This window comes from Sphingopyxis panaciterrulae (assembly GCF_014199295.1).
Classification (GTDB): Bacteria; Pseudomonadota; Alphaproteobacteria; order Sphingomonadales; family Sphingomonadaceae; genus Sphingopyxis; species Sphingopyxis panaciterrulae.
In genome coordinates this window covers 276,738-334,408 of sequence record NZ_JACIJH010000001.1, presented here as the reverse complement: position 1 = coordinate 334,408, position 57,671 = coordinate 276,738, and the positions used below count along the sequence as shown (strand labels likewise).

The following is a 57,671-nucleotide window of genomic DNA, read 5'->3' as shown; positions in this document are numbered from 1 at the left end:
TTTCAGCTTCACCCTCACCGACTGGGGCGACGGCATCCGCCCCTATGATTTCGACCTGCCCTATGGCTGGTCGGAGCGCGGCGACATCCTCCACACCATCTTCGACCGCGCGCTCGTCAAGGCGGGCGAGACGGTGAACATGAAACATGTCCTGCGCCGCCCCGTCGGCACCGGCTTCAAGACCCCCGAACCGATGGCGGGCAAGCTGCGCCTCGTCCATCGCGGTTCGGACACCGAGTTCGAAATGCCCTTCGCGATTCAAGCGGACGGCAGCGGCGAGACGCGCTGGGACGTCCCCAAATCGGCGCCGATGGGCGATTACAGCCTCGTCTTCGTCACCAAGGACAAAGAGGGCAAGGACAGGACGATCTGGACCGACCAGTCGATCCGCGTCGACGAATATCGCCTGCCGACGATGAAGGCGGAGATCACGGGGCCGAAGACGCCGCCGGTGCGCCCGACCAGCGTGCCGCTGTCGCTGTTCGTCGGTTATCTCTCGGGCGGCCCCGCGCCCGGCCTGCCGGTCGAACTGCGCACCGATTTCCGCCCGAGCTGGTCGCCGCCGCAGGATTATGAGGGCTGGGATTTCGACGGCCAGCCGGTCGAGGAAGGCATCGTCCAGCTCGATGACGACGGCGACGTGCCCAGCGCCGACATGCCGCTCGCGCGCTCGCTGCCGCTGACCCTCGGCGCCGACGGCACCGCGGCCACCAACGTCATCGTCGATCAGCCGATCAGCGAGCCGACGCTGATGGCGGTCGAGATGGACTATGCCGACGCCAATGGCGAAACGCTAACCTCCAGCCGCCGCATCACCCTCTATCCGTCCGCCGTGCGGCTCGGGCTCAAGACCGACGGCTGGCTGATGCGCGACGACGATCTGCGGCTGAAATTCGTCGCGCTCGACCTCGAAGGCCAGCCGATCCGCGGCCAGCGCATCGAGGTCGCGCTCTATAACCGCGAGATCATCACCGCCCGGCGGCGCCTGATCGGCGGCTTCTACGCCTATGACAACCAGATGCGCACCACCCGGCTCGACGCGCATTGCAGCGCCAGGACCGACCGGCTCGGCCGCGCCGATTGCGCGATGGCGCCCGGCGTCTCGGGCGAGGTCACGGTGGTCGCGACCACGACCGACGCCGACGGCAACGAGGCGCGCGCGGTACGCTCGGTCTGGCTTGCCGGCGACGACGACTGGTGGTTCGGCGGCGACAATGGCGACCGCATGGACGTGATCGCCGAACAGCCGCGCTACGACGCCGGCGACACGGCGAAATTCCAGGTCCGCATGCCCTTCCGCGAAGCGACCGCGCTCGTCACCGTCGAGCGCGAGGGCGTGCTGTCGAGCTTCGTCACGACGCTCGAGGGCACCGACCCGGTGGTGAAGGTCAAGCTCCCCGCCACCTATGCCCCCGACGTCTATGTCTCGGTCATGGCGGTGCGCGGGCGCGTGACCGGCGGCGAAAGCTGGTTCCGCCGCATGAAGCGCGCGGTCGGCTTCGAGGTCGAAAAGAGCGAGGCCGCGCCCCCGACCGCGCTCGTCGACCTCGCCAAGCCGAGTTACCGCCTCGGCATCGCGCGCATCAAGGTCGGCTGGGAAGGCCACCGGCTCGGCGTCAAGGTCAAGACCGACAAGAAGAGCTATGCGGTGCGCGACACCGCGAAGGCGAGCATCGAGGTCAAGACCCCCGACGACAAGCCCGCCGCGGGCGCCGACGTCGCCTTCGTCGCGGTCGACGAGGCGCTGCTCCAGCTCGCGCCCAACGAAAGCTGGAAGCTGCTCGACGCGATGATGGGCGAACGCACGCTCGACGTGCTCACCTCGACCGCGCAGATGCAGGTGGTCGGCAAACGCCACTATGGCCGCAAGGCGCTCGAACCCGGCGGCGGCGGTGGCGGCGACCTGTCCGGCCTGACGCGCGAGGATTTCCGCCCCGTGCTCTTGTGGCAGGGTCATGTCGCGCTCGACGCCAAGGGCCGCGCGACGGTCGACGTGCCGCTGTCCGACAATCTCTCCGCCTTCCGCCTCGTCGCGATCGCGACCGACGGCTCGCAATATTTCGGCACCGGCGAAACCAGCGTGCGCACCGTGCAGGATCTCGCGATCTTCGCCGGGCTCCCCGAACTCGTCCGCACCGGCGACAGCTATGACGCGCGCTTCACGCTGCGCAACGGCACCGACAAGGCCATGACCGTCACCGCGACCCCGTCGCTGCTCCCCGCGGTCGCCACCGGCCAGCCGCTGACCGTGACCATCCCGGCGGGCGGCGCGGTGCCGATAAGCTGGACGATGACCGCGCCCGAAACCCTCGGCAGGCTGCAATGGACGGTCGAGGCGGCGTCGAAGGACGGCCGGCAGCGCGACCGGCTGGTCTTCGACCAGATGATCGAGCCCGCGGTGCCGATCGAGACCTGGGCGGCGACTCTCTTCCGCGTCGGCGCCGACACCAGCCTGCCCATTGCGCCGCCCGCGGGCGCGCTGCCGGGCGGCTTCGTCGACATCGCGCTGTCCGATACGCTCGCGCCGCCGCTTGCCGGGGTGCGCGACTATATGGCGATCTACCCCTATGACTGTTTCGAGCAGCAGGCGTCGCGCGCCGTCGCGCTCGGCGACATCGGGCACTGGCAGGCACTCGCCGGGGCGATGCCGACCTATCTCGATGACGACGGGCTGCTCCGCTATTGGCCGAGCGAGCGGCTGCAGGGCTCGCCCGAGCTGACCGCCTATGTGCTCGCGATCACCGCCGCGAACGGCTTCGCCATCCCCGAGGCTTCGAAGGCAAGGATGATCGCCGCCCTGCAGGCGCTCGTCGAGGGACGGCTCGACCGCAAGGGCTATGGCCCCTACGACATCCGCCTCGTCCGCGTCGCCGCGCTCGCCGCGCTCGCGCGCAACAAGTCGTCGAATGCCCAGCTCGTGGCGACGGTCGACATGGCGCCGCAGGATATGGCGACCGGCACGCTCGCCGACTGGCTCGTCGCGCTCGAACGGACGCCGGGCGTCAGGAACGCCCCGCGCCTCCGCGCCGAGGCCGAGGCCGAGCTTCGCAAGCGCCTCGTTTACGAAGGCACGCGCCTCGACCTCGTCGACGACGCGAAGGCGCCGTGGTGGATGATGATGAGCGGCGACGAAATGGCGATCAAGACGCTCGAGGCCGTGCTCGGCCGCAAGGGGTGGGAGGATGACGCGGGCAAGCTGATGGTCGGCGTCGCCCAGCGCCAGCGCCGCGGCCATTGGGACACGACCCCGGCCAACGCCTGGGGTGCCACCGTCGTCCGCCGCTTCGCCGAACTCTATCCGGCGAGCGCGATCACCGGCACGACCCGCATCGCGCTCGCGGGCGGCAGCGCGGCGCAGGGCTGGCCGATGCCCGCCGGCACCGCGCCGCTCAGCGTCCCGCTCGCCGCGGGCACGATGAGCCTGCGGCACGACGGCGGCGGCGCGCCCTGGGCGACCGTCCGCGTCCGCGCCGCCGTGCCGCTTCAGGAGCCGCTCAACGCCGGCTACCGGATCAGGCGCACGATGAGCATCGTCAAGGCGGCCGACCCCAAACGGCTGGTGCGCGGCGACGTCGTCAAGATCCGGATCGAGGTGACCGCCGCGGCCGGCCGCACCTGGGTCATCGTCAACGATCCGATCCCGCCCGGCGCGACCATCGTCGGCAATCTCGGCGGCCAGTCGGACATGCTCGCCGACCAGGCCGACGGCTCGGGCTGGCAGCCGAGCTATGTCGAGCGCCGCAAGGATAGCTGGCGCGGCTATTTCGCCTGGATGCCCGCGGGCACCCACGCGGTCGAATATGTCGTGCGCCTGAACGGCTCGGGCCGCTTCACCCTGCCCCCGACGCGGGTCGAGGCGATGTATTCCCCCGCCATCCGCGGCCAATGGCCGAACGGCGCGATGACCGTGGCAGGGTCGGCCGAGTGATGATCCCGATGGCTCGGCAAAAAACCCAAGCCCCTCCCCTTCAGGGGAGGGCCGCGAGACTTGCGAACTTGTTCGCTAGTCGCAGCGGGTGGGGTCCATCGGCCTTGCGCAAGGCCGATGGACCCCACCCCCAACCCCTCCCCTGAAGGGGAGGGGCTTATTGTGACATCCGCAACGGAATTATCGCTCTATCAGATGGTCCAACAGCAGCGCCGATTCCGCCTCTTCGATGCCCTCGCGTGGATCGCGCTCGCGTCGCTGATCCTCGTCACCGCCGCGCATCTCGTCACCAAGCCCCCGGCGATGCCCGCCTACGCCGACGTCCGCGCCGCGTGGAAGCCCAGCGAGGCGTGGCTCTACGACCGCGACGGCCGGCTGCTCGACACGATCCGCGTCGACTTCCAGCGCCGCCGCCTCGGCTGGGTGCCGCTCAAGAATATCAGCCCCGCCGTCCGCGACGCGGTGGTGACGGCCGAGGACCGTCGCTTCTGGTCGCACGGCGGGATCGACTGGCTGGCCATCGCGGCCGCGATCCGCGCGCGCCTGACAATGGGGGGGACCGGCGGCGCGTCGCGCGGCGCCTCGACGCTGCCGATGCAGCTCGCCGCCTTCCTCGCGCCCGAACTCGCACGGCCCGGCCACCGGAACTGGCTCGCCAAGCTCAAGCAGATGCGCGCCGGGCAGGCCCTCGCCGCGAACTGGACCCACGAACAGATGCTCGAAGCCTATCTGAACCTCGTACCGCTCCGGGGCGAGGCGCAGGGGATCGGCGCCGGCGCGAACAGCCTGTTCGGCAAGCGCCCGGCCGAGATGACCCGCACCGACGCCGCGCTCCTTGCCGGCCTGCTCCCCAACCCGTCGGCGGGCGCGAAGACGCTCGGCGACCGCGCCTGCCGCATTGCGCACGCAAAGGATTGCGGCGCGATCCGGGCGGCCGCCGCGACGCTCGTCTCGGGCGAGCGCGCGGCGCGGCTCGACCCCGCGCTCGCGCCGCATCTCGCGATCCGCCTGCTCGAAAGGCCGGGCCAGCGCGTGACCACGACGATCGACCGCCACGCGCAACAGATCGCCATCGCCGCCATGCGCCGCCAGCTTTCGGGCCTCGGCGCCGAACGGGTGCGCGACGGCGCGGTCGTCGTCCTCGACAACGCCACCGGCGACGTGCTCGCCTATGTCGGCGGCGTCGGCCTGAACTCGACCGCCGCCGCGGTCGACGGCGCCAACGCCCGGCGGCAGGCGGGTTCGACGCTCAAGCCGCATCTTTATGCGCAGGTCATCGAACGGGGCTGGCTGACCGCCGCCTCGATCCTCGACGACAGCCCGGTTCAGCTCGATACCGCCTCGGGCCTCTATGTGCCGAAGAATTACGACCACAGCTTCAAGGGGCCGGTCAGCGTCCGCAAGGCGCTCGCCAGCTCGCTGAACGTTCCCGCCGTCCGCACCCTCGTCATCGACAGCGTGCAGGCGTTCCGCGACCGCCTCTGGGCGCTCGGCTATCACGGCGTCGTCGAGGACGGCGACTACTACGGCTACTCGCTGGCACTCGGATCGGCCGAAGTTTCGCTGGTCGAGCAGGCTAATGCATTCAGAACATTGGCTAATTATGGAAAGTGGTCACCGGTGACCTATGACGTTTCGCGGCACTTTCGCCAACATCCGCGCGCCATCGTCAGCCCCGCCGCCGCCTTCGTCGTCGGCGACATCCTCTCCGACGCCACCGCGCGCACCGACGCCTTCGGCGCCGACAGCGCGCTGCGCCTGCCCTTCTGGGCCGCGGCCAAGACCGGCACGTCAAAGGCGATGCGCGACAATTGGTGCATCGGCTGGTCCGACCGCTACACGGTCGCGGTCTGGGTCGGCAATCTCGAGGGCGACTCGATGCGCGCCGTGTCGGGCACCTCGGGCGCCGCGCCGGTGTGGCGCGACGTGATGATGGCGCTCCACGCCGGCCACCCCGGCAAGCCGCCCGCAGTGCCCGAGGGGGTCGAGGTGCGACGCATCGCGCTGCCGGGCACCCGCGAGCCGCCGCGGCGCGAATATTTCCTCCGCGGCACCGCGCAGAGCGTGATGGCGGCCGCGCCGCAGGCCGCGCGCCGCCCGCGCATCGTCAATCCGGTCAACGGCAGCGTCTATGCGATCGACCCCGACATTCCCGCGGACCGCCAGCGGCTCGCGGTGACCGTCAGCGGGGCGGTCGCCGGCCACCGGCTGATCCTCGACAAGCGGCCGGCGGGCGACGCCGACGCGGGTCTCCAGATCGTGCCGCGCCCCGGCAGCCACGTCCTCGCGCTCGTCGATCCCGGCGGACGGACGATCGATCGCGTCCGCTTTACGGTACGGTAAGCGCGGCTGGACCCCACCGAAAGCCGCGCTGGTCCCGTGAAATTAAGTTGCGCTGACGGAAGGAGCGGCTAGTCTGCGCCGCCAGGAGAGGGCGCCGTCGACGGCCGCCCGACAAGGGGATATTTCTATGATATTTGGCCGGGTCAAACCGTTGGACGCCATTTTGGCGACGGCGGAAAAGAAATCGCTGACGCGAACGCTAGGCGCCTTCCAGCTCACCATGCTGGGCATCGGCGCGGTGATCGGCACCGGAATCTTCGTGCTGACGGCCGAGGCTGCGCAAAAGGCGGGCCCCGGCATGATGGTCAGCTTCGTCATCGCCGGCTTCGTCTGCGCCTTCGCGGCGCTCTGCTATGCCGAAATGGCGTCGATGGTGCCCGTCTCGGGCTCCGCCTATACCTACAGCTATGCCGTGATGGGCGAAATGATCGCCTGGATGGTCGGCTGGGCGCTGATCCTCGAATATGCCGTTGCGGCCGGCGCGGTGTCGGTCGGATGGTCGGGCTATGTCGTCGGGCTGCTGCAAAATGGCCTCGGCATCCACTTGCCACCGACCCTCGTGCTCGGGCCGTTCGACGGCGGCATGATCAACCTGCCCGCGATGCTCATCGCCGGTCTGGTGACCTGGCTGCTGGTGATCGGCACGCGCGAGTCGGCGACGGTGAACGCGATCCTGGTCGTCATCAAGGTTCTCGCGCTGACCGTCTTCATCATCCTCGCCGTGCCGGTGATGAACATGCAGAATTTCGAGCCTTTCGCTCCGCTCGGCATCGGCGGCATCGGCGCCGCGGCCGCCTCTATCTTCTTCGCCTATGTCGGCTTCGACGCGGTGTCGACCGCGGCGGAGGAAACCAAGAATCCGCAGCGCAACATGCCGATCGGCCTGATCGGCAGCCTCGCGATCTGCACCATCTTCTATCTGCTCGTCGCGGCGGGCGTCATCGGCAGCGTCGGCGCGCAGCCGATGGGCATCGACGCCGCCACCGGCCATGCGCTCGAACCCGGCAGCCGCGAACTGGCGGCCGCATGCGGCGCGATCGCCGATCAGGCGGTGGTCTGCTCGAAGGAGGCGCTGGCCTGGTCGATGCGCGAGATCGGCTGGACGCAGGTCGGCAATCTGATCGGCCTCGCGGCTGGTCTCGCGCTGCCGTCGGTCATCCTGATGATGATGTTCGGCCAGACCCGCATCTTCTTCGTGATGAGCCGCGACGGTCTGCTGCCGCAGGCCTTTTCGAAGATCCATCCGAAATTCCACACGCCGCATGTCATCACGATCATCACCGGCGTCGCGGTGGCGCTGTTCGCCGCCTTCTTCCCCGTGGGGCAGCTCGCGAACATCTCCAACTCGGGTACGCTGTTCGCCTTTGCCGCGGTGTCGATCGCGGTGCTGGTGATCCGCCGGACCGATCCCGGACGCCATCGCCCCTTCCGCACGCCGGCGATCTTCATCACCGCGCCGGTCGCGATCGCGGGCTGCATCTATCTCTTCTTCAACCTCGATCACAAGAGCATCATCCTCTTCCTGATCTGGGCCGCGGTCGGCCTGCTCGTCTATTTCCTCTACAGCCGGTCGCGCAGCCATGTCGGCCGCGGGATCGTGGAGGTGCACGAGGATGATCCCGACGCACCGCCGCAGCCGGTGCCTCCGATCGCCGAATAGGGAAAGGGGGCTTCGGCCCCCTTTTCTCTGCCCGTCAGAAAGGGCTTTTGGGCGCGGTGCCCGGCCGGGTGAACAATCTGCCGCGCTCGGCCCACAGGACGAGCAGCAGCCCCGTCACGGCGCAGATCATGAAGGCATAGGCGAGCGGCAGCGTCGTTCCATCATATTGCTGCCCGATCAGCGCGCCGACGACCGCCGCGAGCAGCGTCTTGGCGAAACTCTGATAGGAGGAGGCGACACCCGCCATATGGCCGAAATCCTCCATCGCGATCGACCCGAAATTGCCGCCGATGAACCCGATCAGGCCGACGTTGACCATCATCAGCAGCGTGAACATGGTCAGCGTCTCGACACCGCTGAGCGCCGCGACGATCTGCGCGAGCGCCGTGACCATGAAGGCGAAGACCGCGGCCTGCGACACGCGCCGCGCGCCGAAACGCTCGACGATCCGCGCGTTCGAGAAATTGGCGATGGCGATGCCGATCGCGACGCACGCGAATATCAGCGGGAACAGCGCGCGCGCGTCGAACACCTCGGCGATGATCTGCTCGCTGCTATTGAGATAGCCGAACAGCGCCCCCTGCATCAGGCCGGACGCGATCATATAGCCCGCGGCACGGCGGTGGCGCGTGACCGTCAGCCAGCCCGCGATCATCGTCCGCCAGTCGAGCCGGCGCACGTCCTGCGGCTCGAGCGTTTCGGGCAGGCGGCGCAGCCACGCGATCATCAGCAGGCTCATCGCGGCGAAGACGAAGAAGATCGCGCGCCAGCCCGCCAGCGCCGCGACCCCGGCGCCGATCGACGGCGCGATGATCGGTACGATCATGAAGACCAGAAAGATCAGCGACATGCGCTTGGCCATCGCGTCGCCGACGAACAGGTCGCGGATCACCGCGATGACGACCACGCCCAGCGCCGCGCTGACGAAGCCGTGGCCGAAGCGCAGCGCCAGCAGCATCGGAAAGCTCATCGACAGCCCGCTGCCGATCGCGAAGACCGTATAGGCGATCAGCGCCGGCACCAGCACGCCCTTGCGCCCGAAACGGTCGGCTAGCGGCCCGTAGAGGAGCGAGCCGAAGCCGACGCCGAGCAGATAGATGGAGATCACATATTGCCGGTCGTTGGCGACAGTCACGCCCAGCGCCTCGCCGATCGCGGGCAAGGTGGGCAGCATCGAATCGATGGCGAGGGCGTTGAGCGCCATCACCATCGCCATCATCATCACCATTTCGCGGTCGCCGGGCAGGCGGGGGCGCGTCGGCGCGGCGGGGGCGGTCGGATTGTGCATTGCAGCAACATATGGACGGAGCCGCTCCGTTTGACCAGAGCCAACCCCGTCCGTCATCCGGGCATAGCTATTCCTGCGGCGGCGCCTGCTCCTCGATCGGCAGGCCCAGCTTGGCGAGTTGCGGCTTCACCGTCTTCGCATCGCCGACGACGACGATGACGAGGTGGCCCGGCTGCAGGTCCTTCGCCGCCGCCGCGTTCAGGCTTTCGGCCGTCAGCGCGCCATAGACCGCGGGCAGCGTCTCGTAATAATCGTCGGGCCGGCCGAAGCGGACGATCTGCTCGATCCCGTTCGCGATCTGTCCCCGCGTCTCGAACCGGTTCGGCAGGCCGCGAATATTGCCTTCCCTGATCCGGTTGACCTCCACCGCCGTCGCGCCGCGCGCCGCCGGATAATCGCGCATCTCGCGCAGCATCTCGGCGATCGCGTCGCCGGTGCGATCGCTCTGCACCGGCGCCTGGACATAGAAGGGCATCCGGCCCTCGGTCTCCTGGATCACCGAGCGAACGCCATAGGACCAGCCCTTGGTTTCGCGCAGATTCTGGTTGAGCCGCGACAGGAATCCATTGCCGAGAATTTCGTTCGAGGCCTTCAGCACCTCGTTCGCGTCCTTGCCGGTCTCGGGCAGCACCCGGCCCGCGGCGATGACCGACTGCGGCGCGCCGGGCCGGTCGATCAGCACGATATGCTGGGGCTGTTCGGGAATGGCGAGATCGAACGCCTTGGTCGCCGCCGGGGTCGCCGGCGCGGCCCAGTCTCCGAATGCGCGGTCGAGCGCCGCGACCGCCGCCGCCTTGTCGACATCGCCGACGACGACGATCCGCGCCGTATCGGGCCGGATCGACGCCGCATGCGCCGCGGCCAGATCGGCGGGGGTCAGCTTCGCGACGACGGCGCGGCTGCCGCTGCCCGTCATCGGCGCGCCATAGGGATGGTTCGCGCCATAGATCAGCGGCGGCAGCGCTCGCAGCGCGAGCAGGAAAGGGCTGTTCTCCTCCTGAGCGATCTCCGCGATCCGCTGGTCGCGGACGCGCTCGACCTCGGCGGGCGCAAAGGCGGGGTTGCGGACGATATCGGCCATCAGCGCCAGCGACGGCATCAGGTTGCTGCTCAGCGTGTCGAGCGACACAAAAGTCGAATCGAGCCCCGCCCCCACGTTGATGCTGGCGCCCAGCCGCTCCTGCTCCTCGGCGATCGCAATCGCGTCGCGGCTTTTGGTGCCCTCGTCGAGCATCGCCGCCATGAAGCTCTGCGTGCCGCGCGCGTCGGACGCATCGGCGGCATAGCCGGCGTCGAAACTCACCGTCACCGTCACCTTCGGTACCGCGCTACGCTTCGCGAAGGTGACGGGAATGCCGTTCTTCAGCGTCGCATGCTCGATCGCAGGAAAATCGAAGCTGCCGACCGGCTCGACCGACGGGAAGCTGCGCTTGGCGGTCGCCGCCGGCGTCGAGACGGGAGCGGCCTGGTCCGCATCGGCGGCCCGATAATATCCGATCCGCGGGCTGCCGGCCTTTTCCCAGCCGCCGCGATTCTCGCCGCCTTCGGTGCGCTGACCGGGATCGACGCGGATCGCCGCCACCGGGCGCGTCAGCCATTTCTGCATCGCGTCGCGCACGTCGGCGGGCGTCAGCGCGGCGAGCGCCGCCAGGTCCTTTTTGTACTTCTCGACATCGTTCGAGAAGACGAGCCCTTCGGCCAGCGTCGCGCCCTTGCCGCCGAAGCCGCCCACCTGCTCGAGCTGACCGACCTGCGCCGATACCAGGCTGGCGACCGCGCGGTCGAGTTCCGCCTGCGTCGGGCCGTTCTTGACGAAGTCGGCGAGGATCGCGTCATAGCGCGCCTCGGCCTGCGCGACGTCGACCCCGGGCTTCACGTCGATATAGCTCTGCACCATCGACGCGTGCTGAAAGGGCACCAGATAGGCGGTCACCGCCACCGCGAGCTGTTCCTTGCGCACCAGCAGATTGTCGAGCCGCGAGCTCGCAAGCCCGCCGAGGATATACATCCCCGCGTTCAGCGCCGGATAGCTCGGGTCGTTGAGCCCCGGCACCGCCCAGTTGCGATAAAGGCGCGTCGTCGCGACCTGATCGGTGATCGTCTTCGCGAACGGCTTGTCGAGCGTCGGCACCGGCGCATCGACCGCAGCGATCGCTGGGCCGGCCGGAATGTCGCCGAACCAGCGCTCGACCTTTGCCTTCGCGGTCGCCGCGTCGATGTCGCCGGCGAGCACCAGCACCGCATTGTTCGGCCCGTAATTGTCGCGGAACCATTGCTTCACATCGTCGAGGCTCGCGGCGTTGAGGTCGGCCATCGAGCCGATCGTCGAATGGCGATAGGGGTGGCCGACCGGGAACAGCGCGTCCTGCGCCTCATAATCGACGATACCATAGGGCTGGTTGTCGCCCTGCCGCTTTTCGTTCTGGACGACGCCGCGCTGCTGGTCGAGCTTCTCCTGCGTCACCGCGCCGAGCAGATGCCCCATGCGGTCGCTTTCCATGAACAGCGCCAGGTCGAGCGCACCCGTCGGGACCGTCTCGACATAGTTGGTACGGTCGAGCCAGGTCGATCCGTTGGTCGGGGTCGACCCCGCCGCCTCGAGCGGCTCGTCGAAATTGGGCACATTCTCGCTGCCGCCGAACATCAGATGCTCGAACAGATGCGCGAAACCGGTCTTGCCCTTGGGCTCGTTCTTCGACCCGACGCGATAATAGGTCGTCACCCCAACGATCGGCGCCTTGCGGTCGGTGTGGACGAGCACGGTCAGCCCGTTGCCGAGCTGGAAGCGCTCATAGGGAATATCGACCGCGGCGACCGTCGCGGCGAGCGCCTTGGCCTCGGACGATGCGGCAGCGGGCTTCTCCGCCACAGCGGCGAGCGGCGCACTCGCCAGCACCAGCGCGAGCACGGCCAGCGAGGCCGACAGCTTGGATTTCTGCATGATTTCCCCCGTTTGCTGAACGCGATATATCTCCGCCGACTATCGAACCTCCGCCGACGGACGCCAAGGGGTTTTCGACGAGCGACGGGTCGACGGTAAAGGCAGGGATGCGCGGCTCGCAAAGCCTGCGATATGAATGACCGGTCTCGACCCGGAATTCGCCGTCTCATCCTTCGTCACCCCGGACTTGATCCGGGGTCCCGCTTGAGATCGAAACCTGCTCTGTCCATCAAAAAGCGGGATCCCGGATCAAGCCCGGGATGACGAAAGGGGGGGTATGGCAGCTCCACACCCCACGGTGGACCTCACACTTAGACAGGAGGGAAGCCCCCAAACGAAAAGAGGCCGTCCGTCGCCTCGGCAACGAACGGCCCCGGTCCCGAACCCGCCGGGTGATCAGCCCTGGCGCGTACCGGTCATCGCCATCGAGCCGAACGGCCCGGCCTTGATCGTGCCGGTCAGCGCGTCGCCGTCGATCGTCGCCTCGCATTCGAGGGTCATCGGCATCGGCACCTTCATGTTCATGGTCCAGGTCAGCTTGTTGCCGTCGACCTTGCCATTCTCGACGTCGAGCGAGCCCATGGCGCCCGCATTCTGCCCGGTGAAGCTGTCGCCGTCGCTCTGGACGGTGAAAACAGACTTCTGGTCGCCCATCGGCGACTTGGTCACGCACTCGTAGCTGCCATCGACTTGAGACATCTCGGACTCTCCTACTGAAACTGATGTTAATTAGCCGGTGTCGCTGTTTCCACAGTCAGTCCCAGTCCGTCAAGCTGCGGTTTCACCGTCGCGACATCGCCGACGACGACGTAAACGAGATCGTCGACGCTCAGCGCCTTGCGCGCCGCCGCATCGATCTCGGCCGCAGTCATCGCTTCATAGGTTGCGGGCAGCTTTTCGTAATAATCGTCCGCCCGGCCGAACTTGACGATCGAACGAATGCCGCCCAGCACGTCGTCCGAGGTTTCGAAGCTGCCCGGCAGCGCGCGTACATTGCTGTTGATCGTACGTTCCAGCTCGGCCGGCGTCGTCCCCTTGTCGTTCAGGAAAGCGGTCAGCTCGCTGCGGAACTCCTTGATCGAATCGCCGGTGCGGTCGGCCTGAACCGGCGCGACGGCGACCCAGGCCAGCCGCTCCTTGTCACCCGACACCTGCGAATAGACACCATAGGACCAGCCCTTGGTCTCGCGCAGGTTCATGTTGAAACGCGACAGGAAACTGCCCCCGAATACCTCGTTGGCGGCGCGCAATATCTCGAGATGGTCGCCGCCCTTCACGCCCAGCACCTTGCCCGCCATGATGATGGATTGCGGCGACTTGGGCCGGTCGACGAGCAGGATGCGCGGCTGCGGCTCGGGGATCGCCGCATCGAAATTCTTTTCGGATTTCGACGTCGCGGGTGACTTCCACTCGCCGAGCGTCGCGTCGAGCTCTTTCTTCACTTCGGCCAGCGTCGTATCGCCGACGACAAAGATGCGTGCATTGTCGGGGCGAATCCATGTGTCGTGGAACGTCGCGAGCTGGTCGCGCGTCGCCGCCTTCACCGCCGCGGCGTTGCCGAGGCCCGAGGGCGGAATCCCATAGGGATAGTCGGCGCCATAAAGCGCCGGCATCAGCACGCGCGAGGCGATCGCACGTGGGTTGTTCAACTCCGATTTCAGCCGGTTGAGCTGCTGCGCCCGCACCCGTTCCAACTCCTTCGCGTCGAAGGCGGGATTGCGGATATAGTCGGCGAGCAGCGTGAGCGAGGGCCGCAGATTGGGCTTCAATGCGAACAGGCTGAAAATCGTCTCGTCGGCGTTGGCGAATCCACTGATCGCCGCGCCGAGCCGCTCCTTCGCCTCGGCAAAGGCGATCGAATCGAGGTGTGTCGTGCCCTCGTCCATCAGGCTGAGCATCAGCGCCTGGGTGCCAAGCGCGTCGTGCGGGTCGGCGGCATAGCCGGCGTCGAAACTGACCGCGACCTGTACCGTCGGCACCGCGTCGCGATGCGCGAAGACGACTTCCATCCCATTCTTCAGCGTCGCGCGCTCGATTGCCGGAAAATCGAGTGCCGTCAGCGCCGCGACCGGCGGCAGTTGCGACCGGTCGGCGATCGCGGTCGCGGTCCCCACGCCTGTATCGGGACCGACATCGCCGAGCGCCGGGTTCCAATAGCGATCGGGCGCTACCGCCGCGGTCGCCTTGTCCGCCCGCACCGCGCCGCCGCGATTCTCGCCGCCCTCGGTGCGTTCGCCGGGAACATAGGTCAGCGAAAAGGCCGGGCGCGACAGCCATTTGTTCGCGACCGCCTTCACCTCTTCAGGGGTCGCCTTCGCCATGCGGGCAAGCTCGGTCCTGTAATAGGCAGGGTCGTTCGAATAGAGCGCGCCCTCGGCCAACGTCACCGCCTTGCCGCCAAAGCCGCCGACCGATTCGAGCCCTGCGATGGTGCCGCCGAGCGTGCTCGCCGCAGTGCGCTGCAATTCGTCGGCGGTCGGGCCGGTCGCCAGGAATTTCGCGATCTCCTCGTCGAGGCGCTTGCCGACCAGCTCCGGATCGACGCCCTCCTTGACGTCGGCCTGGACGATCAGGATGCCGGCATCCTCGAACGGCTGTGCATAGGCGGCGACGCTGACCGCGACCGGGTCCTTGCGCACCATCGCATTGTCGAGGCGCGAGCTCGACAGGCCGCCGAGCACGCCCATCGCCATCTGCAACGGCACCGCCTCGGGATCGTTCAGGCCGGGAATCGCCCACATGCGATAGATGCGCGTGGTCGGAATCAGGTCATGCACCTGCTTGGCGAAGGGCGCGGGCAGCGTCGGCACCGTCACCTTCGGCATCTGCACCTCGGGACCGCGCGGAATGTCGCCGAACCATTCGCCCACCTTCGCCTTGGCGGTCGCAAGGTCGATGTCGCCGGCGAGCACCAGCACCGCGTTGTTGGGACCGTAATGACCCGTGAACCACGCCTTCACATCATCCAGCGTCGCCGAATTGAGGTCGGCCATCGAACCGATGGTGCTGTGATGATAGGGATGGCCCGAGGGGAAGAGATTCTCGAAAATCTCGTAGCGCAGCAGGCCGAAAGGCTGGTTGTCACCCTGGCGCTTCTCATTCTGGACGACGCCGCGCTGGTTATCGAGCTTTTCCTGCGTCACCGCGCCGAGCAGATGCCCCATGCGATCGCTTTCCAGGAACAGCGCGCGGTCAAGGGCGCCGGTCGGCACCGTCTCGAAATAATTGGTGCGGTCCATGTTGGTCGTGCCGTTGCTGTCGGTCGCCCCGACCTGTTCGAGCGGCTCGAAGAAATCGCCGGGCGCATTCTCCGACCCGTTGAACATCAGATGCTCGAACAGATGCGCGAAACCGGTCTTGCCCTGGGGCTCGTTCTTCGACCCGACGCGGTACCACACCGACACCGCGACCACGGGCGCCTTATGGTCCTCATGGACGATCACGCGCAGCCCGTTGTCGAGCGTGAAGGCCTGATAGGGAATGTCGACCGCCTTCACGAGTTCCGCAATCGGCGCGGCCTGACCTGCCTTTGCCTTGGCGAGCGCGGGACCGGCGGCGACCAGCGCGGTCGACGCGGCAAGGGCAAAGGCAAGGCGGTGAAGACGGGGCATGGACGATCCTCTCGAAAGACGGGCGAACGGACGTTCGCTTGGACGCGCCGAACGGCGCTGTATCATCGGTCTAGGACGGCCAAACCCCGCTTTCAAGGCCGATAGAAGCGCGCGCCGCTCGCCTTCAGCGCCGCCGGATCGAACAGCACCGGCTTGAGTTGATGCTTCACGAACAGCGGCGCCTGGTCATTGTAATGCGGGCTGTCGGGGCGCGTCGTCGCGGCGCCGAAGGGCTGGATCGATTCCGAATGCACCCGCCCCGCCTTGTCCCAGGTCACGAACAGGATGAAACTGTCGCCGTGGCGCACCTTCAGCCGTCCGTCGGGCTCGACATCCCACAGGGTCGAGGCGCGCACCGTGTCGTTGCCGCCATCGAGGGGCAGGTCGACGCGGTTCGGCCCCTCGCCGTGGCGCAGGCGCAGCACCGTGCCCAGCTTGGGGTCGAGCCCGGCGAAATGCTCCTGCAGATGCGCCACCACCTCCTTCAGCACGGTGCGCGGGTCGGGGTCGGCGCGCCGTTGATAATGGCTGCCGCCCGCCGGACGCAGCACCATCAGCGCCAGCGCGTCGCCGCGCCCCTTGCCGTCGAGGTTCCAGTCCCATTTGCGGAGCAGCGCCTGCGCCTCGGCAAGCGCCGGGTCGTCCCGCGTGTCGAGCGCGAGCAGCTTGTCGATCCATGCCTTGGCATAGCCCGTCTTCGCATAGGCGGTGTCATATTTGATCGCCTTCAGCCGCGCCTCGTCGATCTGCCCCGACGCTTCGAACAACGCGATCAGCCGCGTCGCGCGATTGGTCATGTCATCCTCGATGCCGAGCAGCGGCGAAAAGGCGGCGGCGTCGAGCTCGTCGCCCGGCCCCGCCGCGACCCATGGCGTATTGTTCGCATTGATGACATAGCCCGACGCCGGATTGACGAGCGCCGGCGCGCGGTCGAAGGGCAGCGTCTTCGTCCATACATCGGCCGAAATATCTCCGGGCAATATCCCGCGCCAGTTGAACCCCTGCGGCCGGTCGGGGAACATCGCATTGTAGAAAAGGCCGATATTCCCCTTCGCGTCGGCATAGACGAAGTTCGTCGCCGGCACCCCCTGCAACGCCATTGCCGCTCGCCATTCGGCGAAATTCCGGGCCTTGTTCAGCCGGTAATATTGGGTGACCATGTTCGCCTGGTCCTGCCCGGCATAGCGGATCGCGAACGCGCCCTTTTCATTCTTGATGACCGGCCCCTGCACCGATCGCCAGACGGTGCGCGGCACCGGCAGCACGAAGGGTCCGAACCGCACCTTCAGCCAAATCCGCTTCTTCTCGAGCGGCCGCCACTGGCCGTCGAAGCGATAATTCTCGCCGCTCTCGTCGAGGGTCAGCTTATAGACGTCGATCAGGTCGGGCCGGTTCACCGTGTTGGTCCAGCCAAGATATTTGTTATGGCCGAGGAAGGGATAGGGCGATCCGGGGAAGTTCGCGCCGGCGAAATCCCACCCTTCGCCCGAGTGGACGACCAGTTCGTACCAGGCGACCCCGCCGGTCCACGGCTGGTGCGAGTTGGAGACGAGCCGCGTCGCGCCGTCGGTCGAGCGCCCCGGCGCGACCGCCATCGCGTTCGAGCCGTTCGATCCCGGATCGCGTCCCAGCGGCGTGTCGGCACGCGGCACGATCTTGCCGGTGACATCGAGCGCCGGGCCGCCCTCGCGCCCCAGCGGCCGGCCATCGGTCAACTCACCGAGCACCGAATCGAGTCCAAAGAAAAAGGGCGAGCGCAGCACGAAGCCCGCGACGACATCCTCGCCCGTCACCGGGAACAGCCCGCGCATCCGTACCTCGCCCGGATGCTTGTCGGCATAATGATTGAGCCCCGCAGCATAGGCGGTGAACAGCGCCCGCACGTCGTTCGGCAATCGCGGCCAGTCACGCGCCGTCGTCTCGCGCACCCCCAGCAGCGCCGCGACATAGTCGATCTTCGCCCCATCCGCGCCGAGCATCGCTCCGGCGCGCCCGCGCGTCATCGCCAGCACTTCCTGCAGCGTCGCGAAATCATCCTCGGCATGGGCATAGGCGACGCCATAGGCGACGTCGGCGTCGGTCTTGCCGAAGATATGCGGCACCCCGAATCCGTCGCGCGCGATTTGCACGTCGGTCGGCTTGAAGGCCGGCGCGGCAGGCGCCTTGGCGGCGAGCGGCTCCCATATCGCGAGCCCGATCGCCGTCATCGCGACGATCAGAAGCAGCCCCACCAGAAATTTGCGCATCCGCCGACCCACTTCCTGCATTATGACCTGCGAGGCGACCTCATGGCGGAAAATTTGCCGCGCGGAAAGCCATCCTCTTGTGTTGCATAATGGCAACACTATCTCTGACGGCGAGAAAGGGGCTTAGCATATGAACCTCGAAAAATTCACCGACCGCGCCAAGGGCTTTCTGCAGGCGGCGCAGACGATTGCGATCCGCATGAACCATCAGCAGATCGCCCCTGAGCATATCGCCAAGGCGCTGCTCGAAGACAATCAGGGCATGGCCGCGGGCCTGATCCAGCGCGCCGGCGGCGACCCCGCGCGCGCCGTGCAGAGCATCGACGCGCTGCTCGCCAAGCTTCCCGCCGTCTCGGGTTCGGGCGCGCAGGCGACACCGGGGCTCAACAACGACGCGGTGCGCCTGCTCGATCAGGCCGAGCAGGTCGCGACCAAGGCGGGCGACGGCTATGTCACCGTCGAGCGGCTATTGCTCGCGATGCTACTCGCGGGGAACACGCCGGTCGGCAAGGCCTTCGCCGACGCGGGGGTGAAGCCCGATGCGCTGAACGGCGCGATCAACGATCTGCGCGGCGGCCGTACCGCCGACACCGCCTCGGCCGAGGATCGCTATGAGGCGCTCAAGAAATTCGCCCGCGACCTCACCGAGGTCGCGCGCGAGGGCAAGCTCGACCCCGTGATCGGCCGCGACGAGGAAATCCGCCGCACGGTGCAGATCCTCGCGCGCCGGACCAAGAACAACCCGGTGCTGATCGGCGAACCCGGCGTCGGCAAGACCGCGATCGCCGAGGGGCTCGCGCTGCGCATCGCCAATGGCGACGTTCCCGACAGTTTGAAGGATCGCCGCCTGCTCGCGCTCGACATGGGCGCGCTGATCGCGGGCGCCAAATATCGGGGCGAGTTCGAGGAGCGGCTGAAGGGCGTGCTCGACGACGTCAAGGCGGCCGAGGGCGAGATCATCCTGTTCATCGACGAGATGCACACGCTGGTCGGCGCGGGCAAGGGCGAGGGCGCGATGGACGCCTCGAACCTTCTGAAGCCCGCGCTCGCACGCGGCGAACTCCACTGCATCGGCGCGACGACGCTCGACGAATATCGCAAATATGTCGAGAAGGACCCCGCGCTCCAGCGGCGCTTCCAGCCCGTCTTCGTCGGCGAGCCGACGGTCGAGGATTCGATCTCGATCCTCCGCGGGCTCAAGGAGAAATACGAACTGCATCACGGCGTGCGGATCACCGACGGCGCGATCGTCGCCGCAGCGACGCTGTCGAACCGCTATATCTCCGATCGTTTCCTCCCCGACAAGGCGATCGACCTGATGGACGAGGCGGCGAGCCGCATCCGCATGGAGGTCGAATCGAAGCCCGAGGAGATCGAGACGCTCGACCGCCGCATCATCCAGATGAAGATCGAGGAATCGGCGCTCGGCAAGGAAAGCGATGCCGCGTCGAAGGACCGGCTGGCCTCGCTCCAGGCCGAACTCGCCAACCTCGAACAGCAGTCGGCCGAGCTCACCCAGAAATGGCAGGCCGAGAAGGACAAGATCCACGCCGAGGCGAAGATCAAGGAACAGCTCGACGCCGCGCGCGGCGCGCTGGACCAGGCGCAGCGCGCCGGGGATCTCGCCAAGGCGGGCGAGCTCAGCTACGGCACCATCCCCGGCCTCGAAAAGCAGCTTGAGGAAGCGCAGGCGATCGCCGGCAACGCGATGCTCCGCGAAGAGGTGACGGCCGACGATATCGCGGCGGTGGTCAGCAAATGGACCGGCATCCCCGTCGACCGGATGATGGAGGGCGAGCGCGAAAAGCTGCTCGGCATGGAGGATACGCTCGGCCAGCGCGTGATCGGCCAGGACGAAGCCGTCCGCGCCGTCTCCACCGCCGTCCGCCGCGCGCGCGCCGGGCTACAGGACCCGAACCGCCCGCTCGGCAGCTTCCTCTTCCTCGGCCCGACGGGCGTCGGCAAGACCGAACTGACCAAGGCGCTCGCGCGCTTTCTGTTCGACGACGACCAGGCGATGGTCCGCATCGACATGTCCGAGTTCATGGAAAAGCACAGCGTCGCGCGGCTGATCGGCGCGCCGCCGGGCTATGTCGGCTATGAGGAAGGCGGCGTGCTCACCGAGGCGGTGCGGCGGCGCCCCTATCAGGTCGTCCTGTTCGACGAGGTCGAAAAGGCGCATGGCGACGTGTTCAACATCCTGCTCCAGGTGCTCGACGACGGCCGCCTCACCGACGGGCAGGGGCGCACGGTCGACTTCACCAACACGCTGATCATCCTGACCTCGAACCTCGGCAGCCAGGCGATCGCCGCGCTCCCCGACGACGCCCCGGTCGAGCAGGCCGAACCCGCGGTCATGGAGGTGGTGCGCGCGCATTTCCGGCCCGAGTTCCTGAACCGGCTCGACGAGATCGTCCTGTTCCACCGCCTGGGGCAGCAGCATATGGGCGGCATCGTCGATATCCAGGTCGCGCGCGTGCAAAAGCTGCTCGCCGACCGCAAGGTAACGCTCGATCTCACCGACGCCGCGCGGACCTGGCTCGGCCGCGTCGGCTACGATCCGGTCTACGGCGCCCGGCCCTTGAAGCGCGCGGTGCAGAAATATCTGCAGGACCCGCTCGCCGACCTGATTCTGAAGGGCGAGGTCAAGGACGGGTCGACGGTGGAGGTCGACGAAGGCGACGGGGCACTGGTGCTGACGCCGGACTGATAGCGAGATCGACGGCCGGCGACCAGGCTCTGCCTGGGCCGGTCGCCCGACCGCGGATCAGCGGTTGCCGTTCACCAGCGAGCGCGAACGTTCCATCGCACGGGTGCGGTCGATATCGGCCTTGCCCTGCTCTGCGATCGCTTTCCATTCCGCCTTGGTATGGCACACGCGCCGCGACATAATCGATCCGGTCGCGACTTCACGCTTGCAAATAATCTTCTCCTCATCGGGTTTGTCCGCCGACGAGTTGTCTGAGCCCATGGCGAAAGTTGCGACGGGGGCGGTGGCCAACAGCACCGCGAGGCTAATCTTGCGAATCACGCAGACCACTCCTTTACGCTATGTCATCCACGGTGTCCGACGCAGAGGACCAAAAAAATGGGCGGCTCCCGAAAGAGCCGCCCAAGCTTCTTACAAAGCCTTGTTTTAGAAGTCGACCTTCGCGCCGACGCGGAAGTAACGACCCATGATGTTCGGACCAGCCCAGGCCGGATTGAAGCCGAACAGGCCATAGGCCGAGTCGGGATCGAACGGCGGCTTGGTGTCGAGCAGGTTGAGCACGTTCGCATAGACGGTGAACTTGTCACCGATCTTCTGCGACACAGTCAGGTCAAGATTCCAGATATCCTTCGTCTTGCAGTTGACCGGAGTCTCATCGACATAAGTGTGCGTCGACGTGCCATTGGCAGCATTATATGCGCAATCGCCTCTCTTGCCCTCAAAGTCGATCGACGCCGTGTCATAGCCCTTGGTGTAATAGGCCGTCAGGCTGACCGCGGTATCGCCGAACTCCAGCGTGTTCTGCCACGACGCGCGCCACTTGGGCGAACCCGAGCAGGACGTGATGTTGCAGGGGCTGAGCGTGCCGTCATAACGGAGCACATCGCCATCGTCGGTCTTCAGCTCGTACTTCAGCATGTACGAAGCATCCAAGTCAGTGCGCCAGGTCAGCGAGTTGCCAATCGGCAGGCTGGCGCGCGCGCCGAAGTCGATGCCGCTGACCGTCTGCTGATCCTGGTTGGTGAACGACGACTGGATGAAGCCCAGCACCGGCAGTGCGTTCGGAAACGCCGGATCCGGCTGGCCTGCGATCGCAGTGATACCCGGAATATTCACATTGCCGTTATTGGCGTAGTAGGCCGCTTCGGCAGGACCAGTGCTGGTAACGCCGGTGATCAGGTTCTTGACCTTGATATGCCAGAAGTCGACCGTCAGGCTGACATTACGGATCGGTTCGAAAATGACGCCAGCGGTGAAGGCCGTCGACTTTTCGGGATCCAGGTCGGGGTTGCCAACCTGCGTCAGGCCCAGCGAATAGTTGCCCGTGGCATAGGCGTTCGCGTTGGCAATCGTGCCATCCGGCGAGTGTGCCTTACAGAAAGCCGCCTGCGGACCGGGTGCTGCATCCGTGCCGCAATTCACCGTGCGCGTCACATAACCCGTGGTCGGCAGACCGAAGCTTTCGTTGAAGCTCGGGATGCGGAAACCCTTCGAGAAGGTACCACGGATCGCAACCTGCGGGATCGGCGTGAACTTGACGCCAACCTTCGGCGAGAAGTTCGACTGGCCCGTCGAATAATCGTCGTAGCGGCCCGAGACGCTGAGCTCGAGCTGTTCGACGACCGGCGCGCTCAGCTCGAAGAAGGCCGACTTCACGTTACGGCTACCGGCAGTACCCACCGAGTTGATGCTGTAATAGCGATCATACTGGTTGCCCAGCGTGCCCGGATTGGCGCTCGGGGCGTCGATCGACTCATCGCGATACGACACGCCGACCGCTGCCTGCAGCGGACCGCCGGGAAGCTCGAACAGATCCTTGGCAAGCGTGCCCTGGACCTGCCACAGCTCCGACACCGACGTCGTGACCTGACGCGGTCCGATATAATCCCAGACGTCCTGCGGCGTGGCTTCCAGATCGTTGAAGTTGATCTGGCCGCGCGCGACGGCATCCATGATGCGCTGCGGAATGTAATAACCGTCCTGGGTGCGCTTCAGGCGCACTTCGGATGCCGTGAAGTTGGCCGAATAGCGCCAGTCGTCACCGAAGCTGCCCTCGATGCCGAGCACGCCGCGCAGCGCGCGCGAGCTTGTCGAGACGGTGCGGGGACGGGTCGAGCGGACGAACGCCTGCGCCGTGCGGTCGTCGGCAGCATATGGGTTGTAGGGATTGAGAACGCCATTGGTGTCGTCGCATCCCGTGCCCGTACCGGTCGCCGTGCCGACGCCGGTGTTGCAGACATAGACCGGAAGCATGACGTTATAGGCCAGCGCGCCGTTGTTCGGCGGCGTCGGCGTGCCGTTGAAGCCCAGCGGCGTGAACGACGCAAAGCTGTTCGTCTGATAATAGTTGGCCATCGCATAGACCTGCGCCCGGTCGCCGACATTGGCGGTAAACCGCGCGGTCAGGCCCTTACGCTCGATCTCCGGCTGCAACATGATATAGTCGCCGTGAAAATCAACTTCGCAAACTCCAGCCAACGGGGCCGTGGTCGATCCGCCGGTGTTCTGGTGCATATTATATCCACGGCAACCGGCGGCAGAGTTCAGGAACTCGAACCGTCCAGCGCCCGTCAGCGGGTTCGGAGCCGTATCCGGAGTCACGAGCGGATCATCGTCCACGGGACGGACGAGCGTGACGCCCGGAATGCTGATCAAACCGTTGAACGACCCGTTTTCTGGGGTGTAGCCGTTCCAGTTGAGATTGGTCAGGCAGCTACCGCTTGCCCCACAAACACCCGTCCAGTCCTGGGTATTGAATGGATAGCCGCGGTCGCGTGCCCAGAGCGCGTCCTGCTTCTGATATTCACCGCTGACGTAGAAGTTGAAACCCTGGTCGGCGAGGTCGCCATAGCCCCAGGTCACGTCGACGCGCTGTTCGCCGGCATCGCCGCGCTGCGAGATGCCGACCGAGCCGCCGAGATGGAGACCCTGGATTTCCTTCTTGGTGATGATGTTGATCACACCCGCGATCGCATCGGCGCCATAGGTCGACGACGCACCGTCGCGCAGCACCTCGATGCGGTCGATGACGGCGTTCGGGATGGTGTTGAGGTCGACGAAGTTGCGCTGGCCGTCATCCGCGAGCGGATAGGGCGCCATGCGCAGGCCATCCGAAATCGACAGCGTCGCTTGCACGGTCAGGCCGCGCAGCGCCGGCGCGTTCGCGCCCGAGGCGAAGTTGAAGCCGGTGTTCCAGCCCTGGGTGATCGTGCCCGCGCCGTTGGCCGACAGGCGCTGCACCGCATCGGCGACCGTGTTGATGCCGCGCTCCTGGAGCGTTTCCGAGCTGAGCACAGTGACCGGCGACGGCGCTTCGGTGTTGGTACGACGCAGAATCGAACCGGTAACAACGATCGTGTCGTCGGCCGAGGTCGCGCCCTCATCCGCCGGTGCGTCCTGCGCGAAAGCGGGAGCCGAAACCAGCGCGACGCCCAGGACGATGGGCGCGACGCTCAATTTCAGCTTCGAAAAATGGGTTTTCTTCACAGTGCAGTCCCTTGCTACTGGTGGCTGAATTACCTGAATGGATGGCGCGCGCAGGCTGAATCGCCCCCGCGCCAGACACCCCGATAGGCTGCGGGATGACCCCTCATTCATTTTGAGTAAAGGAAATTCCCCCCCATTTTTGCGGTTTCGCGGGGCATTGTGACGTATTTGCAACATTGCCGAGACGCGGCGAAATACAAGATCATAGCATCGCCCATTTCGCGACATTTTGTTTCAGGCGTTACCGGTTTTGCTGCGGCGCAGCAAAAGAATTAGCGCGGCATCGGTCCTGCAAGCGTCGCGGGATCGAGGCGCGCGTCGCGCCATTTCAGCCCCCAGTGGAGGTGCGGGCCGGTCGCCCGTCCGGTCCGGCCGACGGTGCCGAGCCGCTGGCCCTGCACCACCCGGTCGCCGACCTTCACCGCGAGGCTCTGGCAGTGCAGAAAGGCGCTGTTAAGCCCCATGCCATGGTCGACGATCAGCAAATGCCCTTCCAGTGTGAAGGGCGTCGCCGCGGCCAGCGTCACCACTCCGTCGGCCGGCGCATAGAAAGGCGTGCCGGCGGGCAGCGCAATGTCGGTGCCGCCATGATAGCTGCCTGGCTTGCCCTGATAGACGCGCTGCGACCCGAAGAAACCCGACAGCCGCCCGGTCGCCGGCCAGCGGAACGCCTGCCGCCAGCCGTCGACGTCATGGTCGACGCGCCGCGCTGCCGCGATCTGCGCCAGCTCGGCGGGGCGGCGGCGCGCAAATTCGGCGTCGCTCGACGCGCTGCCCCGATAAGGCGCGTTGACATGCTCGATCCGCCAGTCGCCCGCGGCGACGGTGAAGCCGCGCTCAACCGTCCGCCCGTCGGCGAGCGTCGCGACGAGACGCTGGCGCGCCGGCGCATCGCGGTCGAAGGCGATCAGGAAGCCGCCGTCGGCGGCGACGGGGATCGCCCGGCCGTCGAGCGCCAGCGCGCGCGTCGTCTCCGGCACCCGGCCGAGCAGCAGGCCGCCTTGTACCGGCGTGCCGCGCAGGATGGTGAAATCTGCGTCGACGGGCGCGGCGGGCGGAGCGGGCGTCGGAGCGGGCGGCGCCGTCGGAGCCGGCGCCGGCTCGACGGGCGCGGCCGCCGGCGGCACGCAACTGGCGAGCGCCAGCAGCAGCGGCCACGCCGCGGCGTGCCGACCCTTCATGCCTTGCGGGCGTCGTCTAGCGCGGCCTGCGTCGAAATCGCGGCGCTGGCATAGGGCTCCTGCCGCGCCACCGACCAGTAGCGCAACTCGTCGAGCCCGATCACCACGCCGGTCACCGCGCACAGCACATGGTCGCCCGGCGACAGGATACGAAAGCCGTTGGGGCCATATTGCAGGCGGGCGAGGCGGTTGCGGCTGGCGATCAACATGGTCGAAAATCCGTCGGGAGGGAAAGCAGGACACCGAACTATAGCAGCATCGCGCCGCGCGGCCACCCCCGCTGCCGTCAGAACAGCTCGCCCTGCCCTCGCTCGGGCGGCGAAGATGGCGCCTTGCGCGCTGGCTTGGGCGCGGGCGAAGGCGCCGGCGCATCGCCCTCGCTCACCGCCACCGGCACTTCGCCATCGGCGAACATCAGCCGTAAATGCCCCGCCCCGCGCGCCGCGCCGGCGCTGGCAATGATCGACCCGCCGGCATCGCGCACCATCGCATAGCCGCGGGCGAGCAACGCGCGCGGGTCGAGCGAGGCCAGCAGTCGCGCCAGCCCGTCGAGGCGCGCCTGATCGCGGTCCCAGCGCCGAGCAAGCAGCGCCGGGCGCAACGCGGCGGACCGGCTCGCCAGCCGCTCGGCGATCACCGCCAGCCGGTGCCGCTGGCTGCGATCGAGCCGGTCGCCGGCATCGTCGAGCCGCTGGTGCTGCGGCGCATAGAGCGCGTCGCGCCGCGGCAGATGGCGCGCCAGCGCCGCCAGTCGCTCGCCGCACAGCCCCTGGTGCCGGCTCGCCGCGCCGATCATCCGCCCGCCCCAGGTCGCAAGTTGCGCGGTCAGTTCCGCGCGCACCGGCACCGCCATCTCGGCGGCGGCGGTCGGCGTCGGCGCGCGCGTGTCGGCGGCATAGTCGGCGAGCGTCACGTCGGTTTCATGCCCCACGGCGCTGATCGTCGAGATTCGGCAATCGGCGATCGCGCGGACGACCACCTCCTCGTTGAATGCCCACAGATCCTCGATCGACCCGCCGCCGCGCGCGATGATGACGAGGTCGGGGCGCGGCACCGGCCCGCCGGGCGCAAGCGCGTCGAAACCGCGCACCGCCCTCGCGACCTGCGCCGCCGCGCCCTCGCCCTGCACCAGCACCGGCCAGACGATCACATGCGTCGGGCAGCGATCGGCGAGGCGGTGGAGGATGTCGCGGATCACCGCGCCGGTCGGCGAGGTGACGACGCCGATCGTGCGCGGCAGATAGGGCAGCGGCTGTTTGCGCTCGCGGTCGAACAGCCCCTCGCCGCCGAGCCGCGCTTTCAATTTCTCGAAGAGCAGCATCAGCGCGCCTTCGCCCGCGACCTCGAGGCTGTCGACGACGAGCTGATATTTCGACCGTCCCGGATAGGTGGTGACCCGGCCGGTCGCGATCACCTCGATCCCGTCCTCGGGCCGAAAGGCGAGGCGCGACGCCTGCCCCTTCCACATCACGATGTCGATCAGGGCATTGTCGTCCTTGAGGCCAGCATAGAAATGCCCCGACGCCGCCCGCTTGGCGCCCGACAGCTCGCCGCGCACCCTCACCCGCGCGAACCCGTCCTCGACCGTGCGCTTGATCGCCGCCGACAATTGGCTGACCGACAGCGCAGGGGCGCCGTCGCCCACGGGCGGAGAGCCCAAATGATTGTCGGGCGCTCCAGCCTCGGCTAACAGCCGCGCGGGCGTGTCGCCTTCGGACGCCGGATCGGGAAAAGGAACGGACATGAATATCCTGCTGGTGGGCTCGGGGGGCCGCGAACATGCACTGGCGTGGCAGCTCGCACAATCGGCAAGCTGCGACAAGCTCTATGCCGCGCCCGGCAATCCGGGGATAGAGATTCACGCCGAATGCGTGCCCGTCGCCGCCGACGATCTCGACGGGCTGATCGCCTTCGTTCGCGCCCACGCCATCGCCTTCGTCGTCGTCGGGCCCGAGGCGCCGCTGGTCGCGGGGCTCGCCGACCGGCTGCGCGCCATCGGCGTCGCGGTCTTCGGCCCCGGCGCGGCGGCGGCGCGGCTCGAAGGGTCGAAGGGCTTCACCAAGGATCTGTGCGCGCGCGCCGGCATCCCGACCGCCGCCTACGTCCGCGCCACCTCGGCCGAGGAAGCCCATGCCGTACTCGAAGGTTTCACGATTCCCGTCGTCATCAAGGCCGATGGCCTCGCCGCGGGCAAGGGCGTGATCATCGCCGAGACGCGCGAGGCGGCGGCGACAGCCATCGACGACATGTTCGCGGGCGCCTTCGGCGGCGCGGGGGCCGAGGTCGTCATCGAGGAGTTTCTAACCGGCGAGGAAGCGAGCTTCTTCGCGCTCACCGACGGCGGCCACGTTGTCGCCTTCGGCAGCGCGCAGGACCACAAGCGCGTCGGCGACGGCGACACCGGCCCCAACACCGGCGGCATGGGCGCCTACTGCCCCGCCCCGGTGCTGACCCACGAGATCGAGGCGCAGGTCATGGACCGTATCATCCGCCCGACCGTCGCCACTCTGGCCGCCGAGGGCACGCCCTATGTCGGGGTGCTCTTCGCCGGGCTGATGCTGACCGGGGAAGGACCGAAGCTGATCGAATATAATTGCCGCTTCGGCGATCCCGAATGCCAGGTGCTGATGATGCGGTTCGCCGGCGATTTCGCGGGCCTGCTCCACGCCGCCGCGACCGGCACCCTTGCCGACGCGCAGCCGCCCGTCTTCGCACAGGATTTCGCGCTCACCGTGGTGATGGCCGCGAACGGCTATCCGGGCGCGCCCGAAAAGGGCGGCGCGATCCGCCGCATCGCCGATGCCGAGGCAGGCGGCGTCCGCGTCTTCCACGCCGGCACCGCGAGGGCGGACGGGACGATCGTCGCCGCGGGCGGTCGCGTGCTGAACGTCACCGCAACGGGCAAGAGCGTCACCGAGGCGCAGGCGCGCGCCTATGCCGCGGTCGACCGGATCGATTTCCCGACCGGCTTCTGCCGCCGCGACATTGGCTGGCGCGAAGTCGCGCGCGAAGCTAAATAGCGTCCCCCCTTCGTCATTCCCGCGAAAGCGGGAATCCAGCGAGCCAGCCTCAGAGCGGGATTCCCGCCTTCACGAGAAGGACGAGGAATGAAGACTCAGACCACCCTTGAGATAGGCTTCAACCCCGCATAAGTTGACCCAAAGGGAGATCATCATGACTTGGCTTCAGGAAAACTGGATCGTCGCGCTCGTCGTGCTGATCGTCGTCATCGCGCTCCTCTGGTGGCTCTTGGCACGGCGGAAACCGCAAAAAATAGCGCCGCCGACGGTCGAGCCCGCGCCGCCCGCCAAGCCGCTCGAACCGGCAAAACCCGACATCATCGCCGCCGAACCGGCGTTTCGAAAGGCCGCAACGCCCCCGCCTGCTCCCGCACCGATGCCGACGCCGGTGGCCGAAACCCCACCCCCCGCCGCCGCTCCGCCGCCGGCCGAACCAGCCCCGCCGCGGCCCGCACCCGCCGCGGACAAGGCCGACAATCTGCAACTGCTCAAGGGCGTCGGCCCGAAGCTCGTCACCCTGCTCCAGGGCCTCGGCGTCACCCGCTTCGAACAGATCGCCGGCTGGACCGACGCCGATATCGCGGCGCTCGACCCGCAGCTCGGCAATTTCTCGGGCCGCATCGTCCGCGACAATTGGGTCGATCAGGCCGGCTATCTCGCCCGCGGCGACAAGGCGGGGTTCGAAGCGAAATATGGAGCGCTCGGCGGCGAACTCTGACCGGGGCCGGTAACGGCCATAAAGTCCTCTGGATGCGGGAGGTGCCATTTTCCGTCTCGTCATCCCGGACTTATCCGGAATCCCGTTGAACAACGCGGAAAGCAGGACTCCGGATCAAGTCCCGAGTGACGAAGAAAGCAAAATCACGCTCCCGCTTTCAAACGGAGTCACTACCAGCACCGGCCTTGAAGCGACAAAGGAGACCATTTCCCGCACACGGCCGTATCTTTTATCGCCTCAAGGCCGTCGCGACGGCAAGAGTCACTCGGCCTCGTCGTCCTTCGGCCGCCGCAATTCGCTGACCAGCAGCTTGTCGATCTTGCGCCCGTCCATGTCGACGATTTCGAAACGCCAGCCCTTGTCGACGAAGCTCTCGCCCTCTTGCGGCAGGTGCTTCAGGATCGCCAGCGCGTGACCAGCGGCGGTTGCGTAATCGCGGTCATCGTCGAGTTCGATGCCGAGCCGCTCGGCCATCTGATCGGCGGGCATCGACCCGGCAATCAGCAGGCTGCCGTCGTCGCGTTCGGTCACGAAGGGCTCGCTGCCGATATCCTGGTCGGAGGCGAATTCGCCGGCGATCGCCGACAGCAGGTCGGCAGGCGTCACCAGCCCCTCGAAATGCCCATATTCGTCGTGGACGAGCAGCATCGGCACCTCGGCGGCGCGCAGTCCTTCCAGCGCGTCCATCGCGTCGATCTGGTCGTGGATCACCGCCGCGCGGCGCGTCAGCATCTCAAGGTCGAGCGCCTCGCCGCGGAACAGCGCCCCGGCGATGTCGCGCGCCTGCACGACCCCGACGATATCGTCGACCGAGCCGCGCGCGACCGGCAGGCGGGTATGCGGGGTTTCGAGCAGCTTGGCGCGCACCGCGTCGGCGTCGGCGGCGATGTCGATCCAGTCGACCTCGATGCGCGGGGTCATCACCTCGCGCACCGGCCGGTCGGCGAGGCGCACGACGCCCGAGATGATTGCACGCTCGCTTTCCTCGATCACCCCCGATTTCGACGCCTCGGCGACGATCAGGTGCAGTTCCTCGGCGGTCACCCGATTCTCGGAATCGCGGCTCAGCCCCAGCAGGCGAAAGACGAGCCGCGAGCTCGCATCGAGCAGCCAGACGAGCGGTGCGGCGATACGCGACAGCCACAGCATCGGCAGCGCCATGATCGTCGCGATGCGTTCAGGCGCGCGCAGCGCGAACTGCTTCGGCACCAGTTCGCCCGCGATCAGCGAGAAATAGGTGGTGAGGCCGATGACGACCGCGAAGCCCGCGGTGCGCGCGGACTCGACGTCGAGCCCGAACCACGCCCACAGCCGCTCGGCGACCGGCTGGCCCAGGCTGGCACCCGAATAGGCGCCGGCGAGGATGCCGATCAGCGTGATGCCGACCTGTACAGTCGACAGGAAGCGCCCCGGATCGGCGGCAAGCTGCCGCGCGATCTTGGCGCCGCGGCTCCCCCGCTTTTCGGCCGCCTGCAGCCGCGGTCCACGCGCCGAGACGATCGCGAGCTCGGACAGGGCGAAAACACCGTTCAGAAGAATGAGGACGGCGATGATCGCGACGTCCGACCAGGGAAAGGGGGTCATGGGCGTGTCAGCGGCGCTCTCGCGCCCGGCCCCGGCAAGCTTGGGTCATCACGCCGCTATAGGGCAAAGCCGCCGCGCTGCACAATGGGATCGGTAGGGCATCGACAAGGCGGAGAGCGGACGGCCGATCATCCCCGGTTCAGCAAGATTTTGGAACCAGTCGCCGCACCATCTGTTATCCGGGTGGAGAGCGGCGGCGCAGAACCGCGCACCGCTTTGAAAAAGGGAGCGAAACGATGAACAGCAAGACGATCAAGCTCACCACCTTCGCCGGCATCGGCGCGCTGATGCTGAGCGGCTGTGTCACCGATCCGGTGACCGGCGAGAGAAAGATTTCCAAGGCCGCGATCGGCGGCGTCGGCGGTGCGCTCGGCGGCTATCTGCTCGGCGACCTGATCGGCGGCAAGAACAGCCGCACCGAAGAGATCGTCGGCGCGGGCATCGGCGCCGTCGCGGGCGCGGGCGCGGGCTATTACATGGACCAACAGGAAAAGAAGCTGCGCGAACGCACCGCCGGCACCGGCATCGACGTCGAGCGCCAGGGCGACCAGCTCGTCCTCAACATGCCCGGCGACGTCACCTTCGACCTCAACAGCGCGGTGGTGAAGAGCCAGTTCCGTAGCGCGCTCGACAGCGTCGCCTCGACCCTCAGCGAATATCCGAGCACCTATATCGACATCTACGGCCACACCGATTCGTCGGGCAGCGACAGCTATAACCAGGGTCTGTCCGAACGCCGCGCCGCGTCGGTCGCCGATTACCTCGGCACCCGCGGCGTCCAGCGCGCCCGGATGGCGACGATGGGCTATGGCGAATCGCAGCTCAAATGCGTGCCCGAGACGAGCGAGGCCGACCGCCAGTGCAACCGCCGCGTCGAAATCCGCATCGCGCCGGTCACGCAATCGGACGTCAACGCCGCGCAATAATTTCCTTCCCGTGGAAGAAAGGGCGTCGCCGCAAGGCGGCGCCCTTTTTCGTCAGCCCAGGCTCGGGAAGCTCGCCTTCAGCCCGTCGATCACGAACTGCGCCGCCAGCGCGGCGAGCAGCACGCCGAGCAGGCGGGTGATGATCGCCTCTCCCTTGCCCCCGATCAGCCGCATTAGCGGTCCCGCCGCGAGCAGCGCCCCCAGGCTGATCAGCAGCACGAGCAGCAGCGCGCCAAAGATCACCAGCGCACGGTCGAACCCGTTGTTCTGCGCGACGAGCAACATCACCGAGGCGATCGACCCTGGCCCCGCGAGCATCGGCATCGCCATCGGAAAGACCGAGACATCCTCGATCTCAGGCGTCGCGATCACCTTTTCGGCACGCTGCTCGCGGCGTTCGGTGCGCTTTTCGAACACCATCTCGAGCGCGATGACGAACAGCATGATGCCGCCGGCGATGCGGAAACTGTCGAGATCGATGTGCAGGAAGGCGAGCAGCGCCTCGCCGAACATCGCGAAGAAGATCAGGATCGCCCCGGCGATGATCGTCGCGCGCAGCGCCATCGACCGCCGCTGCGCCGCGCTCGCCCCGCTCGTCAGGCTGGCATAGATCGGCGCGCAGCCCGGCGGGTCGATGACCACGAACAGGGTGACGAAGGCCGAGATGAACAGGTCGATCATTGGCCGGGCGCCGGAACCCGGTCGTCGATCACCGCCGTCATGGCGCTGCCATCCCACATTCGCACCGTGACGCGGCGCGACCCGTCGGAGCGGGCGATCGAAGTCCAGCTCAGCGTCCGGTCGTCCGACAGGCCGACCGCCGCGCCCTCGTCCGCCGCTGTCGCAACCGCATCGGGCCGCGATCCGCAGACTGCCTGTTTCGATTCGATGAAGTCGGGCGCCTCCCGCGGCGTCGTCAGCTCGGCGCCATGGTCGAGCACCCAGCGCATCTCGCCCTTGCGCGGGTCGCGCCGCCAGATGGTGGTGAAATAGCCGAACGTCGGGCCCTTCTGCCAGGCGCCGGTCGTCGCGCCGCTGTTGCCGTCGCAACTGACATAGACGGCGTGCGGCTGCCACGACACTGCCTGCGCGGGGTCGGGCTTGGCCTTCAGCCAATCGCGGGCGAGCACGCGCTGCGGCATGAACATCACCGCATCATCGGCCGCTGTCTCGCGAAATGCCGTCCACTGCCCCTTGTCCCGCGCCAGCCGCGCGAAGGCGAGTTCGGCGGCGATGAAAGCGCTCGGATTCGCCGCCAGCGGCCGGTTGTAGAGATCGCCGCGCCCTGAAGGCGACGTGCAGCCGGCAACCAGGAACAGCGCGAGCGCGGGCAGGAGCAGGCGGCGCATCACAGACCCTCCGGATCGGCGAGCCCCGCGCGACGGTGCGCGGCGACGAGCGTATTGCGCAAGAGGCAGGCGATCGTCATCGGCCCCACCCCGCCGGGCACCGGGGTGATCGCGGCCGCGACCGCCGCCGCCTCGTCATAGGCGACGTCGCCGACCAGCCGGCCCTTCGCCGCGCCCTCGGCGGGCGGCAGGCGGTTGATGCCGACGTCGATGACCACCGCGCCGGGCTTGATCCACTCGCCCTTCACCATCTCGGGCCGCCCGACCGCGGCGACCACGATATCGGCGCGCCGGACCCGCTCGGGCAGGTCCGTCGTCCGGCTGTGCGCCATCGTCACCGTGCAATTGGCGCCGAGCAGCAAGGCCGCCATCGGCTTGCCGACGAGGATCGAGCGGCCGATCACCACCGCATCCTTCCCCGACAAATCGCCGAGCCTATCCTGGAGCAGCAGCAGGCAGCCATAGGGAGTGCAGGGCACCATCCCCGGGATACCGAGCGCGAGGCGCCCGGCGCTGACCGGGGTCAGCCCGTCGACATCCTTGTCGGGATCGATCGTCGCGACCGCCGCCTGTTCGTCGAGATGGCCGGGCAGCGGCAGTTGCAGCAAGATGCCGTCGACCGCCTCGTCGGCGTTGAGCTGCGCGAGCAGCGCCTCGACCTCCGCCTGCGTCGCATCGGCGGGCAGACGATGCTCGAAGCTCTCCATGCCGGCAGCACGCGTCGCCTTGCCCTTCGAGGCGACATAGACCGCGCTCGCCGGATCGTCGCCGACGAGCACGACCGCGAGGCCGGGCGCGCGGCCCGCCGCCTCCGCGAACGCCGGCACCGCATCGGCGATGCGCTGACGCAGCGCGGCGGCGAAGGCCTTGCCGTCGATGACGTGGGGCGGTGCAGGGGCCGGGGCCGCGTTGCCGGTCATCGCGCCCTCACGCCAGACCGGCCTGCACACCGAGCTGGGCGAGATAGCCCAGCACCGGCCCGCGGATGATGATGAGTAGGATCAACACGACCATCGGGGTCAGGTCGATGCCGCCGAAATCGGGCATGATACGCCGGAACGGGCGGTAGAGCGGCTCGGTGATCCGATCGAGCACATACCAGAGCTGGCCGACGAATTCATTGTGGGTGTTGATGACGTTGAAGGCGATCAGCCACGACATCACCGCCTGGACGATGATGATCCACCACAGGACGTTGAGCAGGATCGCCAGAATATTGAGCAACATGAAATACAAGGAAGGTCTCCGGCCGAAAGGTCGATGCCTTACTAGCGATGAATGAGCGTGCCCGCACCCCTTGCCGTGAAAATTTCGAGCAGCATCGCGTGCGGGACGCGCCCGTCGAGGATGACCGCGGCCTCGACCCCCGCGTCGACCGCGCCGAGGCAGGTATCGACCTTGGGAATCATGCCGCCGGTGATCGTCGCGTCGGCCTTCAGCGCGTCGATGCGCGCTCGGTCGAGGTCGGTGAGCAACGTCCCCGCCTTGTCGAGCACCCCCGCGACGTCGGTGAGCAGGAAGAAGCGCTTGGCGCCGAGCGCCCCGGCGATCGCCCCGGCCATCGTGTCGGCATTGATGTTATAGGTCGCCCCGTCGGCGCCGAGCGCGACCGGCGCCACGACCGGGATGAAATTGTCGCCCGCGAGGTTGGACAGGATCGTCGGGTCGACCGCGACCGGCTCGCCGACGAAGCCCAGGTCGACATGGCGCTCGATCCCCGAATTGGGGTCGGGTTCGCTGCGCCGCATCTTTTCGGCGAGCACCAGATTGGCGTCCTTGCCCGACAGGCCGACCGCGCGGCCGCCGAGCGCGGCGATCCAGCCGACGATATCCTTGTTGATCTTGCCCGCCAGCACCATCTCGGCGACCTCGGCGGTCGCGGCGTCGGTGACGCGCAGCCCGCCGACGAAGGTCGATTCGATCCCGAGCTGCTTCAGCATCGCGCCGATCTGCGGCCCGCCGCCATGGACGACGACCGGGTTGATGCCGACGGCCTTCAGCAGCACGACATCCTCGGCAAAGTCGCGCTGCGCCTCCGGATCGCCCATCGCGTGGCCGCCATATTTGATCACGAAAGTCTCGCCGGCGTAGCGCTGCAGATAGGGTAGCGCCTCGACCAGCGTTTCGGCCTTGGCGAGGAGGTCGGGCATCTGGGTCGGGTCGGTCGTCATGCCGCGGCTCCCGCCGCGCCGGCGACCGGCGCGCCATCGAGCCGGCGCCCGATCGCGACCACCGCCATGACGAGTAGCGGCACCATCACCGCCGACAGCACGACCTTGGCGATCATCTGGCCGAGCATCAGCTCGCCAATCGGCCGCACGCCATAGAAGCTGATAGTGATGAAGATCAGCGTGTCGACGATCTGGCTGAGCGCCGCGGCGATGAAGCCGCGCAGCGGCAGCAGCCGGCCGTTGTTCGCGGTCATGCGCGAGAAGATCCAGACGTTGAGGCTGACCGACACGCCATAGGCAATGATGCCCGCGGCCATCATGCGCCAGCCCTGCCCGACGATGATCGGGAACGCCTCCTTCGCGGGCTCGTACATGCCGGCGTCGGTCGGCAGTTGCAGGACGAACAGGGCGAGGAGAATCGCCAGGATGAGCGGGATGAAGCCGAGCCGGACAAGGCGGTCGGCGACGGCGCGACCGTGCAGTTCGGCGATGCCGCTCGAGATCGCGATCAGCGTCAGGAAGGGAAAGATTCCCGCCTCGACCGCCAGCGGGCCGAGCGCGACCTGCTTGGCGCCGAGAAAGCCGCCGAGCGGAACCATGCCGCCATAGAGGATGGCGAAGAGCAACAGCGAGGGCGCGACCGCGCGCGGGGACGAACTTTCCATCGGCGCCGCTTAATCACTTTTTGCGTGGCTGGAAAGGTGGCGTCAATCGGGCGGATTATAACGGCGCAAAAAGTCGTCGATCGCACCGAGCAGGGTCAGGCGATCGGCTTCGCGGGTGAAATAATGATCGGCGAGCGGGATCGACACGAACTCGACCGTCTTTCCGGCATCCTGCATCGCGGCATACATGCGCGCCGACTGGCCGTGATCGACCGTCACATCCTTGCGCCCATGAATCAGCAACAGAGGCGCCTTGATCCGGCCGATCGCGTTGATCGGGGACACCGCCGCGAAATCGGGCGTCATCTTCCGCCACTGGTCGCGATAGAGGCGCGCGCGCACCGCGCCGCCGAAATCATTGACTTCGCGGCGCAGGTTGGACACGCCGGCGATGGCGATCGCGCAGCGATACTGGTCAGGATCCCTGGCAACGCCCCACATCGCGGCATAGCCGCCATAGGACGCGCCGACGATGCACACGCGCTTCGCATCGGCGATGCCCTCGCCGACCGCCCAGCGCACGCCGTCGCTGACATCGTCCTGCATCGCGAAGCCGAGCTGTCCCTGTCCGGCGCGCAGGAAATCCTCGCCATAGCCGGTCGAGCCGCGGAAATTGGGCTGGAGCACAGCATAGCCACGCTCGGCCAGGAACTGTGCCCAATAATCATAGCCGAGTTCGTCGTGCGCCCAGGGGCCGCCGTGCGGCATGACGATGAAGGGAAGTCCTTTCGCCGCCCGACCGCGCGGCATCGTCAGCACCGCCTCGATTTCGAGCCCGTCGCGCGCCTTGTATTGCACCAGCCTGGCTCGCGACAGCCGCTTGCCGCCGATCGCCTCGTTGATCGCGGCAAGCCGGTCGAGGGCGCCAGTCGCCGCGTCATAATAATAGAGCAGACCGGGGTTGTCGGGGGTACTGATCCGTACCAGCATCTTGTCGAGATTGCGGCTGTAGCTTTCGATCCGCACCGTCGAGGCGGGCGATGCCGCGTCGAGCGTCTTCTGATGCTCCGCCATGACCGGGTCGATCCAGCGGATCGAGCGGTCGCGACCGGTCGTCGTCACCCCCAGCAACCGCGAGCCGTCGAACGACATTTCGATACCGTCGACGTCGCTGCCGTCGACCGCATAGACGGTACGGACCGGCTTTCCGGTCGCCAAATCGATCTCGGCGACGACCGAGCGCCCGTCGTCATCGTTGTCGATGACATAGCCATGATCGGTCCCGGGGAGGAAGAGGAACGGCACCGTTAGTTCCTCTTCGTTGCGCAGCGAGGCGCGCTCGATCAACCGGAAACTGCCTTCGCCGCCCGAGCGATAGAGCAAGGTCGCCCGCGTCGTCGCGTCGCTATAGCCGATCCCGTAGCGAATGCGGCCGAAGTGATCGACGCCCCAGTCCATCACGCCGGAACGGCCGCGGAGGACCACGCGCTTGCGTCCATTGGTGACGTCGACCCGATAGACGCTGGGCCAGAAATCCTCGCCCACATAGATGCTGTTCTGCGCCGCGACGAGGATATGATTGCTGCCGTCGGTCGGAACCCACAGCAGGTCGGCGCCGTTCTGGCCGCCGACATCCCACAGCAATTTTGTGACCTTGCCGGTAGTGCGGCTGATCGCGATCATTCGCGAGATGTACCAATTGTCGCCGGCGATGGGTTGCAGCGCGTACAGCCCGACGACGAGATTGTCGTCGTTGACCCAGCGCAGCCACGCGATCTCGGTCTGGTCGGGAACCCCGACCATGACGCTGCGGCTGCGATCGCCGAACACCGGCATCAGCAGGATGCGCTGCTCGCCGCGCACCGCGAACAGACCGGCGACATGGCTGCCGTCGGGCGACAGCGCCGGCTTTTCGACGAAGGGCAGCCGCGCGAAGGCCTCGGTCGCCAGCGGGCCAATCGTGGCGACGGACGGAGACGGTGCGGCCGCGGCCGACGTGTCGGCGGGCGCGCTCTGCGCCGCCAGCGGCCCGGCAAGCGCCGACAAAAGGATCAAGAATAGCAGCCGGACCATGCGCCCCTCCCCCTTGGTCCGTCTAGAAAGGAAAGCGCCGCGCGCCAAGCCCCACCGGATCGCTGCGGCGAACCGAGCGTGACGCCCTTGCCCCGTCGCCAAAGCCCGCTAGACAGACGTCATAAACTTGCGGGGGACGCAATTACCATATGGAACGCCTGATCGGTCTGCTCGGCATCGTCGCATTGCTCGCGATCGCCCTTCTCTTCTCGTCCAATCGTCGTTGGATTCGGCTGCGCGTCGTCGTCCCCGCCTTTCTGCTTCAGGCGGGCTTCGCGCTGCTGGTGATCGGGACGCCATGGGGCCGCGCGGTGATTCAGGCGATGTCGACCGGCGTCGCGAATCTGCTCGGCTATGCGAAGGCCGGCACCGATTTCATCTTCGGCCCGCTCGCCTCGCCCGAAATGGGCGCGAACAGCTTCGCGATCGCGGCGCTGCCCGTGATCATCTTTTTCGCCTCGCTGATCTCGATCCTCTATTATCTGGGCATCATGCAACTCGTCATCAAATGGGTCGGCGGCGCGATCCAGAAGGTGACGGGCATCACCAAGGTCGAAAGCCTGGGCGCCGCCGCCAACATCTTCGTCGGGCAGAGCGAAAGCCCGCTCGTCATCCGCCCCTATCTCGCCAGCCTGACCCCGTCGCAGCTCTTCACCGTGATGACCGTCGGCATGGCCGGGGTCGCGGGCACCATCCTCGGCGCCTATGCGAGCATGATCGGCGAGCATCTGCTGCCCTATCTGCTCGCCGCAAGCTTCATGTCGGCGCCGGGCGGTATCCTGATGGCGAAGATCATCATGCCCGACAACCCCAAGGATCTGGGCATCGAGCCGGTCATCATGCCCGAGGCGAGCCACGACGAGGAAAAGCCCGCCAACATCATCATGGCGGCGGCACAGGGCGCGCAGACCGGCGTCAAGCTGGCGGTTGCGGTGGGCGCGATGGTGCTCGCCTTCGTCGCGCTCGTCGCGCTCGCCAATGGGCTGCTCGCCGGGATCGGCGGCTGGTTCGGCTATCCCGACCTGTCGTTCCAGGCGGTGATCGGCGCGGTCTTCCGCCCGGTGATGTGGCTGATGGGCGTGCCGTGGGACGAAAGCGCCGCGGTCGGCGGACTGTTCGGGACCAAGGTGGTGCTCAACGAATTCGTCGCCTTCATCGACCTGGGCAAGGAGCAGGCCGGCTTTGCCCCGATCTCGGTCGCGATCGCCACCTTTGCGCTGTGCGGCTTCGCCAATTTCAGCTCGATCGCGATCCAGATGGCGGTGACCGGCGGACTCGCCCCCAACCAGCGCCCGATGATCGCGAAGCTGGGCCTCAAGGCGCTGCTCGCAGGCAGCCTGTCGAACCTGATGTCGGCGGCGCTCGCGGGGCTGATGCTGTCCTTCACCGCGCCGCTCGCGGCGCCGGCCTCTACCGCGCCGGCACCGACGGCGATCCCCGCCCCCTGACTCCGCCTCTCTTGGTTAACGGTGGCGCGCGCAGCGCTTCGATTGTCTTTGCGCATAGGCCGGGCTTGCCGTAAACTCTGCGCCACAAACCAGAACGATAGCGAATCCCAAGGTCGCTTTTGCAGACAGCAGGGGAAGGCGCATGAAGGGCGTAGTTCGTTTGTCGATCGTGGCCGCCGTGGCGGCGAGCCTGGGCGCCGGGGCGCTCGTCAGTTCGAGCGCCCAGCAACCGCAGCAGGACAGGATGTATCGGCCGGCCGAGGCGACCATCTATCGCGACGCCGCCTATCGCGGCCCCGCGGTCTTCATCGGCGAGGAGAAACCGAACCTCGGCCTCGCCTGGCCGGTCAATTCGGTGCGCGTCGCAAGTGGGGCGTGGGAACTGTGCGAGAAGACGCGCTTTCGCGGCACCTGCCGCACCGTCGATCGCGACACGCCGATGCTCGGCAATATCCTGCGCGGAATCACGGTCCGGTCGATGCGACCGGTCGGCGGCAGCGACGGCTATCCCGCTCCGCCCACGAATGACCAGAGCGTCCGCGGCAATTTCGCCGAATTCCACACCCAGCCGACGACGCGCGGGACGCGGGTCCTCGCCTGCACCGGCAGCGCGACCGCCAGTTGCGCGGCGCGCACGGCCGATAGCTGGTGCCGCTCGATCGGCTGGAACGGGTCGGCCCGCGAACATATGGAAACGATCCAGGGCCGCGTCTATCTGGCCGACGTGCTCTGCGTCCGGTCGGGCTATTGAAGGGGTGACAGAGATGTTCAAGACCTTGCCCGTCGCCGTTGTCGCTGCGACGACCCTCGCCGTCGCGGGCTGTGCGTCGGTGCCGCCGCGAAACACCGGCACGACCTATGAATGCAGCGCCGGCACACGGCTGAAGGTCGATTATGTCGGCGACGGCGCGATCGTCCGCGTCAACGGGCGCCAGACGGTCGTGCTCAAGTCGACACCGTCGAATCGCGGCCGGATCTATGAGAATAAGACCGGCGCCCGGCTCGCGCGCAACGGCAATCAGGTGACGTGGAACACCGCCGCGCGCACCGCGCCCGAAAGCTGTCGGGTGGTGATGACGCCGCTCTGATCAGAGCGTCATCAGCGCGAAAGCGGCGCGCAGTTCGGCGACGAACAATTCGGACTGTTCCCAGGCAGCGAAATGGCCGCCCTTGTCCAACTCGTTCCAGTGGACGATGTTGCGATAGCGCCGGTCGGCCCAGCGCCGCGACAGGCGCATGATCTCGTTCGGGAACAGGCTGCACGCGGTCGGCACATGGATTGCGCCGGCGACGAAGCTGCGGAAGCTGTGCCAGTAGAGCCGCGCCGACGAGGCGGCGCTGGCGGTGAACCAGTAAAGGCTGACCGTGTCGAGCATCGCGTCACGGGACAACGCATTTTCGGGATGGCCGCCGATCGACTGGCCGCCCGGCTGGTGCCCGCAATCGGTCCAGCCATGATATTTCTCGACGATCCAGGCCATCTGCCCGGCGGGTGAGTCGGTCAGCGCATAGCCGATGGTCTGCGGCCGCGTCGCCTGCTGCGTCGAATAGCCGCTGTCCTTCGCCTGATACCATTGGAAGCGCGCGAGATAGGCTTTTTCGGTGTCGGTGAGATCGGCCATCAACTCCGGCGGCGGCGCGCCGACCACCATGTTGACGTGGATGCCCGCGCAATGATCGCCATGCGCCACCCCGATCGCGCAGGTCACTGCGCTGCCCCAGTCGCCGCCCTGTGCGAAATAGCGGTCGTAGCCGAGCGCCAGCATCAGCGCGTCCCACGCCGCGGCGATATGCTCGACGCTCCATTTGGCGACATCGGGCTTGCCCGAAAAGCCGTAGCCGGGAAGCGACGGGATCACGAGATGGAAGTCCGCCGACAAGGGCTCGATCACGTCGAGGAATTCGAGCACCGACCCCGGCCAGCCGTGGGTCAGGATCAGCGGCCGCGCCGCGGGATTGGCCGAGGGGATATGGAGGAAATGGATGTCGAGCCCGTCGACCGTGGCGAGGAAATTGGGCAGCGCGTTCAGCCGCGCCTCGACCCGGCGCCAGTCGTGACGGTCCCGCCAATAGGCTGCCAGTTCCTGCGCATAGGCGAGCGGAACGCCTTGGTCCCAATCGTCGACGGTCTCCTTCTCCGGCCAGCGCGTCGCGGCGAGGCGGGCCCCGAGATCGTCGATCATCACCTGCGGCACGGCGATGCGGAACGGGCGGATGTTGGTGACTTTCATGTTTCCTTCCCCCTTCCTCGATGCGTTCCCCGGTTCAGGGGCGCGCCGGCGCCTTGCAGCCGCGTTCGAGTCCGACGCCCTTCAGGAAGCCGCGCCGCACCGTACCGGCATAGATCGCCGCCGCATAGCGCCGCCGTTCGGCATTGGCGCCGGTGACCTCGCCGATCAGCCCGCCGAAGGGGATGAGGGACCCGGCGACGGTGCCCGCGACGCGGCCCGCGGTCTCCTCGCGCTTTTTGGCGAGGCTCTTGTCGACCTGCTGATTGACGTCGGGGCCGAGCACGGCGTCGAGTTCCCGTACCTCGCGGATGATCGCGGCGCATTTGCGAAGGCCGGCGAGCGAATAGGGATCGTCCTGGATAGCCAGCAGCTTTTCGGGCACTTCCTTGCCGTCGAAAGGCTCGGTGACCGAATCGCCGGTCTTCTTGAGCGTCGGGTCCTCGGGCGCGCCCTGCTGCGCCTGCGCCGGAACCGCAAGGCCGAACAGCACTGAGCCCAATACCCATAAAGCCCTGTTGCTCATGCCCTTTTTCTCCGTTTCTTCGTCAGAAGATCAACGTCTAGCTCCCGAAAAGGCTCACCGCGTCGGCACGGGTTCCGGTCCCGTCCAGTCATAGAAGCCGCGGCCGGCCTTTTTGCCGACCCAGCCGGCCTCGACATATTGGACGAGCAGCGGCGCCGGGCGGAATTTGGGGTCGCCGGTGCCGTTGTGGAGGACGCGGATGATCTCGAGGCAGGTGTCGAGACCGATGAAGTCGGCGAGGGTGATCGGGCCCATCGGGTGGTTGAGGCCGAGGCGGCAGCCGGTGTCGATGTCCTGCATCGTCGCCACGCCCTCACCCAATGCGAACACCGCCTCGTTGATCAGCGGCATCAGCACGCGGTTGACGATGAAGCCCGGCGCGTCGTTGGCGTGGACGATTTCCTTGCCGAGGCCGCGCCCGAACGCCTCGACCGCGGCGAGGGTCGCGTCGCTCGTCGCGAGGCCGCGGATCAGTTCGATCAGCCCCATCACGGGCACCGGATTGAAGAAATGGACGCCGATGAAGCGCGCCGGGTCGGGCGACGCCTGCGCGAGGCGGGTGATCGGAATCGAACTGGTGTTGGTCGCGAGGATCGCGGTGTCGGAGAGGTGCGCGCCGACGCTGGCGAAGATCGCGCGCTTGATCTCCTCGCGCTCGGTCGCCGCCTCGATCACCAGCTCGGCTGGGGCGAAGGCGGCGTGGTCGGCAACGGGGGTGATGCGAGCGAGCAGCGCGTCGGCGTCGGCCTGACCCATCTTCTCCCTGGCGACGAGACGGCCAAGCGCCTTAGCGATGCCGGCCTTGCCCGCTTCGGCGCGCGCGAAGTCGATGTCGGACAGCAGGACATCATGTCCAGCGCCTGCCGAGACCTGGGCAATGCCCGCGCCCATTTGCCCTGCCCCGATGATGCCGACGATCATATGCTGCCCTTTCGCTGAACCATGTGCCTGCGCACCTACGGCTTCGAGCCCGCCCGTCAAGGGGCGGAGCGGAAGGCGGTGGCTTCGGCAAGAATCAGCGCGAAGGCCGGATCGGCGTCGTCCCAGGTCGCGAGCGGGGTCCAGCCGCCGGCGCGGAGCAGCAGGTTCGCGTCGCGCGGGCCATATTTGTGGCTGTTTTCGCTGTGGATCGTCTCGCCCTTCGCCATATGATAGGCGCGCCCGTCGACCTGGAAATCCATGGCGCAGGCGGCGACGAGATGCATCTCGATCCGCGCATAAATGTCGTTCCAGACGGCACGGTGGCTGAAATTCTCGACCGGGATGGTGCCGTCCAGTTCGCGGTTGATGCGTTCGAGCAGGTTGAGGTTGAACGCCGCGGTGACCCCGGCCGGGTCGTCATAGGCGGCGATCAGCGTTTCGACATCCTTGATCCGGTCGACGCCGATCAGCAACAGCGACCCGTCGCCGAGCGACCCCCGCCAGTTCCTGAGCAGGTCGACCGCCGTGCGCGCGACCATATTGCCGATCGTCGATCCGGGGAAGAAGCCGAGCTTCGGCAGAGCGGCGATCTCGCGCGGCAGATCGACCGCCTGCATGAAATCGGCCTCGACCGGATAGATGGGCAGACCCGGAAAACGCGCCGCGAGCGCCATGGCGCTGCCCCGCAGGAAATCGCCCGAAATGTCGACCGGAACATAGGCGGCGGGAGCGATCGCCTCGAGCAGCAGCGGCGTCTTGGTCGAGCTGCCCGAGCCGAGTTCGACGACCGCGCGGCCGGGGCCGATCGCTGCCGCGATCGCCGCGGCGTGGCGTTGCAGCAGATCGGTTTCGCTGCGGGTCGGATAATATTCGGGGAGCGCAGTGATGTCCTCGAACAGCGCCGAGCCGGTCGCGTCGTAGAACCAGCGCGCCGGAATCGCCTTTTGCGCCTGCGTCAGTCCGGCGCGGACGTCGGCGCGGAAGGCGAGATCGATGCCGTCGTTGTCGGCCGAAACTTGACGAAGTTGACGCACGACGCCCATGGTTCAGAGATCCTTGGCGAGACGCAGGCCGGTGAATTGCCAGCGCTGGTGGGGGTGGAAGAAATTGCGGTAGGAGGCCCGCATATGGCCGCGCGGCGTCGCGCAGCTTCCGCCGCGAAGCACGAACTGGCCGCTCATGAACTTGCCATTATATTCGCCCACCGCGCCGGGGGCGGGACGGAAGCCCGGATAGGGACGATAGGCGCTGCCGGTCCATTCCCACACGCTGCCGAACATCTGTTGCAGCAACGTGTCGGCTGCCGACGCGGCGGTGGGATGGGCCGGACCGGCGGCATCGAGCTGCTGTCCGCCGTGCGGATCGAGCGAGGCCGCCGCCGCCTCCCACTCGACCTCGGTCGGCAGGCGCGCGCCGGCCCAGCTCGCGAAGGCATCGGCTTCGTAGAAGCTGATGTGGGCGACCGGCGCAGAGGGATCGATCGCCTGCCACCCTGACAGGGTGAAGTGCCGGTCGCCGTCCCAATAGAGTGGCGCGTCGATCCCCTCCGCCTGCACCCAGGCCCAACCGTCGCTGAGCCAGAGCGAGGCGGTGCGATAGCCGCCGTCGGCGATGAACGCCCGCCACTCGCCGTTGGTCACCGGACGGCTGGCAAGGGCATGCGGCGTCAGAAGCACGGAAAAGCGCGGACCTTCACAGTCGAATGCGAAGCCGTCGCCCGCATGGCCGATATCCACGACGCCCTCGGCGCCGCGGACCCAGCGCATCGCCGCCGCCGGGTCGGGTGCGGACGGAAAGCCCGCGGAAAATCGTGCAACTTCACTCGCAAATGCGGTTTCGTCGACCGGCCAGACCGCCGGGCCGAGCGGGTTCTGCGCGAAGAGATGCTGGATGTCGGTGAGCAGCAATTCCTGATGCTGCTGTTCGTGATGGATGCCAAGCTCGACGAGCGATCGCGCGGCGGGCGACAGGCCGGGCAGCGCATCCCGCACCGCAGCGTCGACATGCGCCCGCCATGCGCGCACCGCGTCCAGCGAGGGGCGGGTCAGCAGGCCGCGCTGCGGGCGGGCGTGGCGCGGCCCCTCGGCCTCATAATAGCTGTTGAAGAGATAGGGGTAGCGATCGTCGAACAGGCGATAGCCGGGCGCATGGTCGCGCAGCACGAAGGTTTCGAAGAACCAGCTCGTGTGCGCGAGATGCCATTTGGCGGGCGATGCGTCGGGCATCGACTGCGCGCTCGCATCGGCGTCGGACAGCGACGCGGCGAGGTCCTGCGAGAGGGCGCGTGTCGCAGCGAAGCGCCGGGCCAGCTCCGCGACCTGATCGGCAGCGACGGCGGGCGAAGCATCGGTTCGGCTGGCCATATCGGAACAATCCCCCAGCGGCGATTCGGTTTCGCGAGCGAGGGATTATGGGCGGGCGTGGGGTGATTGTCCAGAACATATGAGGAACATTAGTGGCGCGGTTTGAAAGCAGGAGCGCGATTTTGCTTTCTTCGTCACCCCGGACTTGATCCGGGGTCCCGCTAAGCACGGTGGAAAAGCGGGACCCCGGATCAAGTCCGGGGTGACGAGACTGGGAATGGCCCCTTCCAAATCCAAACCGCGCACCACCGCAGGATCATTGCGTCAGCGCGTGGCGCCGGGTTTCCAGAGGATGTCGCCGCCCGCCGCCGCGTTGATGTGGCGCGTCATCACGAAGAGATGATCGGAGAGGCGGTTGAGATAGGCGAGCGCGAGCGGGTTGAGGTCGCGCGCCTCCCCCGCCGCGACCGCGGCGCGCTCGGCGCGGCGCGCGACCGCGCGCGCGAGGTGGAGGCGGGCGGCCGCCTCTGTCCCGCCCGGCAGGATGAAGCTGGTGAGCGGTGCGAGCGCGGCGTTCATCGCGTCGATCTCCGCCTCCAGCCGCGCGATCTGCGCCGGGACGATGCGCAGCGCCATGTCGTGCGGGCCGAAGCCGTGTTCGGCATCGGCGGGAGTGGCAAGGTCGGCGCCGAGGTCGAACAGCTCGTTCTGGATGCGCGCGAGCATCGCCGCCTCGCCGCTGTCCGCGGACAGCGCGGCGACCGCGAGGCCGACCGCGCTGTTCGCTTCGTCGACATCGCCGACCGCCGCCATCAGCGGCGCCGATTTGGCGATGCGCGAGCCGTCGACGAGTCCGGTCGTGCCGCCGTCGCCGGTGCGGGTGTAGATCTTGTTCAGTTTGACCATCGCGCGTGCCTGAAAACCGATGCGTTAGCGTTCAATAAAACTGGACGGAATAACCGCCGTCATTGCGAGCGCAGCGAAGCAATCCAGAGCGGTTCCAGCAAGCTCTGGATTGCTTCGCTGCGCTCGCAATGACGATTCTATCCCGCCCCGGCACCCACGCGCTCTAGCGGCCGGCCGCGAGCACGCCGATCAGCACGAGGAGGATGATCGTGATCGCCTGCCACTTGATGCGGGCCATCATCATCCGGTTCTGCATCACCTGATTGTCGTGGATCGCGCCCTCGGTCGTCGCGCGGTGCCCCTGCGAGAAATGATAGAGGCCGCGCGCGAGCGCGAAGAGGACGAGACCGGCGCAGACGACGACGCCGAGGATGAGCAGGATTTCCATCCCCCCTATTTAGGGCATCCGCAGCGAATATCCAGCGGGAAGGCGCCCGGCGAGAAGATCGGCGGCGAGCGCATGTCCGTCGATGCCGCCATCGCGCAGGGCGCCGAGCGCGGCGGCGGCGTCCCGCTTGGCGAGTCGCCTGCCGTCCGGACCGCAGACCAGCGCGTGGTGACGATAGACGGGCACGGGAAGGCCGAGCAGCGCCTGGAGCAGGCGGTGGACGTCGGTGGCAGCGATCAGGTCGGCGCCGCGGATCACATGGGTCACCCCCATCGCGGCATCGTCGAGCGTGCTCGCGAGATGATAGCTGGCGGGCGCATCCTTGCGCGCGAGGACGATATCGCCGTGGGTACGCGGGTCGGCGCGGCGCATCCCCTGCCCCGCCTCCTCCCACATCAGATCGCCGGCGCGCGCCACAGCGCGCGCCATGTCGATCCGCCAGCAATGCGCCTCGCCCGCCACGCGGCGCGCGTGCTCGGCAGCGTCGAGGGCACGGCAGGTGCCGGGATAGACCGCGCCGGCCGGCCCATGCGGCGCGGCGAGGCTGGCGGCGATATCGGCGCGGGTGCAGAAGCAGGGATAGACGAGGCCCCGCGCCTTCAACGCGCCAAGCGCCGCGTCATAGGCGCCGAGATGCTGCGACTGGCGGTGGAGCGGGCCGTCCCGATCGATCCCGAGCCAGGCGAGGTCGGCGAGCGCCGCCGCGACATAGGCCTCGCGCGAGCGGCTGCCGTCGATATCGTCGATACGGAGGCGGAAACGCCCTCCGGCGCGGCGCGCGGCATCGTGGGCGAGCAGCGCGCTATAGGCGTGGCCGAGGTGGAGCTCGCCGGTCGGACTCGGCGCGAAACGGGTCAGCATGAAACAGCCGAATCCAGATGCTGTGGGATGCGCCGATGAATCCGGCCATATGTTGCGTCACATGCCCCCTTGACGTCAGAATCATATGCGTGATGTAATGACGCTGTCACTTGGGAACGGCAGTGGCGCGCCATCCCGCGCAGCAGCATAGGGGGCAGCGTCGTCAAGCCATGTTCCATCCCGATCTTGCCCGCCATCCCGATAGCTGTCCCGCGCTCGTCCTCAACGCCGACTATACGCCGCTGAGCTATTACCCGCTGAGCCTGTGGCCGTGGCAGACCGCGGTCAAGGCGGTATTCCTCGACCGCGTGACGATCGTCGAGAATTACGAGCGCGAGATTCATTCGCCGACGCACACGATGCCGATCCCGAGCGTGATCGCGCTCAGGCAATATGTGAAGCCGTCGCAGCATCCGGCCTTCACCCGCTTCAACCTGTTTCTGCGCGACCGCTTCGCCTGCCAATATTGTGGATCGGGCAAGGAACTGACCTTCGATCATGTCGTGCCGCGGCGGCTGGGCGGGCGGACGAGCTGGGAAAATGTCGCCACCGCCTGCGCGCCGTGCAACCTGAAGAAGGGCGGCCGGACGCCGCAACAGGCGCATATGCCGCTCTATCGCCAGCCGTGGCGCCCGACGAGCTGGCAATTGCAGGACAATGGTCGCGCCTTTCCGCCGAACCATCTGCACGAAAGCTGGATCGACTGGCTGTACTGGGATGTCGAACTGGAAGGGTGACGCCGACCGGACAGCACAGGTTCACCTGTGCGACGCTAGCGCGCAGCCGTTCTGGAAGCATAAGGAAACGATCATGGTCCGTATCGCCCGCTCGCTCGCCCTGGGTCTCGCTACCCTGCCGCTCGCGGCCTGCGCGACGCTGATGCCCTCCGAACAACCGGTGAGCGTCACGGGAAGCGTCACCTATCGCGAGCGATTGGCGCTGCCGCCCACCGCGCAGGTCGAGATTCGCATCGACGACGTCAGCCTGGCCGACGCGCCGTCGCGCACCGTCGCCCGGCAGAGCTTCACCGCCGACGGGCGCCAGGTGCCGTTCGCGTTCCGGCTGACCGTCGATCGGCGCCAGCTCGACCCGCGCGGAAGCTTCGCGCTGTCGGCGCGGATCACCGATGCATCGGGGCGGCTGATGTTCATCACCGACACGCGCAATAGTATAAGCTTCGACGACCGGCCGGCGATCGATATGGGAACGATCACCCTGGTCAAGACGCACTGATCTTGCCCGGCGCATAGCTATGCGCCGGGCCCGCCCTTGACCTTGCGCCTTCGCAGGTGCAGCAAAAGCGCCCATGGGCCCACCGATCCAGATTTCGCAGAATCCCGACATCCGCTATCTCGGGCGGATCCTGGGCGACGTCATCCGCGCCTATGGCGGCGAGAAATTGTTCCGCCAGACCGAATATATCCGCTCGGCGAGCGTCGACCGGCACCGCGGCATCGCCGGGGCCGAGGCGATCGATCCGGGGCTCGAGGCGCTGAGCCTCGACGATACCATCGCCTTCGTGCGCGGTTTCATGCTGTTTTCGATGCTCGCCAACCTTGCCGAGGACCGGCAGGGCGTCGCCGCCGAGCCCGAGGCGACGGTCGCCGCGGCGCTCGCCAAGCTGGACGCCGACGGGGTCGACGCGGCGGCGGTCGCGAAGCTGCTCGACGCGGCGCTGATCGCGCCGGTGCTGACCGCGCACCCGACCGAAGTGCGCCGCAAGTCGATGCTCGACCACAAGAACCGTATCGCCGAGCTGATGCGGCTGCGCGACGCGGGGGCCGACGAGACACCCGAGGGCGATGCGATCGAAGAGGCGATCCGGCGGCAGGTCGTGCTGCTGTGGCAGACGCGTCCGCTGCGCACCGAAAAACTGTTCGTCGCCGACGAGATCGACAATGCGCTGACCTATTTGCAGGGCGTCTTCCTGCCGGTGGTGCCAAAGCTCTATGCACGCTGGGAGGCGGAACTGGGGCGGCGCCCCGCGAGCTTCCTGCGCGTCGGGAGTTGGATCGGCGGCGACCGCGACGGCAACCCCTTCGTCACCGCCGAGACGCTGCGCCTGGCGACCGGGCGCAACGCCGCCGCGGTGCTCGGCCATTATCTGAACGCCGTCCACGCGCTCGGCGCCGAACTGTCGGTATCCTCGGCGCTCGTCCCCGTCCCGGCGGCGGTCGAGGCGCTGGCCGAGGCGAGCGGCGATACCGCGCCGAGCCGGCGCGACGAGCCCTATCGCCGCGCGCTGTCGGGCATCTATGCGCGGCTGGCGGCGACCCATGCCGGGATCGTCGGCAAGCCGCCGCCACGCCCCTCGGCGCTGGCGGGCGAACCCTATGAGACGCCGGGCGATTTCCGCCGCGACCTCGTCACCCTCGCCGACGGCCTGTCGGCGAGCGGCGAGGGCCAACTCGGCGGCATCGGCGCGCTCGGGCGGCTGATCCGCGCGGTCGAGGTGTTCGGCTTCCACCTCGCGACGCTCGACATGCGGCAGAATAGTGCCCTGCACGAACGCGTGCTCGCCGAGCTGCTGGCGGCCGCCGGCGTGTGTGCCGATTACAGGGCCTTGAGCGAGGCCGAGCGCGTCGCGCTGCTGACCGCCGAGCTGGCGAGCGACCGGCCGCTCGGGGCGCCATGGCATGCGTGGAGCGAGGAGACGGCGGGCGAACTCGCGATCGTCCACGCCGCCGCCGACATCCGCCGGCGGCTGGGGCCGGACACGATCTGTCAATGGATCATCTCGATGGCGCAGGACCTGTCCGACCTGCTCGAAGTCCATGTGCTGGCGCGCGAGGCCGGACTGTGGCGGAGCGGCACCGAGGCGGGGGCGGCGAACCTGATGGTCGTGCCGCTGTTCGAGACGATCGACGACCTGAGCCGCGCGCCCGACATCATGACGCGCTATTTCGCGATGCCCGAGGTCGGCCCGCAGGTCGGGGTGCGCGGGTATCAGGAAGTGATGATCGGCTATTCGGATTCGAACAAGGACGGCGGCTATCTGACCTCGACCTGGGGGCTGCATCGGGCGTCGCAGGCGCTGACCCCGGTGTTCGAAAAAGCGGGCAGCGCGATGCAGTTGTTCCACGGCCGCGGCGGCGCGGTCGGGCGCGGCGGCGGCAGCGCCTTCGCGGCGATCCGCGCGCAGCCGGCGGCGACCGTGCAGGGGCGCATCCGCATCACCGAGCAGGGCGAGGTCATCGCCGCCAAATATGGCGCGGCCGACAGCGCCGCGACCAATCTGGAGGCGATGGTGTCGGCGAGCCTGCTCGCCAGCCTGGAGCCCGATGCGATCCGCGAGGAGGATCATCCGCGTTACGCCGCGGCGATGACCGCGCTGTCGGACACCGCCTTCGCCGCCTATCGCGGGCTCGTTTACGAAACGCCGGGTTTCAAGGATTTCTTTCGCGCGATGACGCCGATCGCCGAGATCGCGACGCTGAAGATCGGGTCGCGCCCGTCGAGCCGCACCAGGAGCAGCGCGATCGAGGATCTGCGCGCCATTCCCTGGGTGTTCAGTTGGGCGCAGTCGCGCGCGATGCTGCCCGGCTGGTACGGGACCGGCGAGGCGTTCGCGGCGTTCGAGGATCAGGCCCTGCTCGCCGACATGGCGCAGAGCTGGCCCTTTTTCGCGGCGCTGCTCGATAATATGGAGATGGTGCTCGCCAAGTCCGACATGGGGATCGCGGCGCGCTATGCCGGGCTGGCGAGCGCGGTCGACGGGCATGACGCGATCTTCGCCCGCATCCGCGACGGATGGCACCGCGCCCACGACGGGCTGCTGACGATCACCGGCCAGACGCGGCTGCTCGAGAAGAATCCGGCGCTCGAGGCGTCGATCCGGCTGCGGCTGCCCTATATCGAGCCGCTGAACCTGCTCCAGATCGAGCTGATGAAGCGCCACCGCGCCGGCGAGACCGATCCGCGCATCGCCGAGGGCATCCAGCTTACGATCAACGCGATCGCGACCGCGCTGCGGAACAGCGGCTGACCGTCGCCCCGGCGAACGCCGGGGCCGCCGATCTAGTTCGAGACGATCTTCACCTGCCCCTTGCTGGTGGCGCCATCGGGATTGAAGGCGATGGTGAAATCGTCGCCGTCCTTGTCGGTGCCGGAGAGCGTGTCGCCGTCGCGCGCGACCTTGATGCCCTTCTTCGCGAATTCGGCCGTCATCCAGTCGGCCGCCCTGGCGGGCGCGGCGGGAGTTGTGAAGCCGAGGTTCACCGTCGCCTTGTCGGCGCCGCCCGCGTCGTTCGCGTCGACGTCGACCTTGGTGATCGTGCTGCCGGGATAGAGCCTGACCCCGTCGATGTCGAAATCGCCCTGAATGTCGAGGTCGACGAAATCGGGGAGGTCGATGTTGATCGCGGCGCCATCCTTGCCCCCGATGCGGAGCTTGCCGCCGTCCTTGCCGGTATGGATCTGGACCCCGCCGCCGCCTTCGCCATCGGCGTTGATCGAGATGTCGGTTCCGGCCGACCTGTCATTCTCGTCCTTTTGCTCGCAGGCGGCGAGCAGCAGCATCGGGGGGATCAGGAAAGCGAGGCGCATGGGATGTCTCCTTGGTGCATTATACCGATAATACACCAAGGAGACCTGGCCATCAACCTTCATTCGTCATGCCGGACTTGATCCGGCATCCCGCTTTTATCGGTGGGCAAGGGTAGCGGGCCCCCGGATCAAGTCCGGGGTGACGAAGAAAATGGAGGACAGGTCAGGCGTCGATGCTGGTCTTGAGGTCGCCGTGGACGAGACCGCCATCGACCGCGATCGTGTCGCCGACGACATAGTCGCCCGCCTTCGACGCGAGGAAGATCGCGGCGCCGGCCATGTCCTCGGGCACGCCGATGCGCTTGACCGGGATGCTCTTCGCGACCGCGTCGCCGTGATCGCGCGCCGCCTTGTTCATGTCCGACTGGAAGGCGCCCGGCGCGATCGCGGTGACGATGACATGATCCTGCACCAGCCGCGCCGCGAGGCGCTTGGTGAGGTAGAGGATCGCCGCCTTCGACGCGTGATAGCTGTAGGTTTCCCACGGGTTGAGGCGCATGCCGTCGATCGAGCCGATGTTGATGACCTTTGCGGGACGTTCGTGCGTGCCCGCGGCCTTGAGCAGCCCGTGGAGCGCCTGGGTCAGGAAAAAGGGCGATTTGACGTTGATGTCCATCACCTTGTCCCAGCCGCTTTCGGGGAAGCCTTCGAACGGCTCGCCCCATGCGGCGCCGGCGTTGTTGACGAGGATGTCGAGGCGGTCTTCGCGCGCGCCGATCTCCGCGGCGAGCGCGCGGCAGCCCTCGACGGTCGAGAGGTCGAACGGCAGGCCGACGACCTGCCCCGGATAGCGGGTGTCGAAATCGGCGATCGCCGCCTCGACCTGCGCCGCCTTGCGCGCCGAGATATAGACGCGCGCGCAGCCGGCGGCGAGATAGCCCTCGACGATCATCTTGCCGATGCCGCGCGAGCCGCCGGTAACGAGGGCGATGCGGCCGTCGAGGCCGAACATGTCGTTGAGGTTCATAAGATCATCCTTTCGACTCCCTCCCCTTCAGGGGAGGGTTGGGGTGGGGCATGTTGCAGGCCCTCCCCGCTGCGACTAGCGAGCAAGCTCGCAAGTCTCGCTGCCCCTCCCGCAAGCGGGAGGGGTGAGATTAGTACCCGTTCATCCGCGCGACCTGGTCGATGTGGTAGTGCACGTCGCCCATATACTCCGCCAGCGCGCGGTCGCGTTTCATGTAGAGGCCGATGTCATATTCGTCGGTCATGCCGATGCCGCCGTGCATCTGCACGCCCTCGCGCACCGCGAGGTTCGCGGCGCGGCCCGCCTTGGCCTTGGCGACCGAGACCATCAGCCTGGCGCCCTCGCTGCCCTCGTCCAAGAGTTGCTGCGCCTTCATCACCGTCGCGCGCGCGACCTCCATCTCGCCATAGAGATGCGCGGCGCGATGCTGGAGGCCCTGGAACTCGCCGATCAGCTTGCCGAACTGCTTGCGTTCCTTGAGATAGTTCACCGTCATGTCCATCGCGCCCTGGCCGACGCCGACCATCTCGGCCGCGGCGCCGGTGCGGGTGGCGGCGAGCAGCGCATTCAGCACGTCCTCCCCCGCATCGACCTCGCCGATCACCGCGTCGGCGTCGACTTCGACCCCGTCGAGGGTGACGTGGCTCGCCAGACTCGAATCGACGAGGCGGCGCGGGTCGGCAGTCAGGCCCTTGGCGTCCCTGGGCACCGCGAACAAAGTGATGCCGCCGTCGGTCTTCGCGGACACGATGCTCATGTCGGCGACATGGCCGTGGACGACGAAGCTCTTCTTGCCGTCCAACCGAAACCCGTTGCCCGCGCGCGTCGCGGTCGTCGCGATGCGCTCGGGGCGATGCTTGGCGCCCTCGTCGATCGCCAGCGCGACGATCGCCTCGCCGGACGCAATGGCGGAAAGCCAGCGGCCGGCCTGCGTGCCGCCGGCATGGGCGAGCGCTGCGACCGCGCCGACGCTGGTCGCGAGGAAGGGCGACGGGGTCAGGTTGCGGCCGATCTCCTCGAGCACGATCCCCGCCTCCATATGCCCCATGCCGAGCCCGCCATGCGCCTCGGGAACGAGCATGCCCGGCAGGCCCATTTCGGTGAACTGCGCCCACAGATCGCGCGAGAAGCCGGTGGCGTCGGCCTCGTCCCGGAGCTTGCGGAGATGCGAAACCGGGGCCTGTTCGGCCACGAAGGGGGCAACGCTGTCCTTGAGCATCGCCTGGTCGTCATTGTGATAGAGCGGCATATTGTCTCCCTCTCCCCTTCAGGGGAGAGGGCCGGGGAGAGGGGAAGTCGCCCCGGCCCTTTGAATGAAAATCCAAGGGAGAGATACTCCCCCTCTCCCAACCCTCTCCCCTGAAGGGGAGAGGGCTAATTTCTAAGCCCCCGGCAGGTCGAGGATGCGCTTGGCGATGACGTTGAGCATGACCTCGCTCGTCCCGCCCTCGATCGAATTGGCCTTGGTACGCAGCCAGCCGCGCGCGCGGGCGCCGCCCTTGCTTTCGTCGCTGTCCCATTCGAGCGCGTCGCTACCGCCGCCCGACATGACGAGTTCGTGGCGGCGCTTGTTCAGCTCGGTGCCGACATATTTCATCATGTTCGAACTCGCGGGGTGCGCGCGGCCGGTCTTCCACATATCCATGAAGCGCTCGCCCATCGCGCGATAGGCGAAGACATCGACGTCGAACGCGGCCATTTCCGCGCGCAGGATCGGATCGTCGAGTTCGCCATGGTCGTTCTTGCCGAGCGATTTGGCGAAGAGCGCGCCGATGCTGACCATATCGCCGCCCGCGCCGCCGCCCGAGATCATCTCGCGTTCGTGCCCGAGCAGATATTTGGCGACGTCCCAGCCGCGATTGATCTCGCCCACGAACTGCGTCTTGGGCACGGCGACATCGTCGAAGAAGGTTTCGCAGAAGGGGCTGTTGCCCGAAATCAGCAGAATCGGCTTGGTCGTGACGCCGGGGCTCTCCATGTCGAAGAGCATGAAGGTGATGCCCTGATATTTATTCGCCTTGTCAGTGCGGACGAGGCAGAAAATCCAGTCGGCCTTGTCGGCATAGCTGGTCCAGATTTTGCTGCCGTTGACGACCCAATGATCGCCCTTGTCGTCGCCGAATGTCTGCAAGCTGACGAGGTCGCTGCCCGATCCCGGTTCCGAATAGCCCTGGCACCAGCGAATCTCGCCGCGCGCGATCTGGGTCAGATAATGGACCTTCTGCTCTTCGGTGCCGAATTTGAGCAGCGCCGGGCCGAGCATCCAGATGCCGAAGCTGTCGAGCGGCGAGCGCGCGCCGATGCGCTTCATTTCCTGCCTGAGGATCTTGGTCTCTTCGGGCGAGAGGCCGGCGCCGCCATAGGGTTTGGGCCAGTCGGGGACGGTATAGCCCTTTTCCACGCAGCGCTCGAGCCACAGTTTCTGCGCCTCGTTCTTGAACACGAACGTGCGCCCGCCCCAGCAGACGTCGTCCTCGTCGCGGACGGGCTCGCGCATTTCAGGGGGGCAGTTCGCTTCCAGCCAGGCGCGCACATCGGCGCGGAACGCTTCCAGATCGCTCATCAGATGCTCCTCATTCCGGGCGCGCAAATTAAGGGGAGTCGCCAAGTTTACGCAAGCGTCAACTTGGCCCGGCCAGCCTGCCCTTACGGCGCCGTAGCGTCGGATTGCTCGCCGTTGACGCGCCTTCCGACGCCCCTAAGCTAGGTCGCAAAAGAAAACGGGAGAGCAGCATCATGCGATTCGCAGGCAAGGTCGCCGTGGTCACCGGCGCGGCATCGGGCATCGGCAAGGCGACGGTCCTGAAACTCGCGGGCGAAGGCGCACACGTCTTCGCCGCCGATATCGACGAAGCGGGGGGCGAGGCGCTCGCCGCAGCGTCGAACGGCCAGATCGACTTCGTCCGCTGTGACGTCACCCGGCCCGCCGACATCGAGGCGCTGATGAACGCGGCGGCGGCGAAGGCGGGCGGCATCGACATCGTCTTCAACAATGCCGGCGCCGGCGGCGACCGCGCCCCGATCGACGAGATCACCCCCGAGGGCTGGGACCGGACGATGGACCTGCTGCTGAAGTCGGTGGCGATGGGCATCCGCTACGCAAGCCCGCACATGAAGGGGCGCAAGGGGGCGAGCATCGTCAACACCGCGAGCGTAGCGGCGCTCGGCGCGGGCTATTCGCCGACCGCCTATGCGGTCGCGAAGGCGGGGGTGCTGCACCTGACCAAGGTCGCGGCGACCGACCTCGCGCGCTACGGCATCCGCGTGAACGCGATCTGCCCCGGCTTCATCAACACCAATATCTTCACTTCGTCGCTCGACGTGCCCGAGGAGAGCAAGGACGCGGCGAAGGCGGTGATCGCTGGGATGAGCGCGGCCGCGCAGCCGGTCGCGCGCGGCGGGCAGCCCGAAGATATCGCGAACGCCGTCGCCTATCTGGCCGGCGAGGACTCGTCGTTCATGACCGGCACCCACCTGCTGGTCGACGGCGGGCTGACGATCGGCCAGCGTCATGCCTGGGACCCCGAGGCGCCGGGGCTGTTCGACGCGCTCACCCAGATGGAGGATGCGGCGAAGGCCGGGGCGGGCGCGTGAGCGAGGCCGCCGCGCCGGCACGGTTGCCGCTGCGCCTCAAGATGTACCACGGCCTCGGCAGCATTGCCTATGGGGTCAAGGACAACGGCTTTTCGACCTTTCTGCTGCTGTTCTACAATCAGGTGCTGGGGATGGATGCGAAGCTGGTCAGCTTCGCGCTGATGCTCGCGCTCGTCCTCGACGCCTTCGTCGATCCGGTGATCGGCTATCTGTCCGACCAGACGCACACGCGCTGGGGCCGCCGGCTGCCGTGGCTGTACCTGGCGCCGATCCCGCTTGCCTTCGCCTGGTTCGCGCTGTGGACGCCGGGCGGCGAGGGCGCGCCGGGATTCTGGCATCTCGTCGTCGTCGCGGTGATCGTGCGCAGCCTGGTCTCCTGCTGCGAGGTGCCGTCGGTCGCGCTGCTGCCGGAGCTGACGCGCGACTATGACGAGCGCACGACGCTGATGCGCTACCGCTATCTGTTCGGCTGGGCGGGCGGGCTGCTGATGCTCTTCCTCGCCTATGACGTGTTTCTCGCCAAGTCGCTGCTCGCGGTCGAGGGCTATTATCAATATGGGCTGTTCGGCGGGCTGCTGATGGCAGCGACAGTACTCATTTCGGCAGCGGGGCAGCATCGCTGGGCGGCGCGCTGGCCCGACCGGAGACCCTCGGCCTTCAGCCTCGGCACCGCCTTTCGCGAGATTCGCGAATCGCTGACCCACCCCGCCTTCCTCGTCCTGCTCGCGGCGGGCGCGATCGCCTACACCAGCCAGGGGATCACCTTCTCCATCTCCAACTATCTCTATCTGTTCATCTGGCGCTTCTCCCCCGAGGCCTTCATGATCTACCCCTGGGTGCTGTTCGCGAGCGTCGTCGGCACCTTCCTGCTCGTCGGGCCGGCGCACCGGCGCTTCGGCAAGCGGACCACCGCGATCGCCGGCGGGCTGATCGGCATGGTCTTCTGGGTCACGCCTTTCGTGCTGCGCCACCTGCACCTGTGGCCGATCGAGGGGAGCGTCGCGTCGACCGCCGGCCTGTTCGCCTTTTTCTTCCTCGCCAATCTGTTCAGCGTTGCGGTGATGATCTCGGGCGGGTCGATGATCGCCGATATCGTCGAGGCATCGGAGGTCCAGACCGGGCGGCGCAGCGAGGGCACCTTCTT

Annotated in this window: 45 protein-coding genes (2 of these 45 cut by a window edge); 15 read left to right on the top strand and 30 right to left on the bottom strand. The window is 67.3% G+C overall.

Going from position 1 to position 57,671, the window contains the following annotated elements:
• From FHR21_RS01630 to FHR21_RS01620, 3 genes are all read left to right on the top strand, one after another.
• Nucleotides 1–3,928 carry the 3' portion of an alpha-2-macroglobulin family protein gene (locus FHR21_RS01630; RefSeq protein WP_184094640.1) on the top strand. Its footprint begins 1,910 nt before the window's first position, so 3,928 of the gene's 5,838 nt are visible here — the last part of the coding sequence; its start codon lies beyond the left edge, outside the window; its stop codon occupies nt 3,926–3,928.
• Nucleotides 3,929–4,123: 195 nt separating this feature from the next.
• The gene (gene pbpC / locus FHR21_RS01625; protein ID WP_184095532.1) at nt 4,124–6,271 is read left to right on the top strand and encodes a penicillin-binding protein 1C; all 2,148 of its coding nucleotides are present in this window, start codon (nt 4,124–4,126) and stop codon (nt 6,269–6,271) included.
• 127 nt (nt 6,272–6,398) lie between these two features.
• A complete protein-coding gene (locus tag FHR21_RS01620; protein WP_184094638.1) occupies nt 6,399–7,931 on the top strand; it encodes an amino acid permease in 1,533 nt (510 codons plus the stop codon).
• Between the two features lie 34 nt (nt 7,932–7,965).
• On the opposite strand, the gene FHR21_RS01615 is transcribed toward FHR21_RS01620, so the two are convergent.
• The 5 genes from FHR21_RS01615 to FHR21_RS01595 all read right to left on the bottom strand — a co-directional run bounded on the left by FHR21_RS01615 (nt 7,966) and on the right by FHR21_RS01595 (nt 18,017).
• Nucleotides 7,966–9,219, bottom strand: a complete 1,254-nt coding sequence (locus FHR21_RS01615; protein ID WP_184094636.1) for a multidrug effflux MFS transporter — start codon at nt 9,217–9,219, stop codon at nt 7,966–7,968.
• 67 nt (nt 9,220–9,286) lie between these two features.
• Nucleotides 9,287–12,160, bottom strand: a complete 2,874-nt coding sequence (locus FHR21_RS01610) for a M16 family metallopeptidase (RefSeq protein ID WP_184094635.1) — start codon at nt 12,158–12,160, stop codon at nt 9,287–9,289.
• Nucleotides 12,161–12,556: 396 nt separating this feature from the next.
• Nucleotides 12,557–12,859: a hypothetical protein gene (locus FHR21_RS01605; protein WP_184094633.1), complete on the bottom strand. Its 303-nt coding sequence runs from the start codon at nt 12,857–12,859 to the stop codon at nt 12,557–12,559.
• 26 nt (nt 12,860–12,885) lie between these two features.
• A complete protein-coding gene (locus tag FHR21_RS01600; RefSeq protein ID WP_184094631.1) occupies nt 12,886–15,771 on the bottom strand; it encodes a M16 family metallopeptidase in 2,886 nt (961 codons plus the stop codon).
• A gap of 92 nt (nt 15,772–15,863) precedes the next feature.
• Nucleotides 15,864–18,017 carry an acylase gene (locus FHR21_RS01595; RefSeq protein WP_184094629.1) on the bottom strand — a complete coding sequence of 718 codons (2,154 nt, stop codon included), beginning with the start codon at nt 18,015–18,017 and terminating at the stop codon, nt 15,864–15,866.
• A 130-nt stretch (nt 18,018–18,147) separates the two neighbouring features.
• Between FHR21_RS01595 and clpB the strand changes: the two genes are divergently transcribed.
• Nucleotides 18,148–20,727 carry an ATP-dependent chaperone ClpB gene (clpB, locus tag FHR21_RS01590; RefSeq protein WP_184094627.1) on the top strand — a complete coding sequence of 860 codons (2,580 nt, stop codon included), beginning with the start codon at nt 18,148–18,150 and terminating at the stop codon, nt 20,725–20,727.
• A 57-nt stretch (nt 20,728–20,784) separates the two neighbouring features.
• Here clpB and FHR21_RS01585 read toward each other — a convergent pair whose 3' ends face one another.
• From FHR21_RS01585 to xseA, 5 genes are all read right to left on the bottom strand, one after another.
• Entirely contained in the window at nt 20,785–21,048 is a 264-nt protein-coding gene (locus FHR21_RS01585) for a hypothetical protein (protein WP_184094625.1), read from the bottom strand.
• Between the two features lie 105 nt (nt 21,049–21,153).
• Nucleotides 21,154–24,213, bottom strand: coding sequence for a TonB-dependent receptor domain-containing protein (locus FHR21_RS01580; RefSeq protein ID WP_184094623.1), 3,060 nt, complete (start codon nt 24,211–24,213; stop codon nt 21,154–21,156).
• A gap of 272 nt (nt 24,214–24,485) precedes the next feature.
• Nucleotides 24,486–25,394, bottom strand: coding sequence for a M23 family metallopeptidase (locus tag FHR21_RS01575; RefSeq protein WP_184094621.1), 909 nt, complete (start codon nt 25,392–25,394; stop codon nt 24,486–24,488).
• Nucleotides 25,391–25,603: a DUF2093 domain-containing protein gene (locus FHR21_RS01570; protein ID WP_184094618.1), complete on the bottom strand. Its 213-nt coding sequence runs from the start codon at nt 25,601–25,603 to the stop codon at nt 25,391–25,393. The genes FHR21_RS01575 and FHR21_RS01570 overlap by 4 nt, the downstream gene beginning before the upstream one ends.
• Nucleotides 25,604–25,680: 77 nt before the next feature.
• Entirely contained in the window at nt 25,681–27,138 is a 1,458-nt protein-coding gene (gene xseA / locus FHR21_RS01565; protein WP_184094616.1) for an exodeoxyribonuclease VII large subunit, read from the bottom strand.
• Between xseA and purD the strand changes: the two genes are divergently transcribed.
• Together purD and FHR21_RS01555 are read left to right on the top strand one after the other, a co-directional pair.
• Nucleotides 27,137–28,414 (top strand): phosphoribosylamine--glycine ligase, encoded by a 1,278-nt coding sequence (gene purD / locus FHR21_RS01560; RefSeq protein WP_184094614.1) that lies wholly within the window; start codon nt 27,137–27,139, stop codon nt 28,412–28,414. The genes xseA and purD overlap by 2 nt on opposite strands.
• Before the next feature lie 154 nt (nt 28,415–28,568).
• Nucleotides 28,569–29,132: a hypothetical protein gene (locus FHR21_RS01555; protein WP_184094612.1), complete on the top strand. Its 564-nt coding sequence runs from the start codon at nt 28,569–28,571 to the stop codon at nt 29,130–29,132.
• Between the two features lie 261 nt (nt 29,133–29,393).
• Here the strand turns inward: FHR21_RS01555 and FHR21_RS01550 are convergent, their stop codons facing one another.
• Nucleotides 29,394–30,716, bottom strand: coding sequence for a hemolysin family protein (locus FHR21_RS01550; RefSeq protein ID WP_184094610.1), 1,323 nt, complete (start codon nt 30,714–30,716; stop codon nt 29,394–29,396).
• Nucleotides 30,717–30,952: 236 nt separating this feature from the next.
• Between FHR21_RS01550 and FHR21_RS01545 the strand changes: the two genes are divergently transcribed.
• Nucleotides 30,953–31,642, top strand: a complete 690-nt coding sequence (locus FHR21_RS01545) for a YiaD family glycine zipper/OmpA-like lipoprotein (protein WP_184094608.1) — start codon at nt 30,953–30,955, stop codon at nt 31,640–31,642.
• Nucleotides 31,643–31,693: 51 nt separating this feature from the next.
• Here the strand turns inward: FHR21_RS01545 and FHR21_RS01540 are convergent, their stop codons facing one another.
• From FHR21_RS01540 to FHR21_RS01510, 7 genes are read right to left on the bottom strand one after another with little or no spacing between them, the layout of a single operon-like run.
• The gene (locus FHR21_RS01540) at nt 31,694–32,323 is read right to left on the bottom strand and encodes a MarC family protein (RefSeq protein ID WP_184094606.1); all 630 of its coding nucleotides are present in this window, start codon (nt 32,321–32,323) and stop codon (nt 31,694–31,696) included.
• Entirely contained in the window at nt 32,320–32,991 is a 672-nt protein-coding gene (locus FHR21_RS01535; protein WP_184094604.1) for a hypothetical protein, read from the bottom strand. Before FHR21_RS01535 ends, FHR21_RS01540 begins: the two co-directional genes overlap by 4 nt.
• Nucleotides 32,991–33,911, bottom strand: a complete 921-nt coding sequence (gene folD, locus FHR21_RS01530; protein WP_184094602.1) for a bifunctional methylenetetrahydrofolate dehydrogenase/methenyltetrahydrofolate cyclohydrolase FolD — start codon at nt 33,909–33,911, stop codon at nt 32,991–32,993. The genes FHR21_RS01535 and folD overlap by 1 nt, the downstream gene beginning before the upstream one ends.
• A 7-nt stretch (nt 33,912–33,918) precedes the next feature.
• Nucleotides 33,919–34,218 carry a YggT family protein gene (locus FHR21_RS01525; protein ID WP_184094600.1) on the bottom strand — a complete coding sequence of 100 codons (300 nt, stop codon included), beginning with the start codon at nt 34,216–34,218 and terminating at the stop codon, nt 33,919–33,921.
• A 41-nt stretch (nt 34,219–34,259) separates the two neighbouring features.
• Nucleotides 34,260–35,162: an acetylglutamate kinase gene (gene argB / locus FHR21_RS01520; RefSeq protein WP_184094599.1), complete on the bottom strand. Its 903-nt coding sequence runs from the start codon at nt 35,160–35,162 to the stop codon at nt 34,260–34,262.
• The gene (locus tag FHR21_RS01515; protein ID WP_184094597.1) at nt 35,159–35,827 is read right to left on the bottom strand and encodes a queuosine precursor transporter; all 669 of its coding nucleotides are present in this window, start codon (nt 35,825–35,827) and stop codon (nt 35,159–35,161) included. The genes argB and FHR21_RS01515 overlap by 4 nt, the downstream gene beginning before the upstream one ends.
• A 42-nt stretch (nt 35,828–35,869) precedes the next feature.
• Nucleotides 35,870–37,840: an alpha/beta hydrolase family protein gene (locus tag FHR21_RS01510; protein WP_184094595.1), complete on the bottom strand. Its 1,971-nt coding sequence runs from the start codon at nt 37,838–37,840 to the stop codon at nt 35,870–35,872.
• A gap of 149 nt (nt 37,841–37,989) precedes the next feature.
• Between FHR21_RS01510 and FHR21_RS01505 the strand changes: the two genes are divergently transcribed.
• From FHR21_RS01505 to FHR21_RS01495, 3 genes are all read left to right on the top strand, one after another.
• Entirely contained in the window at nt 37,990–39,288 is a 1,299-nt protein-coding gene (locus FHR21_RS01505) for a NupC/NupG family nucleoside CNT transporter (RefSeq protein ID WP_184094593.1), read from the top strand.
• A gap of 142 nt (nt 39,289–39,430) precedes the next feature.
• Nucleotides 39,431–40,039: a beta/gamma crystallin-related protein gene (locus FHR21_RS01500; RefSeq protein ID WP_184094591.1), complete on the top strand. Its 609-nt coding sequence runs from the start codon at nt 39,431–39,433 to the stop codon at nt 40,037–40,039.
• A 13-nt stretch (nt 40,040–40,052) separates the two neighbouring features.
• A complete protein-coding gene (locus FHR21_RS01495) occupies nt 40,053–40,376 on the top strand; it encodes an MliC family protein (protein ID WP_184094589.1) in 324 nt (107 codons plus the stop codon).
• On the opposite strand, the gene FHR21_RS01490 is transcribed toward FHR21_RS01495, so the two are convergent.
• The 8 genes from FHR21_RS01490 to gluQRS form a co-directional block, all read right to left on the bottom strand.
• Complete coding sequence (locus FHR21_RS01490) at nt 40,377–41,519, bottom strand: epoxide hydrolase family protein (RefSeq protein WP_184094587.1); 1,143 nt, start codon at nt 41,517–41,519, stop codon at nt 40,377–40,379. It abuts the gene before it with no gap.
• A gap of 34 nt (nt 41,520–41,553) precedes the next feature.
• A complete protein-coding gene (locus FHR21_RS01485; RefSeq protein ID WP_184094585.1) occupies nt 41,554–42,042 on the bottom strand; it encodes a hypothetical protein in 489 nt (162 codons plus the stop codon).
• 54 nt (nt 42,043–42,096) lie between these two features.
• On the bottom strand, nt 42,097–42,963 hold the full coding sequence (locus tag FHR21_RS01480) for a 3-hydroxyacyl-CoA dehydrogenase NAD-binding domain-containing protein (protein WP_184094583.1): 867 nt from the start codon (nt 42,961–42,963) through the stop codon (nt 42,097–42,099).
• Nucleotides 42,964–43,019: 56 nt separating this feature from the next.
• Nucleotides 43,020–44,006 (bottom strand): L-histidine N(alpha)-methyltransferase, encoded by a 987-nt coding sequence (gene egtD, locus FHR21_RS01475; protein ID WP_184094581.1) that lies wholly within the window; start codon nt 44,004–44,006, stop codon nt 43,020–43,022.
• Nucleotides 44,007–44,009: 3 nt separating this feature from the next.
• Nucleotides 44,010–45,326 carry an ergothioneine biosynthesis protein EgtB gene (gene egtB / locus FHR21_RS01470; protein WP_184094579.1) on the bottom strand — a complete coding sequence of 439 codons (1,317 nt, stop codon included), beginning with the start codon at nt 45,324–45,326 and terminating at the stop codon, nt 44,010–44,012.
• A 264-nt stretch (nt 45,327–45,590) separates the two neighbouring features.
• Nucleotides 45,591–46,172 carry a cob(I)yrinic acid a,c-diamide adenosyltransferase gene (locus FHR21_RS01465; protein WP_184094577.1) on the bottom strand — a complete coding sequence of 194 codons (582 nt, stop codon included), beginning with the start codon at nt 46,170–46,172 and terminating at the stop codon, nt 45,591–45,593.
• Between the two features lie 163 nt (nt 46,173–46,335).
• On the bottom strand, nt 46,336–46,560 hold the full coding sequence (locus tag FHR21_RS01460; protein ID WP_184094575.1) for an HIG1 domain-containing protein: 225 nt from the start codon (nt 46,558–46,560) through the stop codon (nt 46,336–46,338).
• Between the two features lie 9 nt (nt 46,561–46,569).
• Nucleotides 46,570–47,421: a tRNA glutamyl-Q(34) synthetase GluQRS gene (gene gluQRS / locus FHR21_RS01455; RefSeq protein WP_184094573.1), complete on the bottom strand. Its 852-nt coding sequence runs from the start codon at nt 47,419–47,421 to the stop codon at nt 46,570–46,572.
• A gap of 170 nt (nt 47,422–47,591) precedes the next feature.
• Here gluQRS and FHR21_RS01450 point away from each other — a divergent pair, with 170 nt between their 5' ends.
• The 3 genes from FHR21_RS01450 to ppc all read left to right on the top strand — a co-directional run bounded on the left by FHR21_RS01450 (nt 47,592) and on the right by ppc (nt 51,406).
• Complete coding sequence (locus FHR21_RS01450; protein WP_184094571.1) at nt 47,592–48,158, top strand: HNH endonuclease; 567 nt, start codon at nt 47,592–47,594, stop codon at nt 48,156–48,158.
• Between the two features lie 73 nt (nt 48,159–48,231).
• Complete coding sequence (locus tag FHR21_RS01445; protein WP_184094569.1) at nt 48,232–48,654, top strand: YbaY family lipoprotein; 423 nt, start codon at nt 48,232–48,234, stop codon at nt 48,652–48,654.
• 73 nt (nt 48,655–48,727) lie between these two features.
• Nucleotides 48,728–51,406 carry a phosphoenolpyruvate carboxylase gene (gene ppc, locus FHR21_RS01440; RefSeq protein WP_184094567.1) on the top strand — a complete coding sequence of 893 codons (2,679 nt, stop codon included), beginning with the start codon at nt 48,728–48,730 and terminating at the stop codon, nt 51,404–51,406.
• Nucleotides 51,407–51,438: 32 nt separating this feature from the next.
• On the opposite strand, the gene FHR21_RS01435 is transcribed toward ppc, so the two are convergent.
• From FHR21_RS01435 to FHR21_RS01420, 4 genes are all read right to left on the bottom strand, one after another.
• On the bottom strand, nt 51,439–51,966 hold the full coding sequence (locus tag FHR21_RS01435; protein WP_184094565.1) for a hypothetical protein: 528 nt from the start codon (nt 51,964–51,966) through the stop codon (nt 51,439–51,441).
• 163 nt (nt 51,967–52,129) lie between these two features.
• Nucleotides 52,130–52,933: an SDR family oxidoreductase gene (locus tag FHR21_RS01430; protein WP_184094563.1), complete on the bottom strand. Its 804-nt coding sequence runs from the start codon at nt 52,931–52,933 to the stop codon at nt 52,130–52,132.
• A gap of 130 nt (nt 52,934–53,063) precedes the next feature.
• Nucleotides 53,064–54,182, bottom strand: coding sequence for an acyl-CoA dehydrogenase family protein (locus FHR21_RS01425; RefSeq protein ID WP_184094561.1), 1,119 nt, complete (start codon nt 54,180–54,182; stop codon nt 53,064–53,066).
• 132 nt (nt 54,183–54,314) lie between these two features.
• Nucleotides 54,315–55,496, bottom strand: coding sequence for an acyl-CoA dehydrogenase family protein (locus FHR21_RS01420; protein WP_184094559.1), 1,182 nt, complete (start codon nt 55,494–55,496; stop codon nt 54,315–54,317).
• A gap of 173 nt (nt 55,497–55,669) precedes the next feature.
• Between FHR21_RS01420 and FHR21_RS01415 the strand changes: the two genes are divergently transcribed.
• The gene (locus FHR21_RS01415) at nt 55,670–56,527 is read left to right on the top strand and encodes an SDR family NAD(P)-dependent oxidoreductase (protein WP_184094557.1); all 858 of its coding nucleotides are present in this window, start codon (nt 55,670–55,672) and stop codon (nt 56,525–56,527) included.
• A protein-coding gene (locus FHR21_RS01410; protein WP_338113014.1) for an MFS transporter crosses the window boundary here: on the top strand, nt 56,524–57,671 show its 5' portion. It continues 271 nt past the right edge of the window; only the first 1,148 of its 1,419 coding nucleotides appear in the window; the start codon lies at nt 56,524–56,526; its stop codon lies beyond the right edge, outside the window. Before FHR21_RS01415 ends, FHR21_RS01410 begins: the two co-directional genes overlap by 4 nt.

Excerpts from the sequence above, each read along its gene's own strand:
- pbpC (WP_184095532.1), top strand. The coding sequence starts at position 4,124 with ATGGTCCAACAGCAGCGCCGATTCCGCCTCTTCGATGCCCTCGCGTGG.
- FHR21_RS01620 (WP_184094638.1), top strand. The coding sequence starts at position 6,399 with ATGATATTTGGCCGGGTCAAACCGTTGGACGCCATTTTGGCGACGGCG.
- FHR21_RS01615 (WP_184094636.1), bottom strand. The coding sequence starts at position 9,219 with ATGCACAATCCGACCGCCCCCGCCGCGCCGACGCGCCCCCGCCTGCCC.
- FHR21_RS01610 (WP_184094635.1), bottom strand. The coding sequence starts at position 12,160 with ATGCAGAAATCCAAGCTGTCGGCCTCGCTGGCCGTGCTCGCGCTGGTG.
- FHR21_RS01605 (WP_184094633.1), bottom strand. The coding sequence starts at position 12,859 with ATGTCTCAAGTCGATGGCAGCTACGAGTGCGTGACCAAGTCGCCGATG.
- FHR21_RS01600 (WP_184094631.1), bottom strand. The coding sequence starts at position 15,771 with ATGCCCCGTCTTCACCGCCTTGCCTTTGCCCTTGCCGCGTCGACCGCG.
- FHR21_RS01595 (WP_184094629.1), bottom strand. The coding sequence starts at position 18,017 with ATGCGCAAATTTCTGGTGGGGCTGCTTCTGATCGTCGCGATGACGGCG.
- clpB (WP_184094627.1), top strand. The coding sequence starts at position 18,148 with ATGAACCTCGAAAAATTCACCGACCGCGCCAAGGGCTTTCTGCAGGCG.
- FHR21_RS01575 (WP_184094621.1), bottom strand. The coding sequence starts at position 25,394 with ATGAAGGGTCGGCACGCCGCGGCGTGGCCGCTGCTGCTGGCGCTCGCC.
- FHR21_RS01570 (WP_184094618.1), bottom strand. The coding sequence starts at position 25,603 with ATGTTGATCGCCAGCCGCAACCGCCTCGCCCGCCTGCAATATGGCCCC.
- purD (WP_184094614.1), top strand. The coding sequence starts at position 27,137 with ATGAATATCCTGCTGGTGGGCTCGGGGGGCCGCGAACATGCACTGGCG.
- xseA (WP_184094616.1), bottom strand. The coding sequence starts at position 27,138 with ATGTCCGTTCCTTTTCCCGATCCGGCGTCCGAAGGCGACACGCCCGCG.
- FHR21_RS01555 (WP_184094612.1), top strand. The coding sequence starts at position 28,569 with ATGACTTGGCTTCAGGAAAACTGGATCGTCGCGCTCGTCGTGCTGATC.
- FHR21_RS01550 (WP_184094610.1), bottom strand. The coding sequence starts at position 30,716 with ATGACCCCCTTTCCCTGGTCGGACGTCGCGATCATCGCCGTCCTCATT.
- FHR21_RS01545 (WP_184094608.1), top strand. The coding sequence starts at position 30,953 with ATGAACAGCAAGACGATCAAGCTCACCACCTTCGCCGGCATCGGCGCG.
- FHR21_RS01540 (WP_184094606.1), bottom strand. The coding sequence starts at position 32,323 with ATGATCGACCTGTTCATCTCGGCCTTCGTCACCCTGTTCGTGGTCATC.
- FHR21_RS01535 (WP_184094604.1), bottom strand. The coding sequence starts at position 32,991 with ATGCGCCGCCTGCTCCTGCCCGCGCTCGCGCTGTTCCTGGTTGCCGGC.
- folD (WP_184094602.1), bottom strand. The coding sequence starts at position 33,911 with ATGACCGGCAACGCGGCCCCGGCCCCTGCACCGCCCCACGTCATCGAC.
- FHR21_RS01525 (WP_184094600.1), bottom strand. The coding sequence starts at position 34,218 with ATGTTGCTCAATATTCTGGCGATCCTGCTCAACGTCCTGTGGTGGATC.
- argB (WP_184094599.1), bottom strand. The coding sequence starts at position 35,162 with ATGACGACCGACCCGACCCAGATGCCCGACCTCCTCGCCAAGGCCGAA.
- FHR21_RS01515 (WP_184094597.1), bottom strand. The coding sequence starts at position 35,827 with ATGGAAAGTTCGTCCCCGCGCGCGGTCGCGCCCTCGCTGTTGCTCTTC.
- FHR21_RS01510 (WP_184094595.1), bottom strand. The coding sequence starts at position 37,840 with ATGGTCCGGCTGCTATTCTTGATCCTTTTGTCGGCGCTTGCCGGGCCG.
- FHR21_RS01505 (WP_184094593.1), top strand. The coding sequence starts at position 37,990 with ATGGAACGCCTGATCGGTCTGCTCGGCATCGTCGCATTGCTCGCGATC.
- FHR21_RS01500 (WP_184094591.1), top strand. The coding sequence starts at position 39,431 with ATGAAGGGCGTAGTTCGTTTGTCGATCGTGGCCGCCGTGGCGGCGAGC.
- FHR21_RS01495 (WP_184094589.1), top strand. The coding sequence starts at position 40,053 with ATGTTCAAGACCTTGCCCGTCGCCGTTGTCGCTGCGACGACCCTCGCC.
- FHR21_RS01490 (WP_184094587.1), bottom strand. The coding sequence starts at position 41,519 with ATGAAAGTCACCAACATCCGCCCGTTCCGCATCGCCGTGCCGCAGGTG.
- FHR21_RS01485 (WP_184094585.1), bottom strand. The coding sequence starts at position 42,042 with ATGAGCAACAGGGCTTTATGGGTATTGGGCTCAGTGCTGTTCGGCCTT.
- FHR21_RS01480 (WP_184094583.1), bottom strand. The coding sequence starts at position 42,963 with ATGATCGTCGGCATCATCGGGGCAGGGCAAATGGGCGCGGGCATTGCC.
- egtD (WP_184094581.1), bottom strand. The coding sequence starts at position 44,006 with ATGGGCGTCGTGCGTCAACTTCGTCAAGTTTCGGCCGACAACGACGGC.
- egtB (WP_184094579.1), bottom strand. The coding sequence starts at position 45,326 with ATGGCCAGCCGAACCGATGCTTCGCCCGCCGTCGCTGCCGATCAGGTC.
- FHR21_RS01465 (WP_184094577.1), bottom strand. The coding sequence starts at position 46,172 with ATGGTCAAACTGAACAAGATCTACACCCGCACCGGCGACGGCGGCACG.
- FHR21_RS01460 (WP_184094575.1), bottom strand. The coding sequence starts at position 46,560 with ATGGAAATCCTGCTCATCCTCGGCGTCGTCGTCTGCGCCGGTCTCGTC.
- gluQRS (WP_184094573.1), bottom strand. The coding sequence starts at position 47,421 with ATGCTGACCCGTTTCGCGCCGAGTCCGACCGGCGAGCTCCACCTCGGC.
- FHR21_RS01450 (WP_184094571.1), top strand. The coding sequence starts at position 47,592 with ATGTTCCATCCCGATCTTGCCCGCCATCCCGATAGCTGTCCCGCGCTC.
- FHR21_RS01445 (WP_184094569.1), top strand. The coding sequence starts at position 48,232 with ATGGTCCGTATCGCCCGCTCGCTCGCCCTGGGTCTCGCTACCCTGCCG.
- ppc (WP_184094567.1), top strand. The coding sequence starts at position 48,728 with ATGGGCCCACCGATCCAGATTTCGCAGAATCCCGACATCCGCTATCTC.
- FHR21_RS01435 (WP_184094565.1), bottom strand. The coding sequence starts at position 51,966 with ATGCGCCTCGCTTTCCTGATCCCCCCGATGCTGCTGCTCGCCGCCTGC.
- FHR21_RS01430 (WP_184094563.1), bottom strand. The coding sequence starts at position 52,933 with ATGAACCTCAACGACATGTTCGGCCTCGACGGCCGCATCGCCCTCGTT.
- FHR21_RS01425 (WP_184094561.1), bottom strand. The coding sequence starts at position 54,182 with ATGCCGCTCTATCACAATGACGACCAGGCGATGCTCAAGGACAGCGTT.
- FHR21_RS01420 (WP_184094559.1), bottom strand. The coding sequence starts at position 55,496 with ATGAGCGATCTGGAAGCGTTCCGCGCCGATGTGCGCGCCTGGCTGGAA.
- FHR21_RS01415 (WP_184094557.1), top strand. The coding sequence starts at position 55,670 with ATGCGATTCGCAGGCAAGGTCGCCGTGGTCACCGGCGCGGCATCGGGC.